Origin of the sequence: Ancylobacter radicis (genome assembly GCF_018449475.1) — a bacterium.
Taxonomy (GTDB): domain Bacteria; phylum Pseudomonadota; class Alphaproteobacteria; order Rhizobiales; family Xanthobacteraceae; genus Ancylobacter; species Ancylobacter radicis.
In genome coordinates this window covers 170,921-225,419 of sequence record NZ_JAHCQH010000020.1, presented here as the reverse complement: position 1 = coordinate 225,419, position 54,499 = coordinate 170,921, and the positions used below count along the sequence as shown (strand labels likewise).

Genomic DNA, 54,499 nt, shown 5'->3' with positions numbered 1-54,499 from the left:
CTCGGCCTGCTCTCCTCCAAGCCCGTTCTCTATGTCTGCAATGTCGAGGAAGCCTCGGCCAAGGACGGCAACGCCCTCTCGGCGGAGGTCTTCGCCCGCGCCGCCGAGGAAGGCGCCAAGGCGGTGGTTGTCTCGGCCAAGATCGAGAGCGAGATCGCCGTGCTGCCGGCGGAGGAGCAGAAGGACTATCTCGAGGCCATCGACCTTGAGGAACCCGGCCTCAACCGCATCATCCGCACCGGCTACGAACTCCTGAAGCTGGTGACCTATTTCACGGTCGGCCCGAAGGAAGCCCGCGCCTGGACGATCACCGCCGGCACCAAGGCGCCGGGCGCGGCGGGCGTGATCCACTCGGATTTCGAGAAGGGCTTCATCCGCGCCGAGACCATCGCCTTCGACGATTACGTCAAGGGCAATGGCGAGGCCGGCGCGCGCGATGCCGGCCGGCTGCGGCTGGAAGGCAAGGAATATGTCGTCGCCGATGGCGACGTGCTGCATTTCCGCTTCAACAACTGACGCAGCCCTAACCGACGCGCACGGCCACTTGGCGCGCGGGCACTTGACCCGCGCCCCCTCCTCCCGTGAGATCACCCCCGGAGTCGGGCCGCGCGCCCGCTCCGTCGCGTGGCGGGCGGGGAATGCGATGCTGTTCTGGGAGGACTTCCACGAAGGCCATGTCGCCTCCTGCGGGCGCTATGTGGTCGGCCGTGAGGAGATCGTCGCCTTCGCCCGCGACTATGATCCCGCCCCGATCCATCTTGACGACGCGGCGGCCGATGCGACGCCGCTGGGCGGCCTCTCCGCCTCCGGCTGGCATCTGTGCTGCATCTTCATGCGCATGGCCGCCGACGGCTTTCTCACCCGCTCCTCCTGCCTCGGCGCCCCCGGCATTGACGAAGTGCGCTTCCTCAGGCCCGTGCATCCCGGCACGGTGCTGAGTCTGCGCCGCGAGGTTCTGGAGACCCGCTCGTCGAAAAGCCGCCCGGAAATGGGGCTGGTGAAGTTCCGCTTCGAGCTGCTCGACGCCGGGGACAGCGTGATGATGGACCTCGTCACCAGCGTGATGTTCGGCCGGCGCAACCCCGGCTTCCGGCCGGCCTGAGGAGGGGCGATGCGTTTCTTCGAGGATATCGAGATCGGCACCCGGACCCGCCTCGGCGCGCACAGCTTCCGCGCTGACGAGATGGTGGCGTTCGCCCGCATGTGGGACCCGCAGGCCTTCCACCTCGATGCCGATGCGGGCGCGCGCACCCATTTCGGCGGGCTGGTGGCGTCGGGCTGGTACACCGCCGCCCTCGCCGCCCGGCTGCGCGCGCAGGCCATGGAACGCGAGCACGCGGCGCTGCGCCAGGCCGGCAAGCCCGCCCCGCGCGTCGGCCCCTCGCCCGGCTTCAAGGATCTCAAATGGCTGCGCCCGGTGCGGGCGGGCGACACGCTGACTTTCGAGAGCGAGATCATCGCCAAGAAACCCAGCGCCTCGCGCCCCGAATGGGGCCTCGTCTTCACCCGCGACACCGGCACCGACCAGCACGGGCATCTGGCCTTCGAGGTGACGAGCTGCGTGTTCGTGGAGCGGCTGGAGGGGTGATGGGGCAGACGCTGTCGATCCTGCTGTGGAACGTCATGTGGCGCCACCGCGGCAACCCGGCCGGGGACAGGGTCGCCGCACTCATCCATGAGGCGGAGGCTGATCTGATCTGCCTGACGGAAGGCTATGTCGACCTGCTGCCGGCGGGAGGCGACGTGCTGACCTCAGACCCCGATTATGGCTACGGCGCCAAGGCGGGGCGCCACAAGGTCATCGTGTGGAGCCGTTCTCCTTGGCAGGAGCCTGATCGTCTCGGCAATGAGAAGCTGCCGAAGGGGCGCTTTGCTGCCGGCGCGACCGCCACGGCACTGGGCCTCCTCAGCATCTACGGCGTCTGCATCCCCTGGAGCATGGCGGGTGTCCGGCGCCCGGAACAACCGCTTCGCCCCTGGGAGGCGCATCGCGCCTATCTGGCTGGACTCGACGAGGTGCTGCCGCGCGTGATGCAGGGCGAGAGCATCCTCCTTGGCGACTTCAACCAGCATGTGCCGCGCCGCCGCGCCCCGCTGGCCGTGAGCGAGATGTTGCAGACGGTGATCGCGCAACGGCTGACCATCGCCACACAAGGGGCTCTGGATGGCTTTCCGGGACCGGTGATCGACCATCTGGCCCATGGAGCAGCCGTGAAAATGAATAAGGCACAGCCGATCACGCCCGTCGGTCCCGGCGGCGAGAAGCTGTCGGACCATGTCGGGCTCAGGCTGGAGTTGAGCCGCGCCTGAGCAGGGCGATCATCTCTCCGTCATGGCCGGGCTTGACCCGGCCATCCACGACGTCGGCTGGACACACCCGATGAAAGGGAAGGCGTGGATCCCCGGGCCAAGCCCGGGGATGACGTCGATCGTGCGGGAGGTGTACGCTTCGCGATGGCAGCACCCATCATCCCGAAGCGGGCAGCGCCTTGGGGTGAACCGCCGGCGACGTCGGCGCCGTCGAGCCCACGACCAAACCAAATGATTCCCCAAGACCAAGCCCCAGCCAACAAAAAAGGGCCCCTCGCGGGACCCTTTTCCTGTCGTCGAAAGCGCCGCCACTCAGTGATGGTCGTGCACGGCCTTCCAGACCTTCTTCTTCGTGAAGTAGAGCAGGCCGGCGAAGATGATGAGGAAGATCATCACCTGGAAGCCGAGGCGCTTGCGCTCCTCGAGCTTGGGCTCGGCGAGCCACATCATGAAGGCGGTCACGTCGCGCGAATACTGGTCCACGGTCTGCGGCGTGCCGTCCGTGTAGGTCACCTGATCGGCCGAGATCGGCTGCGGCATCTTGATGGCGTGGCCGGGGAAGTACTCGTTGTAATACGCGCCTTCCGGCACGCTGAAGCCTTCCGGGGCCTCCTTGTAGCCGTTCAGCAGGGCGTGGATGTAGTCCACGCCGTTCTCCTGATACTGGCGCACGATGTCGAACAGGAAGCCGGGGAAGCCGACCTCATAGGTGCGCGCCTTGGCCAGCGTCGAGAAGTCTGGCGGATAGGCGCCGCCATTGGAGGCGCGGGCCGCCTGCTCGTTCGGGAAGGGCGAGGGCCAGCGGTCGGACAGGCGGCCGGGACGCTCGAACATGTCGCCGGCATCGTTCGGACCGTCCTGCACCTGATAGGACTCGGCTACCGCCTTGGCCTGCGCTTCGCTGAATTCCGGCCCGCCCGGCTGGGCGAGGTTGCGGAAGGCGAAGAGATGGGCCGAATGGCAGGAGGCGCAGACTTCGCGGAACACCTGGAAACCACGCTGAAGCTGCGCCCGGTCGTAGTGACCGAACGGGCCGGCGAAGCTCCAGTCCTCGCGGTGCGGCTTGGGCGCGCCCTCGGCGGCCAGCGCCGGGCCGAAGCCGAGGCCGAGCACCAGCGCGCAGGCGGCGAGCGGACGGAGAAGGGAGGAACGGAAGGACATGGTGTTGCTCATGATGTTCCCGCTCAACCCTTGGTCTGCGGCGCCGAGGCGCCTGCCGCGACGGGCGCACCGCCCCTGGACTTGCCCAGCACCGCCTCGGTGATGGAGGCCGGCACCGCCTTCGGCTTCTCGAACAGGCCGAGCAGCGGAAGGATGATGAGGAAGTGCGCGAAGTACCAGATCGTCAGGATGCGGCCGGCGATCACATAGCCGCCCTCCGCCGGCTTCGAGCCGAGCCAGCCGAGGCCGATGCACACCGCCACCCAGATCCAGAAGAACTGCTTGAACAGCGGGCGATAGGCGCCCGAGCGCACCTTGGAAGTGTCGAGCCACGGCACGAAGAACAGCACCGCGATCGCGCCGAACATGGTGAGCACGCCGCCGAGCTTGTCCGGCACGGCGCGCAGCATGGCGTAGAACGGCAGGTAGTACCATTCGGGCACGATGTGCGCCGGCGTCACCAGCGGGTTGGCCGGGATGTAGTTGTCGGCATGGCCCAGATAGTTCGGGATGTAGAACAGGAACCAGGCGAAGAAGATCAGGAAGCAGACCATCGCGAAGCCATCCTTGATGGTCGCGTAGGGAGTGAAGGGCACGGTGTCCTTCGGGGTCTGCGGCTCGACGCCGGTCGGGTTGTTCTGGCCGGTGACGTGCAGCGCCCACACATGCAGGATGACGACGCCCGCGATCATGAAGGGCAGCAGATAGTGCAGCGAGAAGAAGCGGTTGAGCGTCGGGTTATCGACCGCGAAGCCGCCCCACAGCCACTCGACGATGGTCGGGCCGACCACCGGGAAGGCCGAGAACAGGTTGGTGATGACGGTGGCGCCCCAGAAGCTCATCTGGCCCCACGGCAGCACATAGCCCATGAAGGCGGTCGCCATCATCAAGAGGTAGATGATGCAGCCGAGAATCCACAGCACCTCGCGCGGGGCCTTGTAGGACCCGTAATAGAGGCCGCGGAACATGTGGATGTACACCGCGATGAAGAACATCGACGCGCCATTGGCGTGGATGTAGCGCAGCAGCCAACCATAGCTGACATCCCGCATGATGTGCTCGACCGAGTCGAAGGCCAGCGTCACATGCGGGGTGTAGTGCATCACCAGCACGACGCCGGAGAGGATTTGGCAGGCCAGCATCAGCGACAGGATGCCGCCGAAGGTCCACCAGTAATTGAGATTGCGCGGCGTCGGGTAGGCCACGAAAGACGAGTGCATCAGGCCGACCAGGGGCAGCCGGGCCTCGAACCACTTGAGCGCCGGATTCTTCGGCTCGAAGGTGGAGTGTCCGCTCATTGTGAGTATCCCTGAACGCCGGATCAGCCGATGGAGATCTTCGTGTCGGACACGAAGGCGTAAGGCGGAACCGCCAGGTTTTCGGGCGCCGGACCGCGACGGACACGGCCCGCGCTGTCATATTCGGAGCCGTGGCACGGGCAGAAGAAGCCGTCATATTCGCCCATATGGCCGATCGGGACGCAGCCGAGATGGGTGCAGATGCCGATGACCACGAGCCACTTCTCCTGGTCCTTGGCGGCACGGTTCTCGTCGGTCGCCGGGGCATCGGCCGGCAGGTTGGCGTTGCGCGCCAGCGGGTCGAGCAGCGCGGAGATCTGAGTCGCCTTGCCTTCCTCGATATCCTTGGCGGTGCGGTTCCACACGAAGACCGGCTTGCCGCGCCACTTCACCGTGACGATCTGGCCTTCCTGGATCTGCGAGAGGTCCACTTCCGTGGAGGACAGCGCCAGCACCGAGGCGTCGGGCTGTAGCTGGGACACGAAAGGCCACACCAGCGCCGCGGCGCCGACAGCGCCCATGGCGCCCGTCGCTATGTAGAGAAAGTCGCGGCGCGTGGTTTCCGCCGTCCCGGTTGTTGCCACGATGGTTCCCTTTCCCCTTATGCCTGTGACCGCATTGCGATCCGCACGCGTCGCCCCTGCACCGAAATTTGCCGCTCGCGCAGGAAGCAGGCGCGCGAAAGCACGGTCCATGGTCGACCCTACCTTCGAGTGCCTCTAATTGCATCCGGCCGGCCCCTTGTCCAGATGACGACAGTGCGGCAGTCCGTCCTGCCCCGCCCTTTCGAGCCGCTACGTCAGGCACGGGGCACCGTCCGCCCACCGCCGCCGTCCCGCCGCCCTGCCCCGAAAGGCCCCTCATGTCGCTCATTCTGGCCCTATACGAGCCCGATATCGCCCAGAATGCGGGAACACTGGCGCGGCTTTGCGCCTGTCTGGGCCTGCCGCTGCACATTATCGAGCCGGCCGGCTTTCCGGTGGGGGATGCCGGCTTCCGCCGCGCCGGCATGGATTATCTCGACCGCGCGGCGATCCGCCGCCATGCGAGTTTCGCCGCCTTCGAGGACTGGCGACGCAGCGAGGGCCGCCGGCTAGTGCTCGCCACCACGCGCGGCGCCCTGCCCTATACGGGATTCGCCTTCGCCGATTCCGACATCATCCTGCTCGGCCGCGAGAGCGCCGGCGTGCCGGAGGCGGTGCATGAGGGGGCGGAGGCGCGAATCGTCATCCCGCTGGTCGCGGGCGCGCGATCCATCAATGTGGCGCTGGCCGGCGCGATGATTCTCGGCGAGTCCTTGCGGCAGACGGGCGGGGATAAGCTCTAGCGGCCTACTCCGCCGCGAGGTCGCGCTCCATCTCATCGGCGTCGAGGAAGCCGCCAGACTGGCGCTGCCAGAGGCGGGCGTAAAGCCCGCCCTGCGCCACCAGCTCGGCATGGGTGCCGGTCTCGACGATGCGGCCGTGCTCCATCACCACCAGCCGGTCCATGCGGGCGATGGTGGAGAGGCGGTGGGCGATGGCGATCACCGTCTTGCCGGCCATCAGCTCGTCGAGATTCGACTGGATCGCCGCCTCGACTTCCGAATCGAGCGCCGATGTCGCCTCGTCGAGCACGAGAATCGGCGCGTCCTTCAGCAGCACGCGGGCGATGGCGATGCGCTGGCGCTGGCCGCCGGAGAGCTTCACCCCGCGCTCGCCGACATGGGCGTCGAGCCCGACGCGGCCCTGCGGGTCGGTCAGCGTGGTGATGAAGCCGTCGGCATGGGCGCGGCGCGCCGCTTCCCAGATCGACGCCTCGTCGGCATCCGGCCGGCCATAGCGGATATTGTCGCGCACCGAGCGGTGCATCAGCGAGGTGTCCTGCGTGACCACGCCGATCCGCGCGCGCAGCGTCTCCTGCGAGACGGCCGACACATCCTGCCCGTCGATGAGCACCCGGCCGGCTTCCGTATCGTAGAAGCGCAGCAAGAGGCTCATCAGCGTCGACTTGCCGGCGCCCGAGGGGCCGACAAGGCCGACCCGCTCGCCGGGACGAATCGCCAGGCTGAGATGGTCGATGACGCCCGAGCCCTTGCCATAGTGGAAGCTCACATCCTCGAAGCGGATCTCGCCGGCCGGCACCTTGAGGGCGGGCGCTTGCGCGCGGTCGATCACCGTGTGCGGGCGGGCGATGGTGAGGATCGCCTCCTGAACCGTGCCGACATTCTCGAACACGCCGGTGACCACCCACATGATCCAGCCGGACATGTTGGTGATGCGGATGGCAAGGCCGGTGGAGAGGGCGATGGCGCCGAGATTGATCGCCTCGATCGACCACAGCCAGATGCCGAGCCCGCCGATCGCGCCGAGCATGCAGCTGTTCAGCACGCTCACGGTCAGCGCCATGCGGGTGATCTGGCGCTGCTGCGCCTTGAACGCCCCATTATGGCGGTCGAGCGCCTCGCGGACATAGCTGTCCTCGCGGTCGCCATGGGCGAACAGCTTCACCGTCATCATGTTGGTGTAGCTGTCGACGATACGGCCGGAGAGCAGCGAGTTGGCTTCCGAGGTGGTCTTGGAGAGGTGGCGCACCTTCGGCACGAAGCGCGACAGGGCGAGCACATAGAGCCCGATCCACGCCACCATCGGCACGGCGAGCCGCCAGTCGGCCTCGGCGAACAGGACGACCGCGCTGATGGCGTAGACGCTCACATACCAGAGCGCGTCGATCACCTCGACCACGGAGCCCCGCAGCGCCGGCCCGGCCTGGAGTACGCGCTGGGCGATGCGGCCGGCGAAATCGCTCTGGAAATAGCCGAGCGACTGGCGCACCACCCAGCGATAGGACTGCCAGCGGATCAGGCTGCCGACATTGGCGGTGATGGTCTGGCGCACCAGAAGGTCGTGCAGCGCGTTGCACAGCGGGCGCGCGATCACCACGACGAAGGCCATCCAGATCAGCAGCCCGCCCTGATCGGCGAACAGCGTGGCCGGGCTCGAATTCTGCAGCAGGTCGACGATCTGCCCGATATAGCGGAACAGCGACACCTCGACGATGGCGACGAGGAAGGCCGCGCCGAGCGCCGCGACGAACACCCAGCCGGTCTGCCGCACGAAATGCCAGTAGAACGCCAGCAGCCCCTCGGGCGGGCGCATGATGGCGGCATCGCGGAACGGATCGAGTCGATTCTCGAAGAAGGCAAAGAGGCGCGTGAACATGGCCGCCCTTCTGCGCCGACGATGCGGCACCAGTGTGTCGGTTACGCGCGCCGGCGGCGACCGGATGATGTTCACATGCTCTACATGAGAGTGAGTACAGTGATACTCCCTCGACTGTCAGACGGACCCCGCCCATGCCCATGCGCCATCCCGAACATCATCTGCTCAGCCGCGCTGGCTGGCTGCGGGCCGCGGTGCTGGGGGCCAATGACGGCATCCTGTCCACCGCCAGCCTCATTGTCGGCGTCGCCGCCGCCGATGCCGACCGCAGCGCCGTGCTGATCGCCGGCATTGCCGGGATGGTCGCCGGCGCCATGTCGATGGCGGCGGGCGAATATGTCTCGGTCTCCTCGCAATCCGACACGGAAGAGGCGGAACTCACCCGCGAGCGGTCGGAACTTGCCGCCGACCCGGTGGGCGAGACGGAGGAACTGGCGGAGATCTACGTCAAGCGCGGCCTCGATCCGGCGCTGGCGGCGCAGGTCGCCCGCCAGCTCATGGCCGCCGATGCGCTGGAGGCCCATGCCCGCGACGAGCTGGGCATGAACGAGATCACCGCCGCCCGCCCGGTGCAGGCCGCCCTGTCGTCCGCCGCCAGCTTCGCGGTGGGTGCCGCACTGCCGCTCGCCACCGTGCTGCTGGCGCCGACCTCCGCGCTGCCGGTTGCCGTCTCGGCGGCGGCGCTGGCCTTTCTCGCGCTGCTCGGCGTCGCCGGCGCCAAGGCCGGCGGATCGGACGCGATGAAGGGCGCCGTCCGCGTCACCTTCTGGGGCGCGCTGGCCATGGCGCTGACCTATGCCATCGGCACCCTCTCGGGAACGGTGCTGTAACGCCGCCGCCCAACGCCCTTCCGGGATGGGGCGCGAGCGGCTAGAAGCGGGGCGCAAGCGACGGCGCCTGCCTTCCGATGGCGCGCGCCCTTGAGGATGTGCCATGACCGCCGAGATCGACGCCCGCAAGCAGGCCGCCCGCGACTGGTTCGAGGAACTGCGCGACCGCATCTGCGCCGCCTTCGAAAAGCTGGAGGACGAGGCCCCGGCCGATCTCTACCCCGGCGCGCCCGGCCGGTTCGTGCGCACGCCGTGGAACCGCACCGACCATAGCGGCGCACCCGGCGGCGGGGGCGTCATGTCGATGATGCATGGCCGGCTGTTCGAAAAGGTCGGCGTGCACTGCTCCAGCGTTTTCGGCGAATTCGCGCCCGAGTTCCGCAAGCAAATTCCCGGCGCCGAGGAGAACCCGGCCTTCCACGCCACCGGCATCTCGCTGATCGCCCATATGCACAACCCGCATGTGCCGGCGGTGCACATGAACACGCGCTTCGTCGTCACCTCCAAGGCGTGGTTCGGCGGCGGGGCGGACCTCACCCCGGTGCTGGACGCACGCCGCACGCAGGACGACCCCGACACGATCGCCTTCCACGCGGCGCTGCGCGGCGCCTGCGAGGGCCGCCCGCATATCGACTATGACCGCTACAAGGCCTGGTGCGACGAGTATTTTTACCTGCCGCACCGCAAGGAGCCGCGCGGCATTGGCGGCATCTTCTATGACTGGCTGGATTCGGGCGACTGGGAGGCGGATTTCCACTTCACCCGCGCCGTCGGCCTCGCCTTCCTCGACGTCTACCCGGCGCTGGTGCGGGCGAATTTCGCCAAGCCCTGGAACGAGGCCGCGCGCGAGGAACAGCTCATCCGCCGCGGGCGCTATGTCGAGTTCAACCTGCTGTACGACCGCGGCACGCTGTTCGGGCTGAAGACCGGCGGAAACATCGATTCCATCCTCTCCTCCATGCCCCCGGTGGTGAAGTGGCCGTGAGGGCCTGAGTCACCGCCTGCCTCCTCATCCCCGGGCTTGACCCGGGGATCCAGTTGGCGCGCCATACCCCAATGGGGGCACACTGGGTCTACATCCTCGCCAGCCAGCGCAACGGCACGCTCTACATTGGTGTGACGCGCGACCTGCCGAAGCGGATGCATGAACACCGCACCGGTCTGCATGGCGGCTTCACGGCACAATATGGCGTCAAGCGACTGGTCTTCGCGGAGCCGCATGACACGGCCGTCGGTGCCATTCAGCGCGAGAAGAACCTCAAGCACTGGCCACGCCAATGGAAGATCGCACTGATCGAGAAGGACAATCCGGAGTGGCGCGATCTTTACGGCGAACTCGCCGGAGGATTGGGGTCGTGAGTGGATCCCCGGGTCAAGCCCGGGGATGAGGGGTTCAGTGAAACGGATTTCCGCCAACTCAACCTACCCATCCTGCCCTCATCCCCGGGCTTGACCCGGGGATCCATCGTCAGGCGGTGATCGCCTCCCGCGCGATCCCCTCCAGAACCGCCGCGTCCATCGGGAACCCCGCCTCGATCCACGCCTCTTCCGCCCGTTTCAGCGCCGCCCCCAGTGCCGGGCCGGGGGTGAGGCCGCGCGTGAGAAAATCGGCGGCCTTGAGCGGAAACACCGGGATGTCCCAGCCCGCCGCCAGCGCGATCAGGTCCCGCCAGCCCTCATCGTCCATCCCCGCCCCGGAGCGGGCGAAGCCGATCAGCGCGCGGTCGGTATAGGTGGCCCGGCCCATGCGGTAGATGAACGCCTTCTGCCCCTTCGCGCACATGGCCGGCGCCGGGGCGGGGCCGGCGAGCGCTTCAAGCCGCGCGGCCTCGCTATTGGAGAGGCGCAGCCCGTCGCGCAGCGCGCGCGCATCCGCTTCCTCGCGCACCGCCAGCGCGCCGAGCCGGCGAATCGCATCCGCGGCAAGCCCCAGCGCCGCCTCGATGGCGCAGAGCCGGGTGAACACCGCGACATCCCCGGCACGGCCAAGAACCGGGGCCAGAAGCCCGGCGCCGTCCATCTCCATGAGCGTCGACGCCGCGCCGGGGGCGACCAGCAGCTTGAGCAGTTCCGTCCGCACCCGCTCGCGCGAGAGCTGGCCGAGCCCGGCGCGGTTGCGCATCGCCGCCGCCAGCGCCTCGGGATCGACCGGGCCGTGGCCAAAGGCGGCGTGAAAGCGGAACAGGCGGAGGATGCGCAGATAATCCTCGCGGATGCGCCGGTCGGCATCGCCGATGAAGCGCACGCGGCCCGCACGGGCATCCGCCTCGCCGCCCACGAGGTCGATGAGCGCGCCCTCGCGCGTGAGGTAGAGCGCGTTCATGGTGAAGTCGCGCCGCGCGGCGTCATGCGCCCAGTCGCGGCCGAAGACGACGCGGGCGCGGCGCCCGTCGGTCTCCACATCCTCGCGCAGCGTCGTCACCTCATAGGGCTCGCCCTCGGCGACGATGGTGATGGTGCCGTGCTCGATACCGGTCGGCACCGGCTTCAGCCCGGCGGCCCGCGCGCGGCGTATCACCTCCTCGGGCAGCGCCGTGGTGGCGATATCGACATCCGAGCGCGCGCCGCGCCCGATCAGCCAGTCGCGCACCGCGCCGCCAACGATGCGGGCCTCCTCGCCCTCCCCATTCAGCGCGTCCAGCACGCGGGCAAGGCCCGGCCGGTGTTGGGTGAGCGGGTTCATTCGATATGGCCGGGGATCAGCACGCCGTCCTGCCAGGTGGGCGGCACATAACGCCCGGTGGTCGGGCCGCGCTGGGCACTCTCCAGGATGTAGAGGCTGCCCGCCAGCAGCACGATGCCGAGGCCTGAGCACACCAGCAGCGACCGCACCGACCAGCCGGCGAAGATGCTGTCCACCCGCCGGCCGTAGCGCAGATAGAGCGCGAAGGCGAGGAAGGGCAGCAGGAACAGCAGGACCTGACCGAGAATGCGCGCCATCAGAGATACACCCGCTCATAGAGGCTGCGCAGGATGCCGGCGGTGACACCCCAGATGCGCCGCCGCTCATAGATCATGGCGTGGAAGGTGCGCATCAGCCCCTGCGATTCGCGCGTCTCCTGAATGTGGTTGTCGGCGTTCATCAGGAAATGGAGCGGCACCTCGAATGCCTCGTCCACCTCGCCGGGATTGAGCGTCAGCCCGAAATCCGGGCGGACGATGCCGACCACCGGCACGATGCGGAAGCCGGTGCGGGTGAGATAAGGATCGAGATAGCCCAGCGGTTCGACGAAGGCCCGCGCCAGCCCGACCTCTTCCTCCGCCTCGCGCAGTGCGGCGCTGAGCGGGCCATCGTCCTGCGGGTCGATCTTGCCGCCGGGAAAGGCGATCTGTCCGGGATGGTTCGGCAGGTTCGCCGAGCGCAGGGTGAGCAGCACGGTCGGCTGCTCCCGCGCGACAATCGGGATCAGCACCGCCGCCCCGCGCAGCGGCAGCGTCTCGACGAGGCCGCGATATTGCGGCGTCAGTTCATGGTCGCCGCGGACGGGATCGCCAGCGAGGTCAGGGGTCTCCGCCAGACGCAGCCGGGCGCGGGCGCGGAAAGGCTCCAGCCCGAGCGGCAGGGCGGGCGGCAGTTCGCGCAGCGCGGGGGGCAAGGCATTGGCCATCGCGTCGATCGCCGCGTCGGTCATGCTGTCGGTCAGGGCGTTCATCGCGTCACGTCACCGTCGGCTGTAGCGTCCTCGACCGGGGCGAGCACGAAGAACTCGCCGCTGGACGCGACACCATAGACGGCGCGGCGCGCGCCATCCCCATCCTCGACCTCGCGCTCCTCCACCCGTTCGGCGAGGTCGAGGAAGACCGCGCGGGTGAGCCGGGCCCACAGGCCCCGCCGCACATGGATATAGGGACGAATGTCGCCCGCGCCCCCCGTCCCACCCAGCTGTGCGTCGAAACGCAGCGGATGGTCGGCATCGCAGCGCACGAGATCGTCGAGATTGGTGCGGAACACGAGCACCGGCCCGGCACTCGCCTCCTCGACCGCCGCCTCCTCCACCGCCATGTCGACGGCGAGGAACGCCGCGTCCTCCACCCGGATGCCCAGCTTTTCCGCCGGCGTCACCAGCACATGGCGCTCGCCCTCGCGGGTGAGCACCGAGGCGAACAGCTTCACCAGCGCCTCGCGGCGGATCGGCCGGCCCTCATGGTGCCACACGCCCTCGCGGTCGATCACGATGTCGATGTCGCCACAATCGGGCGGATTCCAGCGCTCAACCGGCGGCAGCGGGCGGCCGGGGCTTGTCCCCACCGCGCGCACCAATTCGTCAAGTCGCCCGGAAGCTTCTGAATTCACTTAAAAATCTCTGTCACACAGGGGTAATCGCGGCTTCGTGATCCCCCGCCCGATAGTCGACGCGGTCGCAAGATAGCGTAAGCTGACCTGAGCGAAAGTCCGCAACGGCTGGCCGCGTTCCCCGCGCCCGGCCCGCGCGGCCTCCGGCCGGGTACATTGCATCGGGTCTTGTTGCAGTGCACCATGAGCCGGCGGCGGGCAGTAGGGTCGAGAAGGGGCCGGGGCGCACGCTCTGGCTCCGGGATTTGAAGGAGCACGGCATGACATCCGCCATCGGCGAGAATTTCGAATCCCTCGACGAGATGATCATCCGCTCGGCCGAGAGTACGGCGGCGAATGTGCGCGCCGCCCGGGCCGGCATCGGCGCGGTCATCTTCGGCCAGGAGGCAGTGGTCGAGCGCACGCTCATCACCATTCTCTCCGGCGGCCATGGCCTGCTGGTCGGCGTGCCCGGCCTCGCCAAGACCAAGCTGGTGGAAACGCTCGGCGTCGTGCTCGGCCTCGATGCGCGGCGCGTGCAGTTCACCCCGGACCTGATGCCTTCCGATATTCTCGGCGCCGAGGTGCTGGAGGAAAGCGCGGGCGGGCGCCGCTCCTTCCGCTTCATTCCCGGCCCGGTCTTCGCCCAGCTCCTGATGGCGGACGAGATCAACCGCGCCTCGCCGCGCACCCAGTCGGCGCTGCTGCAATCCATGCAGGAAGGCCATGTGACGGTCGCCGGCGTGCGCCATGATCTGCCCAAGCCGTTCCATGTGCTGGCGACGCAGAACCCGCTGGAGCAGGAAGGCACCTACCCGCTACCCGAAGCCCAGCTCGACCGCTTCCTGATGCAGGTGGATGTCGACTATCCCGACCGCGACGCCGAGCGGAAGATCCTGTTCGACACCACCAGCGCCGAGGAAACCCGGCCGAAGGCGGTGATGAACGCGGAAGACCTCGCCGCCGCCCAGCGCCTCGTGCGCCGCCTTCCGGTCGGCGAATCCGTGGTGGAGGCGATCCTCACGCTGGTGCGTTCCGCCCGTCCCGGTCCCGATGCCGGCGATCTCGGCAAGTTCATCGCCTGGGGCCCTGGCCCGCGCGCTTCGCAGTCGCTGATGCTGGCGGTGCGCGCCCGCGCGCTGCTGGATGGACGCTACGCCCCCTCCATCGACGATGTCGTGGCGCTGGCCGAACCGGTCCTCAAGCACCGCATGGCGCTCACCTTCGCCGCGCGGGCCGATGGCGAGACCGTGCCGGGCCTGATCGCCAAGCTCACCCGCCGCATCGGGTGAGGCCAAGCGGGGCGGCGGCCGCCCCGCGTCATTTCCGCCCGCAAGCCGGGCGAAGGAGAGTTGAGCGCGTGGAGTTCGACGCCGACACCGCCGTAAGAAGTGCCGCGCAGGATGCGGCGGGCCTCGTCGCAGCCATGCCGCGTCTGGTGCTGGAGGCGCGCAAGATCGCCGCCAGCGTCTATCACGGCCTGCACGGGCGCCGCCGCGCCGGCACAGGCGAGAATTTCTGGCAGTACCGCCGCTTCATGGATGGCGAGCCCTCCGCCCGCGTCGACTGGCGCCGCTCGGCCCGCGACGATCATCTGTATGTCCGCGAGCGCGAATGGGAAGCCGCCCACACGGTGTGGATCTGGCCGGACCTGTCGACCTCCATGGTCTTTGCCTCGCCGCTGGTGTGGGAGACCAAGCGCGACCGCGCGCTCATCCTCGCCTTCGCGCTGGCCGAGCTGCTGGTGCGCGGCGGCGAGCGGGTCGGCATTCCCGGCGTGATGCGCCCCTCCGCCGCCCGCAACATCGTGGAGAAGATGGCAGAATCCCTGGTCCACGCGCACAGCCTGCCGCAGAGCCTGCCGCCGGCCTTCTCGCCCTCGCCGCTGGCCGAGGTGGTGCTGCTGGGCGATTTCTGGAGCCCGACGGCGGAAGTGGTCGCCAGCCTCGCGGGCGTCTCCGCCTCCGGCGCGCACGGCCATGTCGTGCAGATCTGCGATCCGGCGGAGGAGACCTTCCCATTCTCCGGCCGCGTCGAGTTCCGCGAGCCGGAAAGCGGCACCGCCCTCACCATCGGCCGGGCCGAGACGGTGCGGGAGGATTATGTCGCCCGCGTCGCCACCCACCGCGCCATCATTCGCCGCGAGGCCGAGCGCCGGACCTGGAGCTTCCTCATCCACCGCACCGACCGCCCGGCGAGCGAGCTTCTGCTGGCGCTCCACGCCCGCATGAGCGGCGGCAGCTTCGGCGTCACCGCCCACCCGGAAGGCCAGCCGGCCGATCCGGCGGGAAGCCCGGCATGAGGAGCGCGCCATGAGCGGTCTGTTCGGCCTTCCCCTCGCCTTCACCACGCCGCTGCTGCTCAGCGCGCTGATCGGCCTGCCGCTGCTATGGTTCCTGCTGCGCCTCGTGCCACCGCGCCCGCGCCGCATCGCCTTCGCCCCGACGCGCCTGCTGCTCGACATTCCACCGAAGGAAGAGACGCCGGCCCGCACCCCCTGGTGGCTGACCGCGCTGCGCCTGCTGCTGGCCGCCGTCATCATCATCGCCGCCGCCGGCCCGGTGTGGAATCCGCCGGTCGCCGGCCCCGCCTCCAGCGGCCCGGTCGTGCTGCTGATCGATTCCGGCTGGCCCGCCGCCGCCGGCTGGGCCGCGCGCCGCGCCAGCGCCGAGGGCGTGGTGGCCGATGCCGATCTGGAAGGGCGCGGCATCGTGCTCATTCCCACCGGCGAGCCGCCGCTGGAGCCGCGCGTCATGACCCCGCGCGAGACCCGCGAGCGGCTGCGCTCGCTCGCCCCCGTGCCCTTCGTGCCGGACCGCGCCCCCGCGCTCGCCAGCCTGCGCAAGGCTCTGGCCGGCGCGCCGCAGGCCTCGGTGATCTATCTCTCGGACGGCGTCGGCCTTGAGGGCAGCGAGGCCGTACCCGCCGACATCGCCGCCGCCGTGGGCGATCGCCCGCTCACCACGCTGGTCGACGGCGTGCGCGAGCCGCTGGCGCTGGCCGGTGCCGACAACGCCATCGACGCGCTGACCGTGAAGGTGCTGCGCGCCGACCGTGCCACGCTGGCCCGCGCCGGCACGGTGCGGGCGCTGGACATGCGCGGCCTGGGGCTCGGCGAGGCGCCTTTCGCCTTCGAGCCCGGCGCCCGCGAGACCGAGGCGCGCTTCGACCTGCCGGTCGAGATCCGCAACGATGTCGCCCGACTGGAGATCGCCGACGAAGCCTCGGCCGGCGCCGTGCAACTGCTCGACAAGCGTTGGCGCCGACGCGCTGTCGGCCTCGTCTCCGGCGCCAATGCCGACCAGCGCCAGCCTTTGCTCGCGCCCTCCTATTACCTGTCCCGCGCGCTCGCCCCGTTCGCCGATGTGCGCACCGCCGAGGGCGCCGGCACCAGCGAGGCGGTGGACCGCTTCATCAACGACAAGCTGCCGGTCATCATCCTCTCCGACATCGGCACCCTGCCGCCCGAGACCCATGACCGGCTCGCCCGCTGGATCGAGGGCGGCGGCGTGCTGATCCGCTTCGCCGGCCCGCGCCTTGCCAATGGCTCGGACGATCTCGTCCCGGTCACGCTGCGCCGTGGCGGGCGGGTGCTGGGCGGCTCGCTGTCCTGGGAACAGCCGCAGACGCTGGGCAGTTTCACGCCCGAAAGCCCGTTCCGTGACGTTCCCGTGCCCGATGATGTGAGCGTGCAGCGCCAGGTTCTGGCCGAACCCGACGGCCTGCTCGGCTCGCGCACCTGGGCGACGCTGACCGACGGCACGCCGCTGGTCACCGGCGAGCGGCGCGGCGCCGGCACGCTGGTGCTGTTCCACGTCACCGCCGACACCTCCTGGTCGAACCTGCCGCTCTCCGGCGCCTTCGTCGACATGCTCCGCCGGGTCGTCGCGCTCGGCGGGTCGAGCGCGACGGAAGCCGCGGCGGATGGCACCGCCGGCACTGTGCTGTCCGGCGAGACCGTGCCGCCGAGCCGCCTGCTGGACGGCTTCGGCGCCTTCCGCCCGGTGACGCCGACCGCCAAGGCCATTCCGCTCGGCTTCAATGGCCGCGCCAGCGCCGATCACCCGCCGGGCTTCTACGGCCCGCCGGAAGGGCTGGTCGCGGTCAACGCGCTGCTGCCGCGCGACCGTCTGGTGGCGCTCGACCTCAGCGCGCTCGGCCGGCTCGAACCCTATCGCGACGCCACCCCGCGCGATCTGCGGGCGCCGCTGCTCCTCGCCCTCCTCACCCTCCTGCTGGTCGATGCCATGATCGTCTTCCTGCTGGCCGGCGGCTTCGCGCGCCTCACCACGCGCCGCGCCGCCACCAGCGCCGTGCTCGCCCTCGCCGCCCTGCTCGCTGCCGCCCCGCTGGGCGAGGCCCGCGCGCAGACGGCGCCCGCCGCCCCGGCCGCGACGCCCGCCCCCCGCGCGGACACGCCGATGACCCCGGCCGAACTCGACTTCGCGGTGCAGGCCACCAACGCCACGCGGCTTGCCTATGTCATCACCGGCGACGCCACCACCGACGAGATCAGCCGTGCCGGGCTCAAGGGGCTCACCGATTTCCTCGGCGAGCGCACCGCGCTGGAGGCCGGCGACCCGATGGGCGTCGATCTCTCCCGCGACGAGCTGTCCTTCTTCCCGCTGATCTACTGGCCGATCGTACCCGGCGCGCCGCGCCCCACCCCGGCGACGCTGGCCCGCATCGACGCCTTCATGAAGCAGGGCGGCACCATCGTGTTCGACACGCGCGACGCCGAGACCGTGCTGCCCGGCTCGAACGGCGCCGGCTCGCCGGCCAATGACACGCTGCGCGCCATTCTTGCCGGGCTCGACATTCCCGAGCTGGAGCCGGTGCCGCGCGACCATGTGCTGACCAAGGCGTTCTATCTGCTGCGCGATTTCCCTGGCCGCTTCACCGGCGGGGCGACCTGGGTGGAGGCCCTGCCGGCCACCAATGACGACGAGGAGCGCCCGGCCCGCGCCGGCGACGGCGTCTCGCCGGTGGTCATCACCTCCAACGACCTCGCCGGCGCCTGGGCCGTGGGCACGGACGGGCGCCCGCTGCTGCCCATGTCCGGCACCAGCCCGCGCCAGCGCGAACTCGCCTACCGCGCCGGCGCCAACCTCGTGATGTATGTGCTCACCGGCAACTACAAGGCCGACCAGGTGCATGTGCCCGCGCTGCTGGAAAGGTTGGGGCAGTGAGGAAGATGTTGCACGGGCATGCGGGCACGAACGCTGTTTGGGTGAACGCCGTCACGCCGAGCGGCGTCACCATGAACGCGGCAACCACGAACACCGTCATGCCCGGACTTGATCCGGGCATCCACGACTTGGCTGTGAGCCGGCACCCGGAAAAGGCGTGGATGGCCGGGCCACGCCCGGCCATGACGAACCATTTGTCGGGACGGGCCACTCCAATGCCGTCATCCCGGCCGGAGGCGCAGCCGCAGAGCCGGGATCGCCTCCTCATCCCCCGCACGCCCGTACTCCCTCTCCCCGTCGGGGAGAGGGGTGGGGTGAGGGGCCGCGCCCTTCCGGCAGCCGTGAAGACCCCCTCACCCGGCCCTGCGGGCCGACCTCTCCCCCACGGGGAGAGATTGAAAACCGCCGCCCGCCCGACGTGTGAAGGAGCCGCCGCATGAATCTCGGCCTCGCCTTCGATCCGCTGATCCCGCTGCCCTGGCTGATCGGCGCCGCCGTTATCGCCGCGCTGGTCGCGCTGCTCGTCATCGTCTCGCGCACCCGCGGCTCGCTGCTGCGCGCGCTCGCCATCGCGCTCGCCGTGCTGGCGCTCACCAATCCCTCGCTGACGCGCGAGGAGCGCGAGCCGCTCTCCACCGTCGTCGCCGTGGTGGTGGACCGCAGCGCCAGCCAGGATTTCGGCGACCGCACGCAGATGACCGACGCCGCCCGCGCCGAGCTTGAAACCCGCCTCGCCCGGCTGAAGGAACAGGGCGCCGAGGTGCGCTTCATCGACGCCGGTGGCGGTGCCGGCGAGGTGGATGGCACGCGCCTGTTCACCGCCCTCTCCGCCGGCCTCGCCGATGTGCCGCCCGAGCGGGTGGCCGGCGCCATCTTCCTCACGGACGGGCGGGTGCACGACATCCCCGCCACCATCGCCGCGCTCGGCTTCCGCGCGCCGGTCCATGCCATCGTCTCCGGCCAGGCGGGCGAGCGCGACCGGCGCGTGGCGCTGACCTCCACGCCGCGCTTCGGCATTGTCGGCCAGAGCCAGACCATCGGCTACCGTGTCGAGGATGAGGGCGCCCCGGCCGGCGCCCGCGTCGGCGTCACCGTGCGCCGCGACGGCGAGGTGGTGGCCCGCCCCATCGTCACCGCCGGCCAGCCGGCCGAGGTCGATGTCGAGATCACCCATGCCGGGGCCAACATCGTCGAGATCGAGGCCGCCGCGCTGGAGGGCGAACTCACCCCGGTGAACAACCGCGCCGCCGTCTCGATCGACGGCGTGCGCGACAAGCTGCGCGTGCTGCTGGTCTCCGGCGAACCCCATGTCGGCGAGCGCACCTGGCGCAACCTGCTGAAGTCCGACGCCAATGTGGACCTCGTGCACTTCACCATCCTGCGCCCGCCGGAGAAGCAGGACGGCACGCCGATCAACGAGCTGTCGCTCATCGCCTTCCCGACGCGCGAGCTGTTCCAGCAGAAGATCAAGGATTTCGACCTGATCATCTTCGACCGCTACGCCCAGCAGGGCGTGCTGCCGATGATCTATTTCGACAATATCGTGCGCTATGTGGAGGAAGGCGGCGCGCTGCTGGTCGCCGCCGGCACCGATTATGTCTCCGACGGCTCGGTCTACAACACGCCGCTGGAGGCCATCCTGCCGGCCGCCCCGACCGGCGGGATGAGCGAGGCGCCCTATCGCCCCAAGCTCACCGATGCCGGCCAGCGCCACCCGGTGACCCGCGCCCTGCCCGGCTCGCAGAGCGAACCGCCGAACTGGGCCCGCTTCTTCCGCGTCATCGACACCGACCGCGCGCGCGGCACCAGCGTGATGGACGGGCCGGACGGCAAGCCGATCGTGCTGCTCGACCGGGTCGGCGAGGGCCGCGTGGCGCTGCTGCTGTCCGATCATTTCTGGCTGTGGGCGCGCGGCTTCGAAGGCGGCGGTCCCTATATCGACCTCTTGCGCCGCCTCTCGCACTGGCTGATGAAGGAGCCGGACCTTGAGGAGGAGCGGCTGCGCATGGTCGCGCGCGGCGGCGACATCGTGGTCGAGCGCCAGACCATGGGCGACGCCGCCCCGCCCGTCACCATCACCACGCCGACCGGCGCCACCCGCAGTCTCACGCTCACAAGCGCCGAGCCCGGCCTGTTCCGCGCCACTTTCCCGGCCGACACGCTCGGCCTGTGGCGGGCCAATGACGGTACCTATACGGCGCTGGTCAATGTCGGCCCGCTCAACCCGCGCGAATTCGCCGAAGTGACTTCGACGACCGACACGCTGCGCCCGACCATCGAGGCGACCGGCGGCGGCATCTGGCGCATGGCGGACCTTGCCGGCGGCGTGCCGCGCGTCATCGCCGTGCGCTCGGGCGAGCGTTTCGCCGGGGAGGACTGGATGGGCCTCGCCATGCGGGATGTGAGCGTGGTGCGCGGGCTCGGCCTTTTCCCGCTCTTTGCCGGGCTCTCGGGCCTGCTGATCCTGCTGGCCGGCGTCGCCGCCGCCTGGGCGCGGGAGGGCCGCTAGATCGGGCGGGCGCGGAAAGCGCCCGCCACTCACCCCGTATAGGGCACTTCCTGCTTCTCGAAGGTGTGCGAGCTGATGTTCGGGCGCAGGATGCAGCAATATTGCCGGGCGATGTCGGCGATCAGCGCGGCGCGGCTGGCGCGGGTGCCCTCCATGCGACGGTCCAGCCAGTCATCGGGGACGGTGAGCTGCATCCCCGGCGCCATGCGGCCGAGAATGGTCTTCAGATCGTCCACATGCATGGCGGCCACCGCCCTGCGCGCCTCATCCATCGGCTGTCTCCCCTGATCTCCGGGCCGGTTGACCGGCCGCCTGTTTACGCCGAGGCGCGCTCGGTCCCGGCCGAAAACCCCTTGCGCACCGGGCCGCGCACGGCCTCCAGCGGCGTCTCGTCCAGCGGGCACACCAGCACGCGCGCCGGGTCGACCGGGCCGGGCAGGCTCACCTGACCGCGCGGCACGCGCTTGAAGCCCATCCGCCCGTAATAGGGCTCGTCGCCGACCAGCAGCACGAGCCGCGCCGCGCCGGGCCCGTGCGCCTCGCCACGCGCGACCTCCAGCGCCTTCTCCACCAGCCGCCGGCCGATGCCGTGCGAGCGGAAGGGCGGCTCGACGGTGAGCGGGCCGAGCAGCAGCGCCGGCACCTCGCCGATCAGGATCGGGGTGAGCCGCACCGAGCCGACCAGCATGGTGCCGATATAGGCGGTGAAGGACAGATCGCGCCGGTGCGGGTTGCCCTCGCGCAGCCGATAGGCGGTGCGCGCGAAGCGGCCGGGGCCGAAGGTGCGGGCCACCAGCCGCTCGATGGCGGCATCGTCGGCGGGGTTCTCGGGAAACAGCGTCACGGAAAGTTCGGTCATGGGGCCACTCGGCACGCGGAAATCGGCAGGCTCGCCCGAGCGCGGCGCAGGTGGATCACGAGGCGTGTCTCACGGCCGGCGGTGGGCGCAAACGAAACGGGGCGCGCGCGCACAGGCGCGGCGGGTCCGCTCGTCTCGTCGTCGCTGGGCCGGCATCCGGTGCATGGCTGTCCTCATGAAGCGCGCCGGATAGCACAGCGGCGGCGTCAGGTGAAGCGGCAAAGGTTCGCGGTGACGCGGCAAGGCCGACCCGCGCAACCCACCGGCAAGCCTCCCACCAGCCGTTCCACCGGCCCTGCCCCACCTTGCCGCCCGCGGGGCGAACTGACACAAAGGCGGGCATCCCTTCCCGGCGCGCTCCCCCATGCCCGATCCGCTCATCCGTCCGCTTGTTGAGTCCGACGCGCCCGCCCTGGTCCATCTGCTGGTGGAGACGGTGGCGAGCGGCGGCTCGGTCAGTTTCATGCATCCGCTGGCGAAGGAGCGCGCCCTCTCCTTCTGGAAGGCCGCGCTGGCCAGCGCCGGGCGTGGCGAGCGGGTCATTCTCGGCGCGCTCGACGGCGAGGCGCTGGTCGGCACCGTCACCCTCGTGCTCGCTTTGCCGGAGAACCAGCCGCACCGCGCCGAGATCGCCAAGATGATGACCGCCACCGCCCATCGCGGGCGCGGCATCGCCCGGGCGCTGCTCATCGAGGCCGAGCGCCTCGCCCGCGCACAGGGCCGCACGATGCTGGTGCTGGACACGGCGAGCGAGGAGGGCGCGGGCGGGCTCTATGAGAAGCAGGGTTTCGTGTTCTGCGGCGAGATCCCCGATTTCGCGCTGAAGCCGCATGGCGGGCTCACCGGCACGCGGCTCTATTACAAGCGCCTGCCGCCCGGCTGAGGCAGGCATGCAAAGGCGTCCCCGCGCCCGCGCAGGCGATTGCCTCTATCCCCGCCCGCCCCGCGCGCTACCTTTGCCGCAACAGGGAGGACGCGATGGGACTGCTGGTCGACGGCCAATGGGTCGATAAATGGTACGACACCAAGAGCACGGGCGGGCGCTTCGTGCGCACCACCACGCGCTTCCGCAACTGGATCACCCCGGACGGCGCGCCCGGCCCTTCCGGCGAGGGCGGCTTTCCTGCCGAGGCCGGCCGCTATCACCTCTATGTCTCGCTCGCCTGCCCCTGGGCGCACCGCACCCTCATCATGCGCGCGCTGAAGACGCTGGAGAGCGTCGTCTCGGTCTCCGTGGTCGATCCCTTCATGGGCACGGAGGGCTGGGTCTTCGCCGACCAGGCGAACCGGCGCACCGACGGCGCCACCAATGATCCCGTGCTCGGCGCCAAGCGGCTCTATGAGGTCTATCTCGCCGCCGACCCCGCCTATTCCGGCCGCGTCACCGTGCCGGTGCTGTGGGACCGCAAACGCGGCACCATCGTCAACAATGAATCGGCCGAGATCATCCGCATGTTCAACAGCGCCTTCGCGGCGCTGACCGACGACCGGCACGATTATTACCCGGCCGCGCTCGCCGGCGAGATCGACGCGCTCAACGCCCGCGTCTATGACGCGGTCAATAACGGCGTCTACAAGGCGGGCTTCGCCACCACGCAGGAGGCCTATGAGGAGGCCGTCACCGCCCTGTTCGCGATGCTGGACGAGCTGGAAGCGCGCCTTGAGGGCCGCTCTTGGCTGATGGGCGAGGCGCTGACCGAAGCCGATATCCGCCTCTTCACCACGCTGATCCGCTTCGATCCGGTCTATGTCGGTCACTTCAAGTGCAACATGAGGCGGATCGCCGATTACCCCAACCTCAAGCGTTTCACCCGCGCCCTCTACCGCCGCGCGGGCATCGCCGAAACGGTCGATTTCACCCACATCAAGCGCCATTATTACGAGAGCCACGTCACCATCAACCCGACCGGCATCGTGCCGGTGGGACCAGACATGGGATGGCTGCGAAGCTGACGGGAGCGGTGCGACCGCGTAAGACAGCGGCGCCCGTCCGGGCTTGACTGGCCCCTCGGCCGCAAGCGCCGGATGTCGGGAGGCGGGGCGAGCCATGGGCGGGACAGGCCGGACCACCGGGAGACGAGTTACCCGGCGACGGATCGCCGGGCGCCGGCCGCTCCATCTGGCGGCCGGCGTGCCGCTCGCTTTCCTCGCCCTCCTCCTGCCCGCCGCCGCGCAGCAGGCTGCGGCGCAAACAGCTGCGGCGCCCGCCGATGACGGGCTCATCCGCGCGACGTTGACCGGCGACTGGGGCGGCAACCGCGCCGCTCTGGTCGACAAGGGCGTCACGCTCTCGCTGAACTGGACCGGCGAAGCCCTCGCCAACGCCGCCGGCGGGATGCGTCAGGGCGGCACCTATGACGGCCTGCTGGAAGGCCAGCTCGATCTCGATCTCGCCAAGCTGGTCCGCTGGCCCGACGCCCGGCTGCACGTGTCCGGCTACTGGATTCAGGGGCGGGGCCTCTCAGCCGATTATGTCGGCAACCTGCTCACCGTGAGTTCCATCGAGGCGGAGGCCGGCTGGCGTCTCAACGAGCTGTATCTGGAGCAGGAGATGGCGCGCGGCACGCTCTCGCTGCGGATCGGCCAGATCGCCGCCGATACCGAATTCTGGCAGAGCCAGACGGCGAGCCTGTTCATCAATTCGAGCTTTGGCTGGCCCGCGCTCAATGCCGGCGATCTGCCCGGCGGCGGCCCGGCCTATCCCTATCCGACGCCCGGACTGCGGCTGCGCTGGAGCCCGGACCCGGCCTGGTCGGTGCAGGCCGGCCTGTACAATGGCAACCCGCTGGGCGATGGCGACAACCCGCACGGGGTCGATTTCCCGCTCGATGACGGGGTGTTCGCCATTGTCGAGGCGAGCTATGTGCACGCCCCGACGGGCGGGCTCTCCGGCACCTATCGCGTCGGCGCCTGGTACAATTCCGAAACGTACGAATCCCTGTCCACCGCCGCCAACGGCCTCTCCCTGGCCGATCCGGCCGCCGATGGCCCGCTGGCGCTGTCCGGCAATTACGCGCTCTATGCCATCGCCGACCAGCAGCTCTGGCAGGGTGGCGGCTCCACCTTGTCCGGCTTCATGCGCGCCGCCATCGCCCCGCAAAGCGACCGCAGCACGATCTCCTTCTATGTCGACGCCGGCCTCGCCCTCACCGGCCTGCCCGGCCGGCCGAACGACGTGGTCGGCATCGGCCTCGCCTATGCCAAGATCAGCCCCGACCTCGCCGATGAGGACCGCGCGCGCAACGCCGTCACCGGCCTTGACGGCCCGGTGATGGATTGCGAGGCGGTGGTGGAAGTGACCTATCAAGCCGCGCTGACGCCCTGGCTCAGCGTGCAGCCCTTCGTCCAATACGTCATCCACCCCGGCGGCAACATCCCGCAGCCGGACGGCTCGGACCCGACCCAGTCTCTGCGCAACGCGGCGGTGCTGGGGGTGCGCACGAGCGTGGTGTTCTGAGCCGATGGGGCACCACCAAGACCGGCACGGTGGGGTCGGCGGTGGGGCGCTTAGCGAGACGTCTTAGATCCGCCTGTTGAGCAGAAGCTGGACCGCCAGCGCCTTGCGATCCCTGCGGCTGGCCGATTTCAAGCTGGCGATTGCCGACTCGGCCGTGGCCACGAAAGCCAGCGTCTCGGCACGGTCGATTTTGTAGGACGGATTATAGTCCGCCTCGTGGCGAGCTTCCTGCAGGATCACGAAGGCATCGCCGCACAGGCAGAGATCAGGGGGAAATCCGAGATCACGCAGTCTCCGGCACGCTTTCTTGGCAAAGCCATGATCGAGTGCCCGATAGGCGTGGTTCCATGCCTTGTCGGGTCGATCCGTGCCGACACCGACCAGGACATCAGCGGCATTCCGCGCCAGAGCGTGGAACAGCGCGTAATAGGAGGTCGATACCGCTCGGCGTAAATCGGCTTGCCGAGGCTTTTTAGGGCTCGCCTTGGCAAGCCGTCGGGCAACGCCAAGCAGTTCGTCGCTCATCGAAAGCCGACGACTTTCGGTTCAACCGGAAAGTCATGCCTTACATGAGGAAAGCGGTCTTCACCCATGGCCCAGAGTTTAGAGCGGATGTCCGAGACGAGGGCCGACATGACACCCGTGTTAACGGGACGCACATCATCCGTGTAGTGAACGGTAACCCGCAGCACCTCGTCGCCATCATGGTCGGTGCCGGGGGTCACTGATACCGAGCGCACGCCCACGGGACCCATGGCGCGAAGCACGATGTCGCGGATGGCCTCTTCGACTTTTGCGTCCACTGCCTGATGCATGAGCGTAGTCTATCATGGCTCAGGTTGACAGACCTAGGGGCCAGATTATGGCGCCTTCGAACCTACCCGAGCCTGCCGACGCGCGCCCCTCACGCCACCTCCCCGAAGAAGATGCGGGCGAGGCCTCGTGTGGCGACTTCGACGGCGTGGGCGGAGGACAGGGTGATGTGCTGTTCCACCAGCGCCGCCCCGCCCGCCGCGTCGCGCCGGCGCAGCGCGTCGATGATGGCGGCATGCTCGCGATAGCCGGTGGCCCGCTGCGGCAGGGCCTCGAGCGCGATGCGGCGGAAGAAGCGGATGCGCGTGGCGATCGCCTCCAGCGCCGCGTCCATCTGCGCGTTGCCGGACAGCCGCGTCAGCGCCCGGTGGAAGGTCTCGTCCGCCCGCGCGATGACCGCCCATGAGTCCGCCCCGGCGGGCTCCTTGTGCTGCTCCCACGCGGCGATGGTGGCCTCGATCGCGATGTCGCTGGCCCGCTGGCACGCCAGCACGAAGGCCGCGCGCTCGATGGCGGCGCGCAGTTCGTACAGGTCGCGCACCGCCTCCGGGGTGATGTCGCGGGCGAAGAAACCCTTATTGGGGATGGTGACGACGAAGCCGTCGCGCTCCAGCCGGTGGAGCGCCGCCCGCACCGGGGTGCGGCTCACCTTCAGCGCGCTCGCGAGTTCCGCCTCGTTGATCTTCTGGCCGGGCCGGAAGCGATATTCGGCCGCGTCCTCCTTGAGGAGGGCGTAGATGCGCTCGACGCTGTCGGCCGCGCGCGCCCGGCGCTTGCCCGCCTGCGGCGCCTCATCGGTGATCCTGCGGGGTGTCATCGGCACGAACATTCCTCGGCGGGCGGGCCGGGGCCGGCCTGCGCAGGGATTGACCAGCTCATGCCCAAGATTTGAGATTGTGCATTCGCCACTGAATTTTAAAGTGTACTCACTTTTCAGCCAAGGTCGAGAGGCGGCGGCGCGGGCGCCGGATCGGGCGCAAGGGCCGGGCGTCGATCGAGGCGACATATCGAGGCGACATGCGGATCATCGTGCTCGGCGGGGGCGTCGTCGGCGTCACCACCGCCTACCAGCTGCAGAAGGACGGCCATGAGGTGGTCCTGCTGGAAAAGAACGCCGAGGTCGCGGACGAGGCGAGCTGGGGCAATGCCGGGATGATCGCGCCGGGCCACTCCTTCGTGTGGTCCTCGCCCAAGGCCCCGATGACGCTGCTGAAATCGCTGTTCCTCAAGGATCAGGCGCTGCGCTTCCGGCTCTCGGCCGATCCGCGCCTGTACAGCTGGTCGTGGCAGTTCCTGATGGAGTGCACGGCCGGGAAGGCGCGCCGCAACACCCTGCTCAAGCACCGCCTCGCCGCCTATTCGCAGGCAGTTTTGCAGGAGGTGATCGGCAGCGAACCCATCGCCTATGACCGCAATGATCGCGGCGTGCTGTATTTCCACCGCAGCCAGCAGGCGCTCGATGTCGGCATCGCCCATATGCGGCTGCTGGAATCGGACGGGCAGCTCATCACGGTGCTGGACCGTGACGGCGTGGTGGCGCTGGAGCCTGCTCTCGCCCATGCCCGCGAGCAGATCGCCGGCGCCATCTGGTGCCCGACCGACGAGACCGGCGATCCCGCCAAATTCACGCGGGCGCTGGCCGCCCTTGTCGCCGCGCGCGGCGGCGAGGTGCGCACGCGCACTGCCGTCACCGGACTGGAGGTTTCCGGCGGCCGGGTGAGCGGGGTGCGCACGCCGGCCGGGCCGGTAACCGGCGACGCCTATGTGCTGGCCATGGGCGCGGGCAGCGCGGCGCTGGCGCGGCAAATCGGCATCGACCTGCCGATCTACCCGATCAAGGGCTATTCGCTCACCATCCCGGTCGGCAACCAGCCGGCGCCGCCGAGCCTGGGCAGCGTCGACGAGCACAACCTCGTCGCCATCTCCCGCTTCGGCGACCGCCTCCGTGTCACCGCCACGGCGGAATTCGCCGGTTACGACAAGAGCCACAAACCGGCCGACTTCGCCTTCATGAAGAAGGTCACGCAGGAGCTCTATCCCGAGGGGGCGGATTATGAGCGGGCGCAGATGTGGGCCGGGCTGCGGCCGATGACGCCCACCAACCTGCCCTTCTTCGGCCGGCGGCACCTCGCCAATCTCTATCTCAACACCGGCCACGGCCATATCGGCTGGACCATGTCGCACGGCTCGGCGCGCATCACCGCCGACCTCATCGCCGGCCGGACCCCGGCCATTCCCATGGAAGGCCTCGCGGCCTGAGCGCCGCGCCGGCCCGCCGCACCCGGAGGTTCCGCCGATGACCCCGCCCGCTGCCCTCGCCTCCCCCTCACTCGTCCACGCGCCGCGCGATCTTGGCGTGATGACCTCCGAGCTGGCCCCGCGTCTCGGCGCGCGGGCCACCATCGGCCTTGTCGTGCTCGGTACCGACCAGACCATCGAATTTGAATTCCGCAACCTGCTCGATCTGCCCGGTGTCGGTCTCTACGAGGCGCGGCTGCACAATGATGCCGAAATCACCCCGGAGACGCTGCGCGCCATCGGCCCGCGCATCGCGCCCTCGGCGGCGTTGATCCTGCCGGGCACGCCGGTTGATGTGATCGCATTCGGCTGCACCTCGGCGACCATGCTGCTGGGCGAGGACTATGTGTTCGGCGAAATCCGCAAGGTGCGCCCCGGCGTCGCCTGCACCACGCCGGTCACGGCCGCGCGGGCGGCGCTGAAGGCGCTGGGCGCGCGGCGCATCGCCATGCTCACGCCCTACGCGCCAGAAATCACCGCCGGCATGGCCAAAAGCTTCGTGTCACAGGGCTTCGGGGTGGAGGCCTACGCCACCTTCGATCGCCGCGACGACCGGGACGCGGCCTGCATCTCGGTCGAGTCCATCGTCGCCGGGGCGGAGCGGCTGGCACGCGAGGCGCCGGGCATCGAGGCGATCTTCGTCTCCTGCACCAGCCTGCGCGTGGCGGAAGCCGTCACCCGCATCGAGGCGGCGACCGGCCTGCCGGTCACCTCCTCGAACCACGCCATGGCCTGGCACGCGCTGCGGCTCGGCGGCGTGGCCGATGCGCAGCCGGCGGCCGGCCGGCTCTATGAGCGCGGGCTCGCCTGACGGCGCCCCGGCGGGGGTTCCCCGCCATTCGCCTGAAAGGCGGGGTTCACCCCGCACGTGCTCTAAAAGCGGGGTGTCACCCCGCCAGCGCGACGGTCTCGATCTCGTCCACCCGGCCCGCCGCGATCTCGGCGGCGCTGCGCTTGCGGAAGCGCACCATGGTGTACATGCCGAGCGCCACGTCGCGGGCGATCGGCATGTCGACCGTGCCATTGGCCAGCGCCCAGTTGCGCAGCCGGGCGAACTGGAATTCGGGACGCCAGCCGAGCTTGCGCGCCTTGCGGGCGAACCAGCGTTCGAACACGGCGCGCGGGCCGTCCTCGGCGCCGAGATGGTTGACCAGGATGATCTCGCCGCCGGGCTTCAGCACGCGGGCCATTTCGTCCAGCGTCGCCTCCGGGTGCGGCACCACGGTGATCACGAACTGCGCCACCACCACGTCGAAGCTGGCATCGGCAAAGCCCATATGGGCGCCGTCCATCAGGCACAGGCCCTCGATATGGGGGAGCTTTTCCTTCTCGACCTTCTCGCGCGCCTTTTGCAGCATGGGCTCGGAAATATCGACGCCGACGATGCGGTTGCTGCGCTTATAGGCCGGCAGGGCGAAACCGGTGCCGACGCCGAATTCGAGCAGGCGGCCGCCGATGCGTTCCGCCGCCTTGATCGCCGCCTTGCGGCCGGGCTCGAACACCGCGCCGAACACCACGTCATAGACGGGTGCCCAGCGGGCATAGGCTTCCTCGACGGTGGCGCGATCAAGATCGGTCGGCGTCATCTGTATCCCCTGCCCTCTCACCCGGTCGCCGCTCGTGGCTCCCGTGACGTAATCGTCGACTCAACGCGCGAGGCGCCTCAGGCGCTGCGTGACACCATCTCAATGTCACGTGTCAGCGCCGTGAAGGTCTCCCGCGCCCGCCGGATGACGCCCCCGCCCAGCAGCCGGGCCGAGGGAGCGCCGTCCTCATAGAAGACGCAGGCCTGTCCCGGCGCCACGCCTTCCTCGGCGGCGGCCAGATGAACCTCGATGCTGCCATCCGCCGCATGGGCGAGATGACCCGGCATGGGCGCCCGCGCCGAGCGCACCTTCACGAAAACGTCGCGCCCGGCTCCCGCCGCGTCTTCCAACGTTTCATCGCCAATCCAGTTCACCTCGTCGACGCGGATGACGGTGACGCCCAGCGCCTCGCGCGGGCCGACCAGCACGCGCCGCGCGGCCGCGTCGATGCCCACCACATAAAGCGGCTCGGCGGCGGCGATGCCCAGACCCTTGCGCTGGCCGATGGTGAAGCGCATCACCCCGGCATGGCGGCCGAGCACCCGCCCGTCCATATGCACGATCTCGCCCGGCTCGGCGGCTTCCGGGCGCAGCTTCTCGACGATCGCGGTGTAGTGCCCGTTCGGCACGAAGCAGATGTCCTGGCTGTCCGGCTTGTCCGCCACTTTCAGCCCGAAGCTCTCGGCCAGCGCGCGCACTTCCGGCTTGGTGGTCTCCCCCAGAGGAAAGCGCAGCATGTCGATCTGCGCCTGCGTGGTGGCGTAGAGGAAATAGCTCTGGTCGCGGCTCTCATCGAGCGGGCGGAACAGCGCCCGCCGCCCGTTCGGCAGCGCCCGGCTGGTGACGTAATGGCCGGTGGCGAGAATATCGGCGCCGAGGTCGCGCGCGGTCTCCAGCAGGTCGCGGAACTTGACCGTGCGGTTGCAGTCGACGCAGGGAATGGGCGTCTCCCCCGCCGCATAGGCATCGGCGAAACGCTCGATCACCGCATGGCGGAAGCGGCTCTCGTAATCCAGCACGTAATGGGGAATGCCGAGCTTCTCGGCCACGGTGCGCGCGTCATAAATGTCCTGCCCGGCGCAGCAGGCGCCCGGCCGGTGGTGCATCGCCTCGCCATGGTCGTAGAGCTGGAGCGTGACGCCCACCACGTCATAGCCCGCCTGCGCATAGAGCGCGGCGACCACCGAGGAATCCACGCCGCCCGACATCGCCACGACCACACGGGTCTGGGCGGGAGAACGGGGCGTGTCGTCGAGACGGATCATGGAGGAGAGGCGCTGCCAGGTTCGGGGCGGAGGGGCGGCGGCGCCGGGCGGCGTGCCGAGACGCTTATATAGTCCACCCCGGCCATTCTATGAACCCTCAGCCCGGCAAATGGCGCATTCCACCCATGGATACCGCTTCCGCTGCGTCAGAAACCGTAAACAAAGTCCTTCCCAAGGATTAACAAAGCACTACGCGCTGCGGCATCACCATCGTGTGATTCGTTTAGGGAAATATTTAAGGCTCGGCAGGTAACCTACTCTCATTGATCGCGTGTATTGAGTGAGCGTAACATGACCGAGCCCTACCGCCCGAGGGTGAAATATGTAATCGGGCCGGACGGAAGTCCGTTAACCATTGCTGATCTGCCCCCGCCAAACACCCGGCGGTGGGTCATCCGCCGCAAGGCGGAAGTTGTTGCCGCCGTGCGCGGCGGTCTCCTCAGTCTTGAGGAGGCCTGCAAGCGTTACACTCTGACGACCGAGGAGTTCCTGTCCTGGCAGGCCTCGATCGACCGCCACGGTCTCGCCGGGCTGCGCACCACGCGCATCCAGCAATACCGCCAGTAATCGTTTTCGTTCTTCTTGTTGCGATCCTCAGGGCCGGCCGGGACATCCATCCCGCCGGCCCTTTTTCTTGGAGCGTGGAGTGACGGCGGCGGAGTGATGCGCCGGCCGCCCCCCCTCACAGCCCGCGCAGAAACGCCGCCAGCCGCTCGCCGGCGGCGTCGACCGCGTCGACATTGAGGATGCGCAGTTCCGGCGGGGCGTCGAGCGCCGGCTCGCGGGCAAGGCGGGCCAGCACCTCGGCCTCGCTCTCGCGCCCCCGCGCGGCGATGCGAGCGGCGAGAATGTCCGGCGGCGCCGTCACATGCACCACCTTGATATGGGCAAAGCGCCCGCGCGCCTCGGCCACTGCCGCGCGCGAGCCATTGGCGACGACGATGCGCCCGGCCGCGATGGCCTCGCCCACCTCCGGCCCCAGCGCGTAAGCGAGCCCGTTGGCCCGCCAGTGCAGCGGAAAGCGGCCCTGCGCAACGCCCTCGGCAAAGGTCGCCTCGTCAATGGCGATATGGTCCTCGGTGGCGTCCACCGCCCGGGTGATGCGCCGCCGCGCGAAGACAATGGCCGCGTGGCCCTCCAGCCGGGCGCGGGCATAGGCGAGCAGCGTGTCCTTGCCGGCGCCGGACGGGCCGACCACCAGCACCAGCAGCCCCGGCCCGAGCCGGGTGTCGCCGCTCACCTTGTCGCTCACCTCGCCCGCCCCGTTCATGCGATCCGCACCCCCGCGCGCCAGACTTCCCGCACCGCCGGCGCCGGGCCGGCCGTGGTGACGCGGACGATATCCGCCCGCAGCCCTTCGGCCAGCCGCCCCCGATCCGTCAAGTCCGCCGCGTCCGCCGGATTGGCGCTGACCATGCGCACCGCGTCCGGCAGCGAAATCCCCTCGACCCGGTTCGGCAGGTCGAAGGCGGCGAGCAGCAGGCTGCCTGGCACATAATCGGAGGAGAGGATATCGAGCACGCCGCGCCGCGCCAGCGTCTGCGCCGCCACATTGCCGGTATGCGAGCCGCCGCGCACGATGTTCGGCGCGCCCATCAGCACGCGGATACCGGCCTTGTGCGAGCCATCCGCCGCCGCGTCGGTGGTCGGAAATTCGGCGATGGCGATGCCGTCGGCGATGGCGTCTTCGATATGCGCCGCGCTCGCATCATCATGGCTCGCCAGCACGATGCCCTGCGCGCGGGCCAGCTCCACCAGCCGGGCGCGGTTGGGGCGGGCGAGCCGGGCATGGGCGTCGAGCCGGTCGGCGACGATGACGTCCATCTCCGCGTCGCTCATCCCGCTCTTTTTCTTGTAGTAGCTGCGGAACTGCTCGACGGTGAGGAACTGGCGCTGGCCCGGCGTGTGGTCCATCAGCGAGATCAGCCGCACATCGGCGCTCTCGATCAGCGCCTGCGCCTCCTCCACCACGCCATCGGCCGCCACCTCGCAGCGCAGATGGATATGGTGCTCGGCGCGCAGCACGCCGGCTTCCCCGGCCTGCCGCAGCGTCGCGGCCAGCAGCGGCGCGTCGCCATCCATGCCCACCGCCCGCTTGTCCGGCCAGACCCGCAGCGAATCGAACACGGTGGTGACGCCGGCGGTGGCGATCTGCGCGTCATAGGCCATCACCGCCGCGAAGGCGTTCCAGGTGACGCGCGGGCGCGGGTAGAGATGGCCTTCCACCGCATCGGTGTGCAGCTCGACAAAGCCCGGCAGCAGATAATCGCCGCCCATGTCCAGCGCCGTGCGGGGCGCGCTGCCCTCGCCGATCTCGGCGATCACCCCGTCGCGCACCACGATATGGCCGTGGCGCACCGCGTCCGCCAGCACCAGCGTCGCATTGGCATAGACCGTCTCGTTCATCATTCCCTCACGCCTGCCATTCGCCGGCTTCGTCCAGCCACGGGCCGCATCCATCTCTCACACCGTCATGGCCGGACTTGATCCGGCCATCCACGTCTTCCCGCCCGCCGCGCCCCCAAGTCATGGATCCCCGGGCCAAGCCCGGGGATGACGGTCGGGAGGCGGAGGGCGGCGGCGTGGAGGCGGAGGCGCGGAGAGAGCGAGCAACCGCCCGCCACCTCACACCTGCCATTCCCCGGCTCCACGTCCTGCCACGGGTCGCATCCATCCCTCACACCGTCATGGCCGGGCTTGACCCGGCCATCCACGTCTTCCCGCCCGCGCGCCCGGCCCAAGTCGTGGATCCCCGGGTCAAGCCCGGGGATGACGGCAGTTCCCTGTGCCCGCCCCTCACGCCGCCCGCGCGAATTCCGTCACGTCGATCACCCGGTCGCACACCGCCTCGCGCACTTCCGCGTCGTGGAAGATGCCGAGAATGCCGACGCCGGCGCGCTTCTTCTCCTCGATCAGCTCCACCACCACGGCGCGGTTGGCCGCATCCAGCGAGGCGGTGGGCTCGTCCATCAGGAGCAGCGGGCGATGGGCGATCAGCCCGCGCGCGATGTTCACGCGCTGCTGTTCGCCGCCCGAGAAGGTCGCCGGCGGCAATTGCCACAGCCGTTCCGGCAGGTTCAGCCGGGCGAGCAGCGCGCCGGCCCGCGCGGTCGCCTCCTCGCGGGCGACGCCGTCGCCGATCAGCGGCTCGGCCACCACGTCCAGCGCCCCGACGCGGGGAATGACCCGCAGGAACTGGCTGACATAGCCCATGGTCTGCCCGCGCAGCCGGATCAGCCGGCGCGGATCGGCGGTGGCGACATCGACGGTCTCGTCGCCATCACGCACCTGGATGGTGCCGGCATCGACGCGGTAATTGCCGTAGACCATCTTCAGCAGCGAGCTCTTGCCCGCCCCGGACGGCCCGCCCAGCGCCACGCATTCGCCGGCGTGAAGTTCAAACCCGGCGCCCGCCACCACCGGCAGCCGCGCCCCCTCGCGCAGGTGCAGGATGAAGGTCTTGGAGAGGCCCGCGACGGTGAGGATGGGATCGGTTTGCGTCATGGCCGCCTCGGTTCTGTCTGAACATCCTTCGAGGCTCGCTGCGCTCGCACCTCAGGATGACGTTGTGGGAGTGTATCGGCCGTTGCTCCGCGCACCGGGAGCGCCGTCATCCTGAGGTGCCGGGCAGCGCCCGGCCTCGAAGGATGCCGCCTCTCCGCACTTCTCTTGATGCCGCCCATCATCCCCTCACGCCGCCAGAACCGAGGACACGAGTAATTGCGTGTAGGGCTCGCGCGGGTCGTCGAGCACCTGATCGGTGATGCCGGTCTCGATCACCCGTCCGTGCCGCATCACCACCATGCGGTGCGAGAGCAGCCGGGCCACCGCGAGGTCGTGGGTGACGATCACCACCGCCAGCCCCAGCTCCGCCACCAGCCCGCGAATGAGGTCGAGCAGACGCGCCTGCACGGAGACATCCAGCCCCCCGGTCGGCTCGTCCATGAAAACGAGGCGCGGGCGCGTCACCAGATTGCGCGCGATCTGCAGGCGCTGGCGCATGCCGCCGGAAAAGGCGCGCGGGTCGTCGTCGATCCGGTCGCCGGCGATTTCCACCTTGGCGAGCCAGTCCAGCGCCTCGGCGCGGATGTTGCCATAGTGCCGCCAGCCGACCGCCATCAGCCGCTCGCCGACATTGCCGCCGGCCGACACGGCCATGCGCAGCCCCTCCGCCGGGTTCTGCCGCACGAAGCCCCAATCGGTGCGCATCAGGAGCCGCCGCTCGGCCGCGCCGAGGCTGGCAAGGTCGGCCATCCGTCCGTCGCGCATCCGGTAGGAGACGCGCCCGGCGCTGGGCGCGAGTTCGGTCGAGAGCACGCCGAGCAGGGTCGATTTGCCCGAGCCGGATTCCCCGACCACCGCCAGCACCTCGCCGGGATGAACGGCGAGCGACACATCGCGGCAGCCGATGCGGGCGCCGTAATTCTTCGACAGCCCTTCGGCGATGAGGAGGGGCTGGTCGTGCTGCGTGATCATATCGTCCCCTCCCTCGTCATCCCGGCCGGAGGCGTCCCGCCAGATATGCCGTCATCCCCGGGCTTGACCCGGGGATCCACGTCCTGGACCGGGTGCGACGGCGGCACGTCGTGGATGCCCGAATTACGTCCGGGCATGACGGCGTTCTGGGGGAACCCACCCCCCGGCACGCCCAGCTCGCCCACATGGCCCTGCGCCTGCCGTGTGTTGCAGTAATCCGTGTCCGAGCAGACGAACATCCGCCCGCCCCGATCGTCGAGGATCACCTCGTCGAGATAGACCCCGGTCGCCGCGCAGAGCGCGCAGGGCTTGGCGAAACGCTGCACCTTGAACGGGTGGTCCTCGAAATCCAGCGAGCGCACCCTCGTGTGCGGCGGGATCGCGTAGATGCGCTTTTCCCGCCCCGCGCCGAACAATTGCAGCGCCGGGCAATCGTCCATCTTCGGGTTGTCGAATTTCGGGATCGGCGAGGGGTCCATCACATAACGGCCCGCCACTTCCACCGGATAGGCATAGGTGGTGGCGATATGGCCGTGGCGCGCGATATCCTCATAGAGCTTCACATGCATCAGGCCATATTCGGCCAGCGCGTGAAGCTGGCGCGTCTCGGTCTCGCGCGGCTCGAGAAAACGCAGCGGCTCCGGGATCGGCACCTGATAGACGAGGATCTGATTCTCGCTGAGCGCCGTCTCGGGAATGCGGTGGCGGGTCTGGATCACCGTCGCCTGCGTGGTGACGGTTGTGGTCGCCACCCGCGCGGTCTTCTCGAAGAAGCCGCGAATGGCCACCGCATTGGTGGTGTCGTCCGCCCCCTGGTCGATCACCTTCAGCACGTCATCCGGGCCGAGCACGGCGGCAGTGACCTGCACGCCGCCCGTGCCCCAGCCATAGGGCATCGGCATTTCGCGCGCGGCAAACGGCACCTGATAGCCGGGAATGGCGATCGCCTTGAGGATCGCCCGGCGGATCATCCTTTTCGTCTGCTCGTCGAGATAGGCGAAGTTGTAGCGGATTTCCGGCATGGCGCCGGTGGTGCTGGTGGTGCCGGTGGCAAGCAGGGGCGCGTTCATTCCGCCGCTTCCTTCATCTGCGCCTCATGTTCGGCGCGCATCCGCCGCACGAGATCGAGTTCGGCCTGGAAGTCCACGTAATGCGGCAGCTTCAGATGCTCGACGAAGCCGGTCGCCTGCACATTGTCGCAATGGGACAGGACGAATTCCTCGTCCTGCGCCGGGGCGCCGGGCTCCTCGCCCAGTTCCTTCCAGCGCAGCGCCCGCTCGACCAGCGCCATCGACATCGCCTTGCGCTCGCATTGCCCGAAGACGAGCCCATAGCCGCGGGTGAACTGCGGCGGCACCTCGGCAGAGCCCTTGAACTGGTTCACCATCTGGCATTCGGTCACCTGCACCCGGCCGAGCGAGACGGCAAAGCCGAGCTCCGGCGCCTCGAACATCACCTCGACATCGCCGAAGCGGATTTCGCCGACGAAGGGGTGCGAGCGGGCATAGCCGCGCTGGGTCGAATAGCCGAGCGCCAGCAGATAGCCCTCGTCGCCCCGCGCTAGCGTCTGCAGCCGGGTTGACCGGTCGACGGGGAAGGAGACCGGGGCGCGGGTGATGTCGAACGGCTCCTCGCCCGTGTCCTCCGGGGAGGCCTCGATCAACCCCTCCTGCCCGAGCAGATCGGTCACGCGCGGCATGGCGACGGGTTCACTGGGGAGGCGAGACGCATCGGCCGCACTGGCCTGATCGTCCACCTCACTGCACTCACGCTCCACCCCCAGAGAGGTGTCCAGAAGGCGGTGCGTATAGTCGAAGGTGGGCCCGAGAAGCTGCCCGCCCGGCAGATCCTTGTAGGTGGCCGACACCCGCCGCCGCACCAGCATCTGCGCGGTGTCGAGAGGTATGGTCGCACCGAAGCGCGGCAGGGTGGTGCGGAAGGCGCGGATCAGGAAGATCGCCTCGATCAGGTCGCCGCGCGCCTGCTTCACCGCCAGCGCGGCGAGTTCCGTATCGTAAAGCGAGCCTTCCGCCATCACCCGGTCGACCGCCAACGTCAGCTGCCCGGCGATCTGCTGGAGCGTGATCGAGGGCAGATTCGTCTTTCCACGCCGGCGTTTAGCCAGAAGGGCATGGGCATGGCGGATGGCTTTTTCGCCACCTTTGGCCGCGACATACATGAGGTTCAGCCCTCCCTTACGGTGACGGAGCGCGGCAGGCCGACCACCCCGCCGGCCCCCGCCAGAAGGAGATCGACGCCGAGCGGGAACAGCGCCCGGTTCGCGGCCATGCGTGCGGTAAAATCATGCGGCAGCGGCGCCGCCCCGAAGCGGGTCTCGCCCTTGATCCCCGGTCCTTGCAGGGCCCATCCGGCGCCCGCGAACCCGCTGACCTGAAGGATCAGCGTGACCGAGGCATCGGGATAATCGGGCGTGCCCGGCGCGAAGGCGGAAAACTCCGGCATTTCAAGGGGTTCGGCCACCAGCGCGAAGCGTGCCGCCATAGGCTCGGCGACAATCGCCGCGCCGGTATGAAAGCGCAGGAATTCCGCCACCGCCGGCTCCGCCGCCAGCCGCGCATCGAGCCAGAGCGGGGTCTCGTAATCGCACAGGGCCAGCACCAGCGCCGCCGCCTCCGCATTCAGCGGAGCGGGCGGGGCAAGCGCGCACACGAGCGGCACCACCCGGCCGGGACGCGCCATCGCATCCATGGCGGCGCGGAAAACAGACTGCGATTCCAGAACGTTATCCTGAAAGCCAGCCGCCAGAGTCTGAACCGACATATCAATCCTCCCCGCGCACGAGGGTGAAGAAATCGACCTTGGTGGCGGCCGTTTCGCTGCGCACCTGGCCCTCTTCGGCGGCAAGCCGGGCCCGCACCGGCGCCAGCGCCGCCTCCACCGCGCCGCGCCTCTGCCCATCCTGCCACAGCGCATCAAGGATCGCCGCCGCCCGCGCCGCATGAACGTCGCGGCCCAGTCGGTAGCAAAATCCTACCTCTCCGCTGGCAATCCGCACCGCCGCGCGGCTCACCGTCGCCTCGCCCAGATTGAAAGGAGCCCCCTCCCCGCCCGTCCGGCCGCGCAGCATGACGAGGCCGGTTTCCGGCTGACGCAGGTCCGTCACCGGCGGCACGGGGCCGAGACGATCGAGAATCGCGGCCAGCTCATCGCGGTCCGCCCGCGCCAGAACGGCCATGAGCGATTGCCGCGCGCCTTCCAGCGCACTGGTTTCATTGGGTATTTTGTCGGTGAGGGTCATCAGGCTTCCGGGGAATGCCGCATCACAAGTCTGTTTACTTGCGGCCGGATTTGTATAATGATCTATACAAACAGGCAATAGCGTTTTGGAACCCGATGTTGATGATCATGCTCCCGAGCGACGACGCCCCGGTGACAGCCCCCTCCGATGTCGAACGCGGCAGCGGCGTCGCGCTGTGGCGACAGATCGTCGAGCGGATCGAAGCGGATATTCACGAGGGCCATCTCGCGCCGGGCACCCGCCTGCCCACCGAGATGGAGCTGGCCGAGCGTTTCGGGGTGAACCGCCACACGCTGCGCCGGGCACTGGCAACCCTTAACGAACAAGGACTTATCGAGGCGACACCGGGGCGCGGCACCTTCGTCAAGGAGCCGCCGATCCGCTACCCGATCAGCTCCCGCACCCGCTTTTCGGAAATCGTCTCGGGGGAAGGCCGCGCGCCGAGCGGCCGGCTCATCGGCTCGCGCGTCGAGCCGGCAAGCGCCGAGATCGCCACCGCCCTGCGCCTGCCGCCGGGCAGCGATGTGCTGCGTATCGACATGCTGCGCGAAGCCGATGGCGTGCCCATCACCGCCGGCTCCCACTGGTACGAAGCCGAGCGGTGCCGCGACCTCGACCTTCTCGTCGCCGCTACGGGCTCCGTGACGCGGGCCTTGGAAACGCTGGGTCTCGGCGATTATCGGCGACTGGAAACCCGCATCACCGCCCGCCTCGCCGATGAGGAGGACCGGCGCCTGCTCAGCCTTCCGGCCGGCCGGACCGTGATGGTGGTGGAAGCCATCAATGGCGACCCGCAGCGCCGGCCGATCCAGTTTTCCCGTGCCCGCTTCGCCGCCGATCGGGTACAACTCGTCGTCAAGAACTGAGTTCAACCAACAACTTAAGGAGCCGCGAATGGCCCGCATCCGCTCGATTGACGCCCTGCGCCGCCTCTACCCGCAGCCGCGCGAGCGCAGCCTGCGCAAGGTTCTGCCGGCGCTGGATTCCCATTGCCGCCGCTTCGTCGAGCTGGCCCCGCTGGTCATGGTCGGCAGCATCGGCGGGGATGGCCGGGCCGATGTCACGCCGCGCGGCGACGCGCCCGGCTTCGTGCGGGTGGAGGACGCGACGGCGCTGCTCATCCCCGACCGGCCGGGCAATAACCGCCTGGATACGCTCACCAATCTTCTCGCCAACCCGTCGATCGGCCTGCTGTTTCTGATCCCCGGCGTCGACGAGACGCTGCGCGTCAACGGCACGGCCGAGATCCATGACGATGCCGAACTGCTCGCCTCCTTCGAGGTGGACGGCAAGCGCCCGGCGACCGTGCTGCGCGTCGCCGTCGCGGAAGCCTATCTGCACTGCGCCAAGGCCTTCATGCGCTCGCGCGCCTGGGACCCCGCCAGCTTCACGGACCGCGCGCTCCTGCCCAGCATGGGCGAGATGCTGCGCGACCAATTGGGTCTCGCCGCCGCCGAGACACAGGCGGAGATGATCGAGCGGTATAAAAACACCCTTTACTAGGCGCTCGCCGCGTCATCCCGCCAGATCACCTGCGGGCCGATATCGGCCAGCGTGGCGCAGCCGGTCAGCACCATGGCGATTTCGAACTCGCTGCGCAGCAGATGCAGCACATGGGCGACGCCCGCCGGCCCCGCCACCGCGAGCCCATAGAGGCCGGGGCGGCCGACCAGCACGGCGCTCGCCCCCAGCGCCAGCGCCTTCAGCACATCCGTGCCGCGCCGGATACCGCCATCCATCAGCACCGGCACCCGCCCGGCCACCGCCCGGACGATGCCGGGCAGCACGTCGAGCGTCGCCGGCACGCTGTCCAGCACCCGCCCGCCATGGTTGGAGACGATGAGACCATCGACGCCATGGCGCAGCGCCAGTTCGGCATCTTCAGGTGTTATGATACCCTTGAGCAACAACGGCAGGCCCGTCGCCTCACGCAGCCGGGCAATGTCGTCCCAGCGCGCCGCCACATCGAGAAAGCCACGGAACATAAGGCTTTCACCCAGCGCGGCAGTGGCGACATGGCGGGTGTGCAGACCGCGCAGATTGGCATGTTCGGACAGTTTCGGCGGCGTATAGCCGGCCCGCTGCTCGCGGTTTCGAAAGGCGTGGATGGGCGCGTCCACCGTCACCACAAGCGCCCCATAGCCCGCCGCTTCCGCCCGCCGCACGAGATCGCGCGTGAAGCCGCGATCATGCTGGATGTAGAGCTGGAACCACAGCGGCGCGCGCGCCGCCTGCGCGATCTCCTCCAGCGTGAGATCGGATTCGGTGCTCACTACCATGCCCGCCCGCGCCCCGCCGGCGCCGATCACGGTAGCAAGTTCCGCCTCGGGCACGGCGAGCCCATGGTGGGCGGTCGGCGCGAGAAGGATCGGGTAATCGAACGTCTGGCCGAACAGCGTCAACATCGTACCGCCGCCGGTGAATTCGGTGAGCACGCGCGGGCGCAGCTTCACCCGCTCGAACGCCTGAAGGTTCCAGCCCAGCGTCAGCTCGTCCGCCGCGCCGCCGGAATAATAGGCGAAGGCCTGCGGTGACAGACGCTCCCGCGCCAGACGCTCATAATCCTCCAGCGCCACCGCCTCGGCCGGTATGTCGAAACGCTGCGCCATGCCCATCCACCGCCGTTCTGCCGTCTCTATGTCCCGCCACATGTCCAGCCACGCTGTCATAATCGCTCGCGCGCCGGCGTGCAGCCGTCCCCACCGGGCCATCTCCAACGACGCATTAACCCGCAACCGCTATGATCGACTAGCCATGCTTGGGAAAGCGGGCGGGATCGGGCGAGGAATCAACGGCATGGACGACAGCGAGCGGTATCGCGCGGACACGCCCGGCCTGTCGCTGCGCGAGGCGATCCGCGCCGCGCGGATCGAGGCGGCGGAACGCTCCGGCGTCATTGTCGAGCTGCGCGACGCCAGCCTTGCGCGCCTCTCCATGCTCAACGAGATGCTGGACCCGATCTTCGCCGAGGTGCCGCTCGAACATGCCGATCTGTTTGATCGCGGCCTGATGCCGGGCGAAACGCCGCGCCTCTTTGTCGACATGGTGGCCCATGTGGCGCTCGGGCGCGATCGGCGGACCTTCCGCCTGCTTCAGGACACACGGGCCGGCCGGCGTGTGCTCGCCGAGAGCGCCAATCCGCACGACATGGTGGATGCGGTAACAAGATACGTCGCCCGCCGGCTGATCGCCCGCGAGCAGGCCATGGTCGCCACACTGTCCCCGGCGGAAAACGAGCCCATCCCGCACCCGCTGCCACATCATCCGGCGCCGGAGCCCCCTGCCCCGCCGGCACCGCGCGGACGCATGGGCGTGTTGCTGCTGGGCGTGATCCTCGGGGTCGCGGCCACCCTGGCAGCGGTATTTTTTTACGGCCTGCCTATCGACCCGCGCTGAGCGATCCGGTCAGCACACGCACGGTGCGGGTGTCCACGCCGTCTTCGCCGCGTTTGAAGCCACGCGCCTCCAGCGTGCAGCGCCACGGGAAGGCCGCATCCTGTACACGCTCGATCCGGTAGAGGTGATAGCCGCCCGGCCAGTGGCGATCCTCCGGCCCGGCAGCAAAGGACGGCGCCTCGACGACGGGAATCAGCCCGCCATTCGGACCCGGCAGCATTTCCACCATCGGCACATGGTCGTGGCCGCAGATCACCAGTTCCGCGCCGTGGCGGGCAAGGATCGCGCGGAAAGCCTCTTCGTCGATCAGCCGCTTGTAGGAGGAGCGGATGCCGCACGGCGGGTGGTGTATCATTACCACTCGAAACAGGCCTTCCGCGCCAAGCTGGTCCAGCGCCTGCGCCAGCCTCTCGCGCTGCGCCCGGCCGACCTTGCCCGTCGCCATGAAGGGCCGCGTGGGAATGGCGGAGGACACGCCGATCAGAGCCACGCCGTTGCGGCGGCGGATGAAGGGAAAGGCGCTCTCATCGGTGACGTCCCCGTTCACCCCGTCGCCGCGCATATAGTCGCCCCAGTTGAGCAGCGAATGATGCGCGGTGGAGCGGACATAGGCGTCGTGATTGCCGGGCACGACGGTAACATCATGCCCCTCGCCCAGTGATTTAAGGAAGTGCAGGCCGGTGGCGAATTCGGCGGCCAGGCCGACATTCACCAGGTCGCCGGTGACGGCGATATGGTCCGGTGCCATCGCCTTGATGTCGGACACCAGCAGGTCGATGGTGGCGATGTTGAATCGGTGCTGGCGGCCCCGCCGCCAGTTCAGCACGCCGAGCGCGCGCTTTCCGGCGAGCTCGGCAAAGCGTGCGCGCGGCAGCGGTCCAAGGTGAGCGTCGGTGAGATGAGCGAGAACAAACACGGGGGTCTCCTTATCAGCCCCGAAGGCCCGATGGAATGCGCGACGCCCCTCAACTCCGCGCAAAAGCTCGGCACCGGCCCGCGCCTGTTGACACGCCTGATCCATGGCTGGGGCCGCCTGACGCGCGGCGTCACGCTGGGGGTGAAGGCTGCGGCGATCAATGATGAGGGTAATATACTACTTGTGCGCCATACCTATGTACCCGGTTGGCATCTGCCGGGCGGAGGCGTGGAGATCGGCGAGACGGCCGAGCAGGCGGTTGGCCGCGAACTGACGGAAGAAGCCGCCATCCGCCTCGACGGCCGCCCCCGCCTGCACGGGCTGTTCCTCAACCTCAATCTGGGGCGCCGCGACCATGTGGCCGTGTATGTCGTCGATCGATTCACGCAGGGCGCCGTACCCGCCCCGAATCGCGAAATCGCCGAGATCGGCTTTTTCCCACCGGGAAGCCTTCCCGAGAGCCTCACCGGCCCGACGCGCCGGCGCCTGTCCGAGATCATCGAGGGCGCGCCACCCGCCGCCCACTGGTAGCTGCGCGCCGCGCGACTGAGGAAAGAGCGTTCGGGCGGCCTCTCCCGCCTTGACACCGTCCAGCCCCCTTCCTTATATCGCGCCACTCTGCGAGCGGCCCTCGGGTCGCGCGGTGTGGCGGGGTAGCTCAGCTGGTTAGAGCACGGGAATCATAATCCTGGGGTCGGGGGTTCAAGTCCCTCTCCCGCTACCACACTCAGAGAACAGTCGGCGGGTCGGAACATCTTATCGACCATGCGGCCGGTAGATGACGGGATCGGCTAACTCACCCACCCAGCTTCGGAATTTGCTTCTGCGGCCATTGCGTTGCCTGATGGTACCGCTCACCGGCCGCGAGCACCTGGCGATCCGCGCCGAACCGGCCGATGAGCTGTATGCCCATCGGGAGACCCTGCGGGCCGAAACCACAGGGCATAGCGAGCGCGGGCAGGCCGATCAGGCTCACCGGAACCACAACCTCCATCCAGCGATGATAGGTGTCGAGCGTTCGCCCATTGATGCTCTGCGGCCAGCGCCACTCCACCGGAAACGGCCAGACCTGGGCCGCCGGCATCACCAGCAGGTCATAAGCATCAAACAGCGTTGAGGCTACATGATACCAGCGCGAACGGACGACGCTCGCCGCATAGGCGTCGGCGGCCGTCACGCTGCGGCCGAACTCGATTTCCCACACCGTTTCCGGCTTGAGCTGCGCCCGCGTCTCGGGATTCGCCCAGAGCGGGCCCTTGGAGCCGGCATTGAGGAAGCCACGCAGATGGATCCAGGCGCGCCAGAGGTCCTCCGCGGGAAAGGGCGGCGGCAGGGGCTCGACATGGGCGCCAAGGCTCTCCAGCACCGCGAGCCCGCGCTCGCAGAGGTCGAGAATGCCCGGCTCGCACGGATAGGCGCCGCCCCAATCGCCCAGCCAGCCGATCCGCACGCCGGCCAGATCGGCCGGAGGCCCCGGCTCATAGCGGAAGGCCGGGCGCGGGAAAGGCGCGGCGGGGTTCTCGCCGGACAGGGTTTCCAGAAGCCGGGCAACATCTTCCACCGTGCGGCCCATCGGCCCGTCGGTTGCCAGCGTCGCCATGAAAGTATCGCCCTCGGCATCGGCTGGAACTAGCCCCCAACTCGGACGGAAGCCATAGACATTGCAGAAGGCGGCCGGGTTGCGCAGGCTACCCATCATGTCCGAGCCATCCGCCACCGGGACCAGCCGGGCCGCCAGCGCCGCCGCCGCCCCACCCGATGACCCACCCGCCGCGCGGGTAATATCATACGGATTGCGCGTCGCCCCATAGACCGGATTGAAGCTGTGGCTGCCATGGCCCCATTCGGGCGTATTGGTCTTGCCGGTGAAGATAGCCCCCGCCGCCCGCAACCGCGCGGCCAGCAGGTCGTCGGCCTCCGGCACATGGTCGCGATAGAGCGGCGAACCATAGGTGGTGCGCAGTCCGCGCACGGCGACGAGATCCTTCACCGCCAACGGCAGGCCGTGCAGCCAGCCGGTACGCGGGGCGTCATCGGCCGCCCGCGCTTCATCCATCAGCGCGTCGGGATCACGGGGCGCGACAATGGCGTTGATCGTCGCATTGGCTGGCAGATGCTGGAGATAGGCCGCCATCACCTCGGAAGGTCGGAACGCCCGCGCGGCAATGCCCCGCGACAGCTCGCTTGCCGTCAGTTCCATGAGCGACATGGCCGTCTCCCGGCACTGGTGAAAACCCTGAGGCGAGAAATTACGAATTGTCGCAGCGTCGCGGTAAGCTATTGCTACCCGGAAGGCGCGTTTACAGCGCGGCCCCGCACGAGAGCGGACATGACCCTGCTGCGCTACCGCCTGTCTCTACTGCTGGTAATGATGGCCGCCGTCGTGGCTCCGGCGGCGTTTCGGCCGCGCTTCATCACGCTAAATGAAAGCCTGCGCTCCATGATCGAGATGCTCAAGGAGCGTTGAGCCGCGGCGACCGGCTCCATTCCGGTGTTTTAATACCCGACGGGCATGGGTGCCCGCCGGGTTTGCGTCACGTGGTCACTTGTTCACGTCGGTCCAGATGCGGGCATAGAGCTCCGAGACTTCCGGCGCGCAGGTGGCGAGGAACTCGCCGGCCTTCTCGAACTGCGCCGGCACGTTCAGTTCCGGGGCACCCTTCATGTCGGCCGGGAAGAACTGCTCCGAGCCCTTGATGCCATTGGCATATTTGGCGAAGGCCGAGATCAGCGCCGCGTTCTCCGGCTCCATGATGAAGTTCATGAACAGCTTGGCGTTCTCGGGGTTCTTGGCATCCTTCAGGATCGCCACGCTGTCCATGAACACCGGGTAGCCTTCCTTCGGATAACCGAAGGCGATGTCCGGGTTCTTGAGGCGCGAGCGCAGGATGGCGCCGTTCCAGTAATAGACGGCCGCATAATCGCCCGAGGGCAGCTTCTCGGTCACGCTGTAGTCCATGGCGAGCCATTTCGGCTTCGCCTCAACCAGCTTGTCGCGCACCTTCTTCAGCAGCGCCTTGTCCGTCGTGCACCACTCGCCGCCCAGATATTTGATGGTGGCGAAGAGAACATCGTTCATCTCCGGCTCGACATTGATCTTGCCGACCAGTTCCTTCGGCGGATCAAGGAAGATGGCGGAGGTGTTGATGTCGCCGCTATACACCTTCTTGTTGATGCCGATGCCGCTCAGGCCCCACTGCCACGGCACGGAATAGTGACGGCCCGGATCCCACGGAACGTTGACCCAACGCTCATCGACATTCTTGAAGTTCGACATCTGGTCCGGGCGGGCCTCCAGCAGCAGGCCTTCCTTGACCCAGATCGGCAGGTAATTGGCCGAGGGCACCACGATATCGAAGCCGTGGCCGCCGGCGCGGATCTTGGCCAGCGCCGTGTCGTTCGAATCGTAGTCGGTTACCGTGACCTTGACCTTGTATTTGTCCTCGAACTTCTTGATCAGCTCGGGGCTGGTGTAGTCGCCCCAATTGTAGATGTTGAGGTTGCCCTCGGCCATGGCCGTCCCGGCCAGACCGAGCAGGGCGATCGCCGCCGAGGCGGCCGTCATCTTCCAGTTCATGTTCCGTCTCCGTAAGGGTCTTGTTGTTCAGGTCTTGCGGCGGTTGATGAAGAAGAACGCCGTGACGAGGATCACCGACAGAGCGAGGAAAGCGGTCGCGATGGCGTTGATCTCGGGGGTCACGGCGCGCCGGATCTGGCCGAGCATGTAGGTCGGCAAGGTGTCCTGCCCGCCGGATTTGACGAATTCGGTGATGACCACATCATCCAGCGAGATGACGAAGGCGAGCATGAAGCCGGCGATAATGCCCGGCCGCAGCAAGGGCAGCGTCACCCGCCGGAAGGCCATCCAGGGCGTGGCGTAGAGGTCCGCCGCCGCGCGCTCCAGAGTGGAGTCCATGCTCTCCAGCCGCGCCCGGATCGGCAGATAGGCGAAGGGGATGCAGAAGGCGGTGTGGGCGATGATAAGGTAGCCGAGGCCGGAATAGCCGGTCCACACCTTGATGCGAGAGAACACGATCAGCAGCGCCACGGCGGTGACGATCTCCGGCACCATCAGCGGGGTGTTGATGAAGGCATATTTGACGCCAAGCCCGCGATAGGGCGCGGTTCGCGTGGTGGCAATCGCCGCCATGGTCGCCGCGATGGTCGCGATCGTCGCGGCGCAGAGGGCGATGATGATCGAGCGCAGCGCCGCATCCTGCACCGCCGAATTGTCCCATGCATCGGCAAACCAGCGCAGCGAGAAGCCGCCCCATTGCGATACCGAGTCGCTCGCATTGAAGGCGTAGACGACGAGGGTGACGATCGGCAGGTAGAGCATCGCGAAGGTAAACAGCGCGATGAGCGGAAAGCCGGGCTGCGAACGAATGTCGAAGTGCCTAGCCATGTTGCGCCCCCGAGCGTGCCGCGTTCCGCACATAGAAAAGCAGCGCCACCATCACCGCCGCCATCAGCGCGATGGAAAGGGCCGCCCCCAGAGGCCAGTTGCGGCCGGCGCCGAACTGCAACTCGATGAGGTTGCCGATCATCATGTTCTTGCCGCCGCCGAGCACGCGCGGAATGACATAGGCACCGAGCGAGGGAATGAAGACCAGGATCGAGCCGGCGACAACACCCGGCTTGACCAGAGGTATGATAATGCGGCGAAGCACGGCGAGCCGGCCCGCATACAGGTCATACCCCGCCTCGATCAGCCGGAAGTCCAGCTTTTCCATGCTCGCATAGAGCGGCAGCACCATCAGCGGCAGGTAGACATAGACCATGCCGAACAGGATCGCCCAGTCGGAGTACATGATCTGCAAGGGCTCATCGATGACGTGCAGCCACATCAGCAGCGTGTTGAGGATGCCCTCGTTGCGGATCACCTGCTGCATGGCGAAGGTGCGGATCAGCAGGTTGGTCCAGAACGGTATGGTGACGAGGAAGACCCAGATTTCCCGCGTGTGCCTCGGGCGCGTCGCGATGAAATAGGCGGTGGGAAACCCCAGCAGCAGCGTCACCGCGGTGGTGATCACCGACAGGCGCACCGAGCGCCAGATGATCGACAGATGCGCCTCGGCGATGCCGATCGTATCGTCGAAGATGTCCCGCTGCAGGAACACCGAGAACCAGCCATCGAGCGAGAACTGGCCGTATTTCACATCGCCATAGTCGCCCTTCGCCATGAAGGAATAGGCCAGCATGACGAAGAGTGGACCGATCGCGGCGACGAAGATGATGACGAGTGCCGGCGCCGAGAGCAGCCAGCGGCTGCGGGTCTTCTCGTTTTCGGCTCGCCGGGCGGCGTCGGCTGCGCTGGCCATGGTCAGTCCCTCAGCACTTGCGCGGCGTCGGCGGCGATGTCGATGCCGATCCGGTCGCCAACGGCGAAGCCGCAGGACTGGCTGCGCGAATTCTGCTGGCGCACCATGAAGCCGGTCGCTCCATCGAGCCGCACATGGATATGCGTGTCGGTGCCGAAATAGACGACGTTCTCGACCATGCCAGCGATGTGCCCGCCGCTGGCCACCGCCCGCGCATGCTCGGGGCGAACCGCCACCGTGACCTCGCCGGTCGGCTGCCATCCCTCGGTAACGGTCGCGTCGATCTCGGCGCCCGTGGCCAGCCGGACCCGGACCATATTGCTCCCGGTAGCGATGACGGAAGCGACGAGAAAATTGGTCTCGCCAATGAAGTCAGCGACAAAGCGGTCGGCCGGCTTGTCGTAAATGTCCCAGGGGGAGCCGATCTGCAGGACCTTGCCCTTTGACATGACCGCGATGCGGTCGGACATGGTCAGGGCTTCTTCCTGGTCGTGGGTGACGAAGACGAAGGTGATGCCGGTCTCGCTCTGCATCCGCTTGAGCTCGATCTGCATCTCCTTGCGCAGCTTGTAGTCCAGCGCCGAGAGCGGCTCGTCGAGCAGCAACACCTTCGGGCTGGGGGCAAGGGCGCGGGCAAGCGCGACGCGCTGGGCCTGGCCGCCGGAGATCTGGTCGGTACGGCGCTCCGCCAGCTCCTCCATCCGCACCAGCTTCAGCATGGCGGCCACGCGACTGGTGATCTCCGCCTTCGGACGGCCGAGCATTTCCAGCCCGAAGGCGATGTTCTCGCGCACGGTGAGGTGCGGGAACAGCGCGTAGCTCTGGAACACGGTGTTGATCGGCCGCTTGAAGGGCGGCAGCCCAGCAATGTCCTCGCCATAGAGCAGAATCGCGCCCTCGCTCGGATACTCGAAGCCGGCAATCATCCGCAGCAGCGTGGTCTTGCCACAGCCGGAGGGCCCTAGAAGCGTGAAAAACTCGTTCTCGCGAATGGTCACCGAGACATTGTCGAGGGCACGCAGCGCGGTTGGACCCTGGCCGAATTCCTTGACGATCCCCCTTGCTTCAATGGCCACACGCTGGTCACGCGCCAAGGAAGGGTCTGGCATACTCGCACCTGTTGTCGTCTGTGGTCGCAGAGGCGCGGAAGGGGGTGCGCCAATTATTGTTGGAGCGAAGCCTATTTGACGGCTTGGCGGGCGACAAGGCGTCTGGGTAAGAATGTGATCAAATTTTGGGACCGTCCAAATTTTGGGAGTCGTCATGCCGGCCGCCGACATCATCATCGAGAATGCCCGGGTCATCACCATGGACCCGTCCCACCCGCGGGCCGAGGCTGTCGCTCTGAAAGAAGGGGCTATTCTGGCCGTGGGAACGCGGGCGGAGGTGGCGGGGATTGCTTCCGCAGCGACACGGCGGATCGATGCGGGCGGCTCCTCCGTGCTGCCCGGCTTCATCGACAGCCATATCCATCTCTTCACCGGCGGCGCGCAGCTTTCCAACCTCTCGCTGGCCGGCGTCACCGGCTTCGACGCGATCGCGGCAGCGGTGCGGGGGCGGGCCGCGACTGAGCCGGGCGACGGGTTGCTGATGGTTGAACAGGCCGCCTATGCCATGTTCGGCGCCGATCAGCCGATCACCCGCCATCTGCTCGACCGCGTGCTGCCGGAGCGTCCCCTCGCCTTCTTCGCCAGCGATCACCACACCATGTGGGCGAACACCGCCGCGCTGAAGATGGCCGGCATCCTCAACGGCTATCCGACGCCGCCCGGCTCTGAGGTGGTGATGGGCGAAGACGGTTTGGCCACCGGCGAACTTGTGGAATTTGAAGCCTTCGCGCCCATGGCCACGCTGTCGCCGAGCGGCGGGCGAGACGCGCTGGGACTTCTGGGCAAGGAGCCCGCCACGCCCCCCACCGCCGCGCAGCGTGCCGTCGACCGCGCGCTCATCGAGCGCGGTCTCGCCTATTGCGCCTCGCTCGGCATCACCAGCTTCCACAACATGGACGGCAACTTCTATCAGCTGGAGCTGATGGAGGAGATCGAGCGCGCCGGCGGGATGATCGTGCGCGGCCGCGTGCCGTTCCGCTTCATTCCCGGCATGACGCTGGCCGATCTCGGCAAGGCCGAGGAGATGCGCCGGCGCTGGACCTCCGACCGGCTGAAGGCGGATTTCGTCAAGATCTTCATGGATGGCGTGGTGGAATCCTACACCGCCCACATGTTCGAGGATTATTGCGGCCGGCCGGGCGTCAAGGGCTCGTCCTTCTTCGAGGCGGATGAGTTCGACGCCATCTGCGTCGAGGCCGACCGGATGGGATTCCAGATCGCCGTCCACGCCATCGGCGACGCCGCCGTCAACCGCACGCTGAACGGCTATGCGGCGGCGCGGCGCACCAATGGCCCGCGCGACAGCCGCCACCGGATCGAACATATCGAGCTTCTCGCCCCCTCGGACCTGCCGCGCTTCGCCGAATTGGGCGTCATCGCCTCCATGCAGCCGACCCACGCGCCGGGCGGCGCCTACCCGACCGAGCCGATCCTCTCGATGATCGGCAAGGAGCGGCTGAAGCTCGGCTATTCCTGGCAGACCATTCGCAATACCGGTGCGCGGCTTGTCTTCGCCAGCGATTGGCCGGTCGCCGCGCTGGACCCGCTCTACGGCATCAAGACCGCCATGACGCGCGGCCCGATCTTCGAGGGCGCGCCGGATGAGCGCCAGAGCCTACATGATTCCATCGCCGGCTTCACCGCCGACGGCGCCTTCACCGAGTTCACCGAAGACCGCAAGGGCGTGCTGAAGCACGGCTATCTCGCGGATGTGGTGATCCTCTCCGGCGACATCGAGGCGACGGCGCCGGAGGCGATCGATGGACTGAGCGTCGCCGCCACGATCTGCGGCGGCGCCGTCACCTATGAGCGCAGCGCCGCGTAAGTCACGGGCGGGCGCTTGTCGAACCAGGGCAGCGCCTCCTCAATGCGCGCGCTCAGGTTGATCAGCAATTCGTCATGGCCATAGGCGGCGGCGATATGCACGCCGACGGGCAGCCCGTCCGCCGTCCAGTGCAGCGGCAGCGACGCGGCGGGTTGGCCGGAGGCATTGAAAGCGGCGGTGAAGGGCGAATAGGCGAAGACCTGCCCAGGCCCCATGCGGTACTCAACATAATCGTCGGACGCATGATTGAAGCGCCCGAGCCTCGCTGGCGGTTCGGCCAGTGTCGCGGTCAGCAGCACATCGTAGCGTTCGAAGAAGGTCGCCATCTCGCGCCCATAGGCGTGGACCTTGTTGATCGCCTCAAGATAATCCGCGCCGCTCACGGTCCGGGCATAGGCAATGGCGCCGCGCGCGATGCCCTCGATCTCGTTCTCGCCCAGCGGCCACCCCCGGCGGCGCACCGCGCCCTCGACGGACAGCGCGCTGCCGCAGGCAACGATCTTGGTCCACGCCGCCATCATGCCCGCCGTATCGGCCTTCGGCAGCGCCTCTTCCACGATGTGGCCGAAGCTCTCCAGCAGGCGCGCGGTCTTCTCCACCGCCGCCCGGCACTCGGGATGGATCGCCGCGCTGGTGAGCGAGGTGGTCGCAAAACCGACCCGCAGCCGCCGGTCGGCCCGTTCCATCGACTTTCGGAACCCCTTTTCCAGCGGCGGCGCCACATAGGGGGCGCCAAGGTCCGGCCCATGCGTTGCATCCAGTAGAACGGCCGTGTCCCGCACCGAACGGGTCAGGAACCCGTCAATGGCCATGCCCGCCCAGCCTTCACCGACATAGGGTCCATCCGGCAGGCGCGCGCGCGTCGCCTTGAAGCCGTAGAGCCCGCAGCTGGAGGCGGGAATGCGCACCGAGCCGCCGCCGTCCGAGCCATGGGCGATCGGCACGATGCCCGCCGCCACCGCCGCGGCCGCGCCACCGGACGATCCGCCGGTCGTATGGTCGAGATTCCAGGGGTTGCGGGTCGGCCCGCCATAGATCGCCGCTTCGGTTGTCGGGCCAATCCCGCCCTCCGGCGAGGTGGTCCGCCCGAAGGTTACAAGACCGGCGGCCTTGATCCGCGCATAGATCGAGGAATCCTTGCCGTAATGCGTGTCGGCGAACAGCCGCGAGCCATTATTTGAGGGAAAGTCGATGGCCTCGCAGCCGAGATCCTTGATGAGGAACGGCACGCCGCGCAGCGGGCCGTCGCACAGACCCTCGTCGATCAGGCGGCGTGCCACGTTCTCACGCATCATGGTCACGGCGTTGAGGCGTGGATTGAGCGCCTCGACCCGTTTCAGGGCCTCGTCGAGCAATTCGCCGGGCGTAACGTCCAGCTTGCGCACCAGCTCCGCCAGGGCAACGGCGTCGCAGCTTTCATAGAGAGTGCCGATATCCACGATTGAGACTTCCTGCCGATGGCGGCCGTGATCACGGCGCGCCGGCCTCACCAGTGCCGCCGCCAGATCGGCAGGCCCTGCCTTTGTGAGCCCGAGACAGCGCCGACGCAATCGGTGCCCATGGGTAAGTCGCTCCATACGAAAAGGCCTGCCCAGCGGGTGCCGGGCAGGCCTCGTTCGGTGCTAAGCGAGAGTGTGCGTCTTACGGAGAGACACACTGCTGACGCGGGCCGTTATAGGGCTGGAACGTGTTGTCCGAGGCGCGGTACGAACGGTACTGCTGCGAGCACCACGCGACGTGACCACCGCCGCCGGAATAGCTGGGCTGCGAGGCAACAGCCCCGCCGATCAGCGCGCCCGCCGCGAAAGCCGCGCCGGGAAACCACCAGCCATTATACTCGCGATAGCCCGGGCGGTAGTAATTATAACCGCGCTGGCCATTATAGTAATGGCGACCGCCGCGATTGTAATAACCCCGGTCGCGGCCGTAATTGCCGCGCTCATAGGCTTGGTTGCCCCGGCTGTTGCGAACCATTTGCGAGGTGCTCCGCCAGCCGGAAAGACCGTCCTCGTTCCACGGAGCCGCCATCGCCGGAGCCATGCCGACCGAGAACAATGTCGCCGCAGCGGCAATGACCATCGAAATTTTCTTCATCATGCATCCTCCAAGACAGCTTTCCAAAGCGCACCGATTCCTGGCGCGCCAAGGAGGACTCCCAAGAGGCTCAGTATTTCAAACCGCAAATGTCTTGCGCTTCAGCGATCCTGGGAGCCCGTAGGCTGTGATCGACTAACGCATTGCGCCACAATACGTTCCATGGCAGGCGATCATTGATCGATTTTATGCGCGGATACCGATCATTCTCAGGATGATTTCGCCGGCAAAAGCGGCACCACCGGGACGGAAGGCGCTGGCGGCACCGCGCCTTCCCATCACGGGCTCGGGGGACTTCAATCCGCGCCGGGATCACCGGCAAGTCCGGCCGCCGCGATGCCGGCCAGCGCCGCCGCCTCGTCATTCTCGGAGGTGTCGCCGGAAATGCCGACCGCGCCGACCAGCGCACCCTGCGCATCGCGGATCAGCACGCCGCCCGGCACCGGCACCAGCGCGCCGCCGACCACATGGCTGACCGCGCCGACGAAGAAGGCCTGCTCCTTGGCGCGCTTGAAGATCGAGCGCGAGCCCATGCCGAGCGAGAGCGCGCCATAGGCCTTGCCATGGGCGATCTCGAAACGCTTGAGGCTCGTGCCATCCTCGGAAGCGGCGGCCTTCACCGCGCCGCGCGCGTCGAGCACGACCACCGCCATCGGCTTGAAATTGCCGGCGCGGCACTGCTCCAGCGCCGTGGACAGGATGGTCTGCGCGGCGGCAAGGCTGAGTTCGGACATGATTTCCCCTGGGATGTTGTGGCTGTTCTTGTGCCGTCGAATGCGCTGTGAATCACGCGCCCGTCAACGGCGTGGCATGAAAAAGCCGGCGGTTCGCGAGAGCCGCCGGCCTTGATGCATTTACGCGCGCGTCTGCCTCAGCGGATCGGCGGGGCGTACTGGATGCCGCCCATGCTCCAGAGCTGGTTGATGCCGCGCGGAATGCCGAGCTTGGAGCTGGTGCCGATATTGCGCTCGAACACCTCGCCATAATTGCCGACGCTCTTGACGATGCGCACCGCCCAATCCTTGGTCAGGCCGAGTTGCTCGCCATAGCTGCCG

General features: G+C 68.4%; 57 protein-coding genes, 1 tRNA gene and 1 pseudogene (2 of these 59 cut by a window edge). 25 read left to right on the top strand and 34 right to left on the bottom strand.

The genetic code is table 11. The features are described 5' to 3' along the window. From ychF to KIP89_RS15785, 4 genes are all read left to right on the top strand, one after another. A protein-coding gene (ychF, locus tag KIP89_RS15800) for a redox-regulated ATPase YchF (RefSeq protein ID WP_213756631.1) crosses the window boundary here: on the top strand, positions 1-516 show its 3' end. Its footprint begins 582 nt before the window's first position; 516 of the gene's 1,098 nt are visible here — the last part of the coding sequence; its start codon lies beyond the left edge, outside the window; the stop codon is at positions 514-516. 127 nt (positions 517-643) lie between these two features. Then, complete coding sequence (locus KIP89_RS15795; RefSeq protein WP_213756532.1) at positions 644-1,102, top strand: MaoC family dehydratase; 459 nt, start codon at positions 644-646, stop codon at positions 1,100-1,102. Between the two features lie 9 nt (positions 1,103-1,111). Next, positions 1,112-1,588: a MaoC/PaaZ C-terminal domain-containing protein gene (locus KIP89_RS15790; RefSeq protein WP_213756531.1), complete on the top strand. Its 477-nt coding sequence runs from the start codon at positions 1,112-1,114 to the stop codon at positions 1,586-1,588. Next, positions 1,588-2,310 (top strand): endonuclease/exonuclease/phosphatase family protein, encoded by a 723-nt coding sequence (locus tag KIP89_RS15785; protein ID WP_213756530.1) that lies wholly within the window; start codon positions 1,588-1,590, stop codon positions 2,308-2,310. Before KIP89_RS15790 ends, KIP89_RS15785 begins: the two co-directional genes overlap by 1 nt. Before the next feature lie 312 nt (positions 2,311-2,622). Here the strand turns inward: KIP89_RS15785 and KIP89_RS15780 are convergent, their stop codons facing one another. The 3 genes from KIP89_RS15780 to petA are packed head-to-tail and all read right to left on the bottom strand — an operon-like array spanning position 2,623 to position 5,353. Beyond that, positions 2,623-3,483, bottom strand: coding sequence for a cytochrome c1 (locus KIP89_RS15780; RefSeq protein WP_213756529.1), 861 nt, complete (start codon positions 3,481-3,483; stop codon positions 2,623-2,625). Positions 3,484-3,494: 11 nt separating this feature from the next. After that, positions 3,495-4,769 (bottom strand): cytochrome b, encoded by a 1,275-nt coding sequence (locus KIP89_RS15775; protein ID WP_213756528.1) that lies wholly within the window; start codon positions 4,767-4,769, stop codon positions 3,495-3,497. A 23-nt stretch (positions 4,770-4,792) separates the two neighbouring features. Then, positions 4,793-5,353, bottom strand: a complete 561-nt coding sequence (petA, locus tag KIP89_RS15770) for a ubiquinol-cytochrome c reductase iron-sulfur subunit (protein ID WP_213756527.1) — start codon at positions 5,351-5,353, stop codon at positions 4,793-4,795. A 278-nt stretch (positions 5,354-5,631) separates the two neighbouring features. On the opposite strand from petA, the gene KIP89_RS15765 reads away from it, so the two are divergent. Beyond that, positions 5,632-6,096, top strand: coding sequence for a tRNA (cytidine(34)-2'-O)-methyltransferase (locus tag KIP89_RS15765; RefSeq protein WP_213756526.1), 465 nt, complete (start codon positions 5,632-5,634; stop codon positions 6,094-6,096). A gap of 4 nt (positions 6,097-6,100) precedes the next feature. Here KIP89_RS15765 and KIP89_RS15760 read toward each other — a convergent pair whose 3' ends face one another. Further along, positions 6,101-7,969: an ABC transporter ATP-binding protein gene (locus tag KIP89_RS15760; protein ID WP_213756525.1), complete on the bottom strand. Its 1,869-nt coding sequence runs from the start codon at positions 7,967-7,969 to the stop codon at positions 6,101-6,103. A 134-nt stretch (positions 7,970-8,103) separates the two neighbouring features. Between KIP89_RS15760 and KIP89_RS15755 the strand changes: the two genes are divergently transcribed. The 3 genes from KIP89_RS15755 (at position 8,104) to KIP89_RS15745 (ending at position 10,158) form a co-directional block, all read left to right on the top strand. Further along, positions 8,104-8,799 (top strand): VIT1/CCC1 transporter family protein, encoded by a 696-nt coding sequence (locus KIP89_RS15755; RefSeq protein ID WP_213756524.1) that lies wholly within the window; start codon positions 8,104-8,106, stop codon positions 8,797-8,799. A 103-nt stretch (positions 8,800-8,902) separates the two neighbouring features. Then, positions 8,903-9,784 (top strand): oxygen-dependent coproporphyrinogen oxidase, encoded by an 882-nt coding sequence (gene hemF / locus KIP89_RS15750; RefSeq protein WP_213756523.1) that lies wholly within the window; start codon positions 8,903-8,905, stop codon positions 9,782-9,784. Positions 9,785-9,855: 71 nt separating this feature from the next. Then, positions 9,856-10,158 (top strand): GIY-YIG nuclease family protein, encoded by a 303-nt coding sequence (locus KIP89_RS15745; protein ID WP_213756630.1) that lies wholly within the window; start codon positions 9,856-9,858, stop codon positions 10,156-10,158. A 109-nt stretch (positions 10,159-10,267) separates the two neighbouring features. Here KIP89_RS15745 and KIP89_RS15740 read toward each other — a convergent pair whose 3' ends face one another. Genes KIP89_RS15740 through KIP89_RS15725 form a run of 4 tightly spaced genes read right to left on the bottom strand, consistent with a single transcriptional unit; the run spans position 10,268 to position 13,093 of the window. Next, a complete protein-coding gene (locus KIP89_RS15740) occupies positions 10,268-11,482 on the bottom strand; it encodes a CCA tRNA nucleotidyltransferase (RefSeq protein ID WP_213756522.1) in 1,215 nt (404 codons plus the stop codon). Continuing rightward, positions 11,479-11,739: a DUF6111 family protein gene (locus KIP89_RS15735; protein ID WP_213756521.1), complete on the bottom strand. Its 261-nt coding sequence runs from the start codon at positions 11,737-11,739 to the stop codon at positions 11,479-11,481. Before KIP89_RS15735 ends, KIP89_RS15740 begins: the two co-directional genes overlap by 4 nt. Further along, positions 11,739-12,407, bottom strand: a complete 669-nt coding sequence (locus tag KIP89_RS15730; protein ID WP_369807179.1) for a CoA pyrophosphatase — start codon at positions 12,405-12,407, stop codon at positions 11,739-11,741. Before KIP89_RS15730 ends, KIP89_RS15735 begins: the two co-directional genes overlap by 1 nt. Positions 12,408-12,448: 41 nt before the next feature. Next, positions 12,449-13,093: a DUF1285 domain-containing protein gene (locus tag KIP89_RS15725; protein WP_213756520.1), complete on the bottom strand. Its 645-nt coding sequence runs from the start codon at positions 13,091-13,093 to the stop codon at positions 12,449-12,451. Positions 13,094-13,353: 260 nt separating this feature from the next. On the opposite strand from KIP89_RS15725, the gene KIP89_RS15720 reads away from it, so the two are divergent. The 4 genes from KIP89_RS15720 to KIP89_RS15705 all read left to right on the top strand — a co-directional run bounded on the left by KIP89_RS15720 (position 13,354) and on the right by KIP89_RS15705 (position 20,770). Continuing rightward, on the top strand, positions 13,354-14,364 hold the full coding sequence (locus tag KIP89_RS15720; protein WP_213756519.1) for an AAA family ATPase: 1,011 nt from the start codon (positions 13,354-13,356) through the stop codon (positions 14,362-14,364). Between the two features lie 68 nt (positions 14,365-14,432). Further along, positions 14,433-15,374: a DUF58 domain-containing protein gene (locus tag KIP89_RS15715; protein WP_213756518.1), complete on the top strand. Its 942-nt coding sequence runs from the start codon at positions 14,433-14,435 to the stop codon at positions 15,372-15,374. A gap of 10 nt (positions 15,375-15,384) precedes the next feature. Then, a complete protein-coding gene (locus tag KIP89_RS15710; protein WP_250152545.1) occupies positions 15,385-18,261 on the top strand; it encodes a DUF4159 domain-containing protein in 2,877 nt (958 codons plus the stop codon). 436 nt (positions 18,262-18,697) lie between these two features. Next, positions 18,698-20,770 (top strand): hypothetical protein, encoded by a 2,073-nt coding sequence (locus KIP89_RS15705; protein WP_213756517.1) that lies wholly within the window; start codon positions 18,698-18,700, stop codon positions 20,768-20,770. Positions 20,771-20,799: 29 nt separating this feature from the next. Here the strand turns inward: KIP89_RS15705 and KIP89_RS15700 are convergent, their stop codons facing one another. Both KIP89_RS15700 and KIP89_RS15695 read right to left on the bottom strand, forming a co-directional pair. Next, entirely contained in the window at positions 20,800-21,042 is a 243-nt protein-coding gene (locus KIP89_RS15700; protein WP_213756516.1) for a hypothetical protein, read from the bottom strand. Positions 21,043-21,086: 44 nt separating this feature from the next. Continuing rightward, complete coding sequence (locus KIP89_RS15695) at positions 21,087-21,629, bottom strand: GNAT family N-acetyltransferase (protein WP_213756515.1); 543 nt, start codon at positions 21,627-21,629, stop codon at positions 21,087-21,089. Between the two features lie 364 nt (positions 21,630-21,993). Between KIP89_RS15695 and KIP89_RS15690 the strand changes: the two genes are divergently transcribed. From KIP89_RS15690 to KIP89_RS15680, 3 genes are all read left to right on the top strand, one after another. After that, positions 21,994-22,512, top strand: a complete 519-nt coding sequence (locus KIP89_RS15690; RefSeq protein WP_213756514.1) for a GNAT family N-acetyltransferase — start codon at positions 21,994-21,996, stop codon at positions 22,510-22,512. 95 nt (positions 22,513-22,607) lie between these two features. Continuing rightward, positions 22,608-23,582, top strand: a complete 975-nt coding sequence (locus tag KIP89_RS15685) for a glutathione S-transferase family protein (RefSeq protein ID WP_213756513.1) — start codon at positions 22,608-22,610, stop codon at positions 23,580-23,582. Positions 23,583-23,676: 94 nt separating this feature from the next. Further along, entirely contained in the window at positions 23,677-25,086 is a 1,410-nt protein-coding gene (locus KIP89_RS15680; RefSeq protein ID WP_213756512.1) for a carbohydrate porin, read from the top strand. Between the two features lie 63 nt (positions 25,087-25,149). Here KIP89_RS15680 and KIP89_RS15675 read toward each other — a convergent pair whose 3' ends face one another. The 3 genes from KIP89_RS15675 to KIP89_RS15665 all read right to left on the bottom strand — a co-directional run bounded on the left by KIP89_RS15675 (position 25,150) and on the right by KIP89_RS15665 (position 26,716). Further along, positions 25,150-25,611 (bottom strand): hypothetical protein, encoded by a 462-nt coding sequence (locus KIP89_RS15675; RefSeq protein WP_213756511.1) that lies wholly within the window; start codon positions 25,609-25,611, stop codon positions 25,150-25,152. After that, positions 25,608-25,901: a hypothetical protein gene (locus tag KIP89_RS15670; RefSeq protein WP_213756510.1), complete on the bottom strand. Its 294-nt coding sequence runs from the start codon at positions 25,899-25,901 to the stop codon at positions 25,608-25,610. The genes KIP89_RS15675 and KIP89_RS15670 overlap by 4 nt, the downstream gene beginning before the upstream one ends. Before the next feature lie 89 nt (positions 25,902-25,990). After that, positions 25,991-26,716, bottom strand: a complete 726-nt coding sequence (locus tag KIP89_RS15665; RefSeq protein WP_250152544.1) for a GntR family transcriptional regulator — start codon at positions 26,714-26,716, stop codon at positions 25,991-25,993. A gap of 200 nt (positions 26,717-26,916) precedes the next feature. Between KIP89_RS15665 and KIP89_RS15660 the strand changes: the two genes are divergently transcribed. Further along, positions 26,917-28,158 carry a D-amino acid dehydrogenase gene (locus KIP89_RS15660; RefSeq protein ID WP_213756508.1) on the top strand — a complete coding sequence of 414 codons (1,242 nt, stop codon included), beginning with the start codon at positions 26,917-26,919 and terminating at the stop codon, positions 28,156-28,158. 37 nt (positions 28,159-28,195) lie between these two features. Further along, positions 28,196-29,008, top strand: a complete 813-nt coding sequence (locus KIP89_RS15655) for a maleate cis-trans isomerase family protein (RefSeq protein ID WP_213756507.1) — start codon at positions 28,196-28,198, stop codon at positions 29,006-29,008. 76 nt (positions 29,009-29,084) lie between these two features. Here the strand turns inward: KIP89_RS15655 and KIP89_RS15650 are convergent, their stop codons facing one another. Both KIP89_RS15650 and mnmA read right to left on the bottom strand, forming a co-directional pair. After that, entirely contained in the window at positions 29,085-29,783 is a 699-nt protein-coding gene (locus KIP89_RS15650) for a class I SAM-dependent methyltransferase (protein WP_213756506.1), read from the bottom strand. Positions 29,784-29,860: 77 nt separating this feature from the next. Then, a complete protein-coding gene (gene mnmA / locus KIP89_RS15645) occupies positions 29,861-31,048 on the bottom strand; it encodes a tRNA 2-thiouridine(34) synthase MnmA (RefSeq protein ID WP_250152543.1) in 1,188 nt (395 codons plus the stop codon). A 291-nt stretch (positions 31,049-31,339) separates the two neighbouring features. On the opposite strand from mnmA, the gene sciP reads away from it, so the two are divergent. Beyond that, entirely contained in the window at positions 31,340-31,615 is a 276-nt protein-coding gene (sciP, locus tag KIP89_RS15640; protein WP_144342224.1) for a CtrA inhibitor SciP, read from the top strand. 115 nt (positions 31,616-31,730) lie between these two features. On the opposite strand, the gene phnN is transcribed toward sciP, so the two are convergent. The 8 genes and pseudogenes from phnN to phnG form a co-directional block, all read right to left on the bottom strand. Further along, positions 31,731-32,318, bottom strand: a complete 588-nt coding sequence (phnN, locus tag KIP89_RS15635; protein WP_213756505.1) for a phosphonate metabolism protein/1,5-bisphosphokinase (PRPP-forming) PhnN — start codon at positions 32,316-32,318, stop codon at positions 31,731-31,733. After that, positions 32,315-33,454: an alpha-D-ribose 1-methylphosphonate 5-triphosphate diphosphatase gene (locus KIP89_RS15630; protein WP_213756626.1), complete on the bottom strand. Its 1,140-nt coding sequence runs from the start codon at positions 33,452-33,454 to the stop codon at positions 32,315-32,317. The genes phnN and KIP89_RS15630 overlap by 4 nt, the downstream gene beginning before the upstream one ends. A 390-nt stretch (positions 33,455-33,844) precedes the next feature. Continuing rightward, complete coding sequence (gene phnL, locus KIP89_RS15625; RefSeq protein ID WP_213756504.1) at positions 33,845-34,552, bottom strand: phosphonate C-P lyase system protein PhnL; 708 nt, start codon at positions 34,550-34,552, stop codon at positions 33,845-33,847. A 186-nt stretch (positions 34,553-34,738) separates the two neighbouring features. Continuing rightward, complete coding sequence (phnK, locus tag KIP89_RS15620; protein WP_213756503.1) at positions 34,739-35,524, bottom strand: phosphonate C-P lyase system protein PhnK; 786 nt, start codon at positions 35,522-35,524, stop codon at positions 34,739-34,741. A gap of 179 nt (positions 35,525-35,703) precedes the next feature. After that, positions 35,704-36,546 (bottom strand): annotated as a pseudogene (locus KIP89_RS15615) (alpha-D-ribose 1-methylphosphonate 5-phosphate C-P-lyase PhnJ); the annotation flags it as partial. Positions 36,547-36,590: 44 nt separating this feature from the next. After that, positions 36,591-37,703: a carbon-phosphorus lyase complex subunit gene (locus KIP89_RS15610; RefSeq protein WP_213756502.1), complete on the bottom strand. Its 1,113-nt coding sequence runs from the start codon at positions 37,701-37,703 to the stop codon at positions 36,591-36,593. A gap of 5 nt (positions 37,704-37,708) precedes the next feature. Beyond that, complete coding sequence (phnH, locus tag KIP89_RS15605) at positions 37,709-38,305, bottom strand: phosphonate C-P lyase system protein PhnH (protein ID WP_213756501.1); 597 nt, start codon at positions 38,303-38,305, stop codon at positions 37,709-37,711. Position 38,306: 1 nt separating this feature from the next. After that, the gene (gene phnG / locus KIP89_RS15600) at positions 38,307-38,783 is read right to left on the bottom strand and encodes a phosphonate C-P lyase system protein PhnG (protein ID WP_250152542.1); all 477 of its coding nucleotides are present in this window, start codon (positions 38,781-38,783) and stop codon (positions 38,307-38,309) included. Positions 38,784-38,884: 101 nt separating this feature from the next. Between phnG and phnF the strand changes: the two genes are divergently transcribed. Together phnF and KIP89_RS15590 are read left to right on the top strand one after the other, a co-directional pair. Continuing rightward, complete coding sequence (gene phnF / locus KIP89_RS15595) at positions 38,885-39,649, top strand: phosphonate metabolism transcriptional regulator PhnF (protein ID WP_369807174.1); 765 nt, start codon at positions 38,885-38,887, stop codon at positions 39,647-39,649. A gap of 28 nt (positions 39,650-39,677) precedes the next feature. Continuing rightward, positions 39,678-40,286 carry a pyridoxamine 5'-phosphate oxidase family protein gene (locus tag KIP89_RS15590; RefSeq protein ID WP_213756500.1) on the top strand — a complete coding sequence of 203 codons (609 nt, stop codon included), beginning with the start codon at positions 39,678-39,680 and terminating at the stop codon, positions 40,284-40,286. Here the strand turns inward: KIP89_RS15590 and KIP89_RS15585 are convergent. Then, positions 40,283-41,392: an alpha-hydroxy acid oxidase gene (locus tag KIP89_RS15585; RefSeq protein WP_213756499.1), complete on the bottom strand. Its 1,110-nt coding sequence runs from the start codon at positions 41,390-41,392 to the stop codon at positions 40,283-40,285. The genes KIP89_RS15590 and KIP89_RS15585 overlap by 4 nt on opposite strands. A 187-nt stretch (positions 41,393-41,579) precedes the next feature. Between KIP89_RS15585 and KIP89_RS15580 the strand changes: the two genes are divergently transcribed. Then, positions 41,580-42,179, top strand: a complete 600-nt coding sequence (locus KIP89_RS15580; RefSeq protein WP_213756498.1) for a hypothetical protein — start codon at positions 41,580-41,582, stop codon at positions 42,177-42,179. On the opposite strand, the gene KIP89_RS15575 is transcribed toward KIP89_RS15580, so the two are convergent. Beyond that, positions 42,163-43,095, bottom strand: coding sequence for a metallophosphoesterase family protein (locus KIP89_RS15575; RefSeq protein ID WP_213756497.1), 933 nt, complete (start codon positions 43,093-43,095; stop codon positions 42,163-42,165). The two genes, KIP89_RS15580 and KIP89_RS15575, sit on opposite strands and share 17 nt — an antisense overlap. Positions 43,096-43,125: 30 nt before the next feature. Here KIP89_RS15575 and KIP89_RS15570 point away from each other — a divergent pair, with 30 nt between their 5' ends. Next, positions 43,126-43,626, top strand: a complete 501-nt coding sequence (locus tag KIP89_RS15570) for an NUDIX domain-containing protein (protein WP_213756496.1) — start codon at positions 43,126-43,128, stop codon at positions 43,624-43,626. A 116-nt stretch (positions 43,627-43,742) separates the two neighbouring features. After that, a tRNA-Met gene (locus tag KIP89_RS15565) sits at positions 43,743-43,819 on the top strand. A gap of 72 nt (positions 43,820-43,891) precedes the next feature. Here KIP89_RS15565 and KIP89_RS15560 read toward each other — a convergent pair. Further along, a complete protein-coding gene (locus tag KIP89_RS15560; protein ID WP_213756495.1) occupies positions 43,892-45,304 on the bottom strand; it encodes an amidase in 1,413 nt (470 codons plus the stop codon). Positions 45,305-45,424: 120 nt separating this feature from the next. On the opposite strand from KIP89_RS15560, the gene KIP89_RS15555 reads away from it, so the two are divergent. Continuing rightward, positions 45,425-45,562, top strand: a complete 138-nt coding sequence (locus tag KIP89_RS15555; protein WP_213756494.1) for a hypothetical protein — start codon at positions 45,425-45,427, stop codon at positions 45,560-45,562. Between the two features lie 75 nt (positions 45,563-45,637). On the opposite strand, the gene KIP89_RS15550 is transcribed toward KIP89_RS15555, so the two are convergent. Genes KIP89_RS15550 through KIP89_RS15535 form a run of 4 tightly spaced genes read right to left on the bottom strand, consistent with a single transcriptional unit; the run spans position 45,638 to position 49,525 of the window. Further along, on the bottom strand, positions 45,638-46,672 hold the full coding sequence (locus KIP89_RS15550; protein ID WP_213756493.1) for an extracellular solute-binding protein: 1,035 nt from the start codon (positions 46,670-46,672) through the stop codon (positions 45,638-45,640). A gap of 27 nt (positions 46,673-46,699) precedes the next feature. Further along, entirely contained in the window at positions 46,700-47,500 is an 801-nt protein-coding gene (locus tag KIP89_RS15545; RefSeq protein ID WP_213756492.1) for an ABC transporter permease, read from the bottom strand. Next, positions 47,493-48,416 carry an ABC transporter permease gene (locus KIP89_RS15540; protein ID WP_213756491.1) on the bottom strand — a complete coding sequence of 308 codons (924 nt, stop codon included), beginning with the start codon at positions 48,414-48,416 and terminating at the stop codon, positions 47,493-47,495. The genes KIP89_RS15545 and KIP89_RS15540 overlap by 8 nt, the downstream gene beginning before the upstream one ends. A 2-nt stretch (positions 48,417-48,418) precedes the next feature. Next, entirely contained in the window at positions 48,419-49,525 is a 1,107-nt protein-coding gene (locus tag KIP89_RS15535; protein WP_213756490.1) for an ABC transporter ATP-binding protein, read from the bottom strand. Positions 49,526-49,679: 154 nt separating this feature from the next. Between KIP89_RS15535 and KIP89_RS15530 the strand changes: the two genes are divergently transcribed. Next, positions 49,680-51,350 carry an amidohydrolase gene (locus tag KIP89_RS15530; RefSeq protein ID WP_213756489.1) on the top strand — a complete coding sequence of 557 codons (1,671 nt, stop codon included), beginning with the start codon at positions 49,680-49,682 and terminating at the stop codon, positions 51,348-51,350. On the opposite strand, the gene KIP89_RS15525 is transcribed toward KIP89_RS15530, so the two are convergent. The 4 genes from KIP89_RS15525 to KIP89_RS15510 all read right to left on the bottom strand — a co-directional run. Continuing rightward, positions 51,329-52,789, bottom strand: coding sequence for an amidase (locus KIP89_RS15525; protein WP_213756488.1), 1,461 nt, complete (start codon positions 52,787-52,789; stop codon positions 51,329-51,331). The genes KIP89_RS15530 and KIP89_RS15525 overlap by 22 nt on opposite strands. Positions 52,790-52,991: 202 nt before the next feature. Continuing rightward, positions 52,992-53,447 carry a BA14K family protein gene (locus KIP89_RS15520; protein ID WP_250152541.1) on the bottom strand — a complete coding sequence of 152 codons (456 nt, stop codon included), beginning with the start codon at positions 53,445-53,447 and terminating at the stop codon, positions 52,992-52,994. Positions 53,448-53,740: 293 nt separating this feature from the next. Beyond that, entirely contained in the window at positions 53,741-54,178 is a 438-nt protein-coding gene (locus KIP89_RS15515) for a GlcG/HbpS family heme-binding protein (protein WP_213756487.1), read from the bottom strand. A gap of 137 nt (positions 54,179-54,315) precedes the next feature. Further along, positions 54,316-54,499, bottom strand: the end of a protein-coding gene (locus KIP89_RS15510; RefSeq protein WP_213756486.1) for an amino acid ABC transporter substrate-binding protein. Its footprint extends 830 nt past the window's final position; 184 of the gene's 1,014 nt are visible here — the last part of the coding sequence; its start codon lies off the right edge, out of view — the gene reads right to left on this strand; it ends in the stop codon at positions 54,316-54,318.

Bases quoted from the DNA above. Each gene is read 5' to 3' on its own strand.
- KIP89_RS15700 (WP_213756516.1), bottom strand. From the start codon at position 21,042: ATGGATGAGGCGCGCAGGGCGGTGGCCGCCATGCATGTGGACGATCTG.
- phnK (WP_213756503.1), bottom strand. From the start codon at position 35,524: ATGATCACGCAGCACGACCAGCCCCTCCTCATCGCCGAAGGGCTGTCG.
- KIP89_RS15730 (WP_369807179.1), bottom strand. From the start codon at position 12,407: ATGGCCAATGCCTTGCCCCCCGCGCTGCGCGAACTGCCGCCCGCCCTG.
- KIP89_RS15795 (WP_213756532.1), top strand. From the start codon at position 644: ATGCTGTTCTGGGAGGACTTCCACGAAGGCCATGTCGCCTCCTGCGGG.
- phnN (WP_213756505.1), bottom strand. From the start codon at position 32,318: ATGAACGGGGCGGGCGAGGTGAGCGACAAGGTGAGCGGCGACACCCGG.
- KIP89_RS15540 (WP_213756491.1), bottom strand. From the start codon at position 48,416: ATGGCCAGCGCAGCCGACGCCGCCCGGCGAGCCGAAAACGAGAAGACC.
- KIP89_RS15775 (WP_213756528.1), bottom strand. From the start codon at position 4,769: ATGAGCGGACACTCCACCTTCGAGCCGAAGAATCCGGCGCTCAAGTGG.
- phnF (WP_369807174.1), top strand. From the start codon at position 38,885: ATGATCATGCTCCCGAGCGACGACGCCCCGGTGACAGCCCCCTCCGAT.
- KIP89_RS15580 (WP_213756498.1), top strand. From the start codon at position 41,580: ATGGACGACAGCGAGCGGTATCGCGCGGACACGCCCGGCCTGTCGCTG.
- KIP89_RS15755 (WP_213756524.1), top strand. From the start codon at position 8,104: ATGCCCATGCGCCATCCCGAACATCATCTGCTCAGCCGCGCTGGCTGG.
- KIP89_RS15720 (WP_213756519.1), top strand. From the start codon at position 13,354: ATGACATCCGCCATCGGCGAGAATTTCGAATCCCTCGACGAGATGATC.
- KIP89_RS15655 (WP_213756507.1), top strand. From the start codon at position 28,196: ATGACCCCGCCCGCTGCCCTCGCCTCCCCCTCACTCGTCCACGCGCCG.
- phnL (WP_213756504.1), bottom strand. From the start codon at position 34,552: ATGACGCAAACCGATCCCATCCTCACCGTCGCGGGCCTCTCCAAGACC.
- KIP89_RS15690 (WP_213756514.1), top strand. From the start codon at position 21,994: ATGCCCGATCCGCTCATCCGTCCGCTTGTTGAGTCCGACGCGCCCGCC.
- KIP89_RS15790 (WP_213756531.1), top strand. From the start codon at position 1,112: ATGCGTTTCTTCGAGGATATCGAGATCGGCACCCGGACCCGCCTCGGC.
- KIP89_RS15780 (WP_213756529.1), bottom strand. From the start codon at position 3,483: ATGAGCAACACCATGTCCTTCCGTTCCTCCCTTCTCCGTCCGCTCGCC.
- KIP89_RS15760 (WP_213756525.1), bottom strand. From the start codon at position 7,969: ATGTTCACGCGCCTCTTTGCCTTCTTCGAGAATCGACTCGATCCGTTC.
- sciP (WP_144342224.1), top strand. From the start codon at position 31,340: ATGACCGAGCCCTACCGCCCGAGGGTGAAATATGTAATCGGGCCGGAC.
- KIP89_RS15675 (WP_213756511.1), bottom strand. From the start codon at position 25,611: ATGAGCGACGAACTGCTTGGCGTTGCCCGACGGCTTGCCAAGGCGAGC.
- KIP89_RS15745 (WP_213756630.1), top strand. From the start codon at position 9,856: ATGGGGGCACACTGGGTCTACATCCTCGCCAGCCAGCGCAACGGCACG.
- KIP89_RS15765 (WP_213756526.1), top strand. From the start codon at position 5,632: ATGTCGCTCATTCTGGCCCTATACGAGCCCGATATCGCCCAGAATGCG.
- KIP89_RS15590 (WP_213756500.1), top strand. From the start codon at position 39,678: ATGGCCCGCATCCGCTCGATTGACGCCCTGCGCCGCCTCTACCCGCAG.
- phnH (WP_213756501.1), bottom strand. From the start codon at position 38,305: ATGTCGGTTCAGACTCTGGCGGCTGGCTTTCAGGATAACGTTCTGGAA.
- KIP89_RS15735 (WP_213756521.1), bottom strand. From the start codon at position 11,739: ATGGCGCGCATTCTCGGTCAGGTCCTGCTGTTCCTGCTGCCCTTCCTC.
- KIP89_RS15705 (WP_213756517.1), top strand. From the start codon at position 18,698: ATGAATCTCGGCCTCGCCTTCGATCCGCTGATCCCGCTGCCCTGGCTG.
- KIP89_RS15695 (WP_213756515.1), bottom strand. From the start codon at position 21,629: ATGACCGAACTTTCCGTGACGCTGTTTCCCGAGAACCCCGCCGACGAT.
- KIP89_RS15520 (WP_250152541.1), bottom strand. From the start codon at position 53,447: ATGATGAAGAAAATTTCGATGGTCATTGCCGCTGCGGCGACATTGTTC.
- KIP89_RS15585 (WP_213756499.1), bottom strand. From the start codon at position 41,392: ATGGCGCAGCGTTTCGACATACCGGCCGAGGCGGTGGCGCTGGAGGAT.
- KIP89_RS15665 (WP_250152544.1), bottom strand. From the start codon at position 26,716: ATGACACCCCGCAGGATCACCGATGAGGCGCCGCAGGCGGGCAAGCGC.
- KIP89_RS15685 (WP_213756513.1), top strand. From the start codon at position 22,608: ATGGGACTGCTGGTCGACGGCCAATGGGTCGATAAATGGTACGACACC.
- KIP89_RS15570 (WP_213756496.1), top strand. From the start codon at position 43,126: ATGGAATGCGCGACGCCCCTCAACTCCGCGCAAAAGCTCGGCACCGGC.
- KIP89_RS15650 (WP_213756506.1), bottom strand. From the start codon at position 29,783: ATGACGCCGACCGATCTTGATCGCGCCACCGTCGAGGAAGCCTATGCC.
- phnG (WP_250152542.1), bottom strand. From the start codon at position 38,783: ATGACCCTCACCGACAAAATACCCAATGAAACCAGTGCGCTGGAAGGC.
- KIP89_RS15680 (WP_213756512.1), top strand. From the start codon at position 23,677: ATGGGCGGGACAGGCCGGACCACCGGGAGACGAGTTACCCGGCGACGG.
- KIP89_RS15530 (WP_213756489.1), top strand. From the start codon at position 49,680: ATGCCGGCCGCCGACATCATCATCGAGAATGCCCGGGTCATCACCATG.
- KIP89_RS15670 (WP_213756510.1), bottom strand. From the start codon at position 25,901: ATGCATCAGGCAGTGGACGCAAAAGTCGAAGAGGCCATCCGCGACATC.
- KIP89_RS15785 (WP_213756530.1), top strand. From the start codon at position 1,588: ATGGGGCAGACGCTGTCGATCCTGCTGTGGAACGTCATGTGGCGCCAC.
- mnmA (WP_250152543.1), bottom strand. From the start codon at position 31,048: ATGATCCGTCTCGACGACACGCCCCGTTCTCCCGCCCAGACCCGTGTG.
- hemF (WP_213756523.1), top strand. From the start codon at position 8,903: ATGACCGCCGAGATCGACGCCCGCAAGCAGGCCGCCCGCGACTGGTTC.
- KIP89_RS15610 (WP_213756502.1), bottom strand. From the start codon at position 37,703: ATGTATGTCGCGGCCAAAGGTGGCGAAAAAGCCATCCGCCATGCCCAT.
- KIP89_RS15740 (WP_213756522.1), bottom strand. From the start codon at position 11,482: ATGAACCCGCTCACCCAACACCGGCCGGGCCTTGCCCGCGTGCTGGAC.
- KIP89_RS15535 (WP_213756490.1), bottom strand. From the start codon at position 49,525: ATGCCAGACCCTTCCTTGGCGCGTGACCAGCGTGTGGCCATTGAAGCA.
- KIP89_RS15660 (WP_213756508.1), top strand. From the start codon at position 26,917: ATGCGGATCATCGTGCTCGGCGGGGGCGTCGTCGGCGTCACCACCGCC.
- KIP89_RS15550 (WP_213756493.1), bottom strand. From the start codon at position 46,672: ATGAACTGGAAGATGACGGCCGCCTCGGCGGCGATCGCCCTGCTCGGT.
- KIP89_RS15710 (WP_250152545.1), top strand. From the start codon at position 15,385: ATGAGCGGTCTGTTCGGCCTTCCCCTCGCCTTCACCACGCCGCTGCTG.
- KIP89_RS15630 (WP_213756626.1), bottom strand. From the start codon at position 33,454: ATGAACGAGACGGTCTATGCCAATGCGACGCTGGTGCTGGCGGACGCG.
- KIP89_RS15545 (WP_213756492.1), bottom strand. From the start codon at position 47,500: ATGGCTAGGCACTTCGACATTCGTTCGCAGCCCGGCTTTCCGCTCATC.
- KIP89_RS15555 (WP_213756494.1), top strand. From the start codon at position 45,425: ATGACCCTGCTGCGCTACCGCCTGTCTCTACTGCTGGTAATGATGGCC.
- KIP89_RS15515 (WP_213756487.1), bottom strand. From the start codon at position 54,178: ATGTCCGAACTCAGCCTTGCCGCCGCGCAGACCATCCTGTCCACGGCG.
- KIP89_RS15560 (WP_213756495.1), bottom strand. From the start codon at position 45,304: ATGTCGCTCATGGAACTGACGGCAAGCGAGCTGTCGCGGGGCATTGCC.